The organism is Candidatus Amarolinea dominans (genome assembly GCA_016719785.1).
Classification (GTDB): Bacteria; Chloroflexota; Anaerolineae; order SSC4; family Amarolineaceae; genus Amarolinea; species Amarolinea dominans.
In genome coordinates, this window is record JADJYJ010000029.1 from 1 (window position 1) to 57,671 (window position 57,671).

At 60.3% G+C, this 57,671-nt stretch carries 46 protein-coding genes, 2 tRNA genes and 1 pseudogene (1 of these 49 running past the window's edge); 41 read left to right on the forward strand and 8 right to left on the reverse strand.

Features of this window, described 5'->3' with window-relative positions:
* From IPM84_21845 to IPM84_21880, 8 genes and pseudogenes are all read right to left on the reverse strand, one after another.
* On the reverse strand, window positions 1-317 hold a 317-nt coding region (locus IPM84_21845; GenBank protein ID MBK9095348.1), incomplete at its 3' end, for a hypothetical protein.
* Window positions 318-933: 616 nt separating this feature from the next.
* Complete coding sequence (locus tag IPM84_21850; GenBank protein MBK9095349.1) at window positions 934-1,287, reverse strand: hypothetical protein; 354 nt, start codon at window positions 1,285-1,287, stop codon at window positions 934-936.
* A 111-nt stretch (window positions 1,288-1,398) separates the two neighbouring features.
* Window positions 1,399-1,982, reverse strand: a pseudogene (gene pgmB / locus IPM84_21855) (beta-phosphoglucomutase).
* Between the two features lie 112 nt (window positions 1,983-2,094).
* Complete coding sequence (locus IPM84_21860) at window positions 2,095-2,403, reverse strand: hypothetical protein (protein MBK9095350.1); 309 nt, start codon at window positions 2,401-2,403, stop codon at window positions 2,095-2,097.
* A gap of 257 nt (window positions 2,404-2,660) precedes the next feature.
* Window positions 2,661-2,939, reverse strand: a complete 279-nt coding sequence (locus IPM84_21865; GenBank protein MBK9095351.1) for a hypothetical protein — start codon at window positions 2,937-2,939, stop codon at window positions 2,661-2,663.
* A 325-nt stretch (window positions 2,940-3,264) separates the two neighbouring features.
* Window positions 3,265-3,552: a hypothetical protein gene (locus tag IPM84_21870; protein ID MBK9095352.1), complete on the reverse strand. Its 288-nt coding sequence runs from the start codon at window positions 3,550-3,552 to the stop codon at window positions 3,265-3,267.
* A gap of 124 nt (window positions 3,553-3,676) precedes the next feature.
* A complete protein-coding gene (locus IPM84_21875; GenBank protein ID MBK9095353.1) occupies window positions 3,677-3,835 on the reverse strand; it encodes a DUF2344 domain-containing protein in 159 nt (52 codons plus the stop codon).
* 280 nt (window positions 3,836-4,115) lie between these two features.
* Window positions 4,116-4,186: transfer RNA gene (locus IPM84_21880), tRNA-Cys, on the reverse strand.
* Between the two features lie 76 nt (window positions 4,187-4,262).
* On the opposite strand from IPM84_21880, the gene IPM84_21885 reads away from it, so the two are divergent.
* From IPM84_21885 to IPM84_22085, 41 genes are all read left to right on the forward strand, one after another.
* Entirely contained in the window at window positions 4,263-4,616 is a 354-nt protein-coding gene (locus tag IPM84_21885) for a cold shock domain-containing protein (GenBank protein ID MBK9095354.1), read from the forward strand.
* A 179-nt stretch (window positions 4,617-4,795) separates the two neighbouring features.
* Window positions 4,796-4,880: transfer RNA gene (locus tag IPM84_21890), tRNA-Leu, on the forward strand.
* A 244-nt stretch (window positions 4,881-5,124) separates the two neighbouring features.
* Window positions 5,125-6,075: a hypothetical protein gene (locus IPM84_21895; GenBank protein MBK9095355.1), complete on the forward strand. Its 951-nt coding sequence runs from the start codon at window positions 5,125-5,127 to the stop codon at window positions 6,073-6,075.
* Window positions 6,076-6,088: 13 nt separating this feature from the next.
* The gene (locus IPM84_21900) at window positions 6,089-6,412 is read left to right on the forward strand and encodes a hypothetical protein (GenBank protein ID MBK9095356.1); all 324 of its coding nucleotides are present in this window, start codon (window positions 6,089-6,091) and stop codon (window positions 6,410-6,412) included.
* A gap of 93 nt (window positions 6,413-6,505) precedes the next feature.
* Complete coding sequence (locus IPM84_21905; protein MBK9095357.1) at window positions 6,506-6,979, forward strand: hypothetical protein; 474 nt, start codon at window positions 6,506-6,508, stop codon at window positions 6,977-6,979.
* Window positions 6,865-8,103, forward strand: a complete 1,239-nt coding sequence (locus IPM84_21910) for a GAF domain-containing protein (protein MBK9095358.1) — start codon at window positions 6,865-6,867, stop codon at window positions 8,101-8,103. The genes IPM84_21905 and IPM84_21910 overlap by 115 nt, the downstream gene beginning before the upstream one ends.
* On the forward strand, window positions 8,037-8,885 hold the full coding sequence (locus IPM84_21915) for a GAF domain-containing protein (protein MBK9095359.1): 849 nt from the start codon (window positions 8,037-8,039) through the stop codon (window positions 8,883-8,885). Before IPM84_21910 ends, IPM84_21915 begins: the two co-directional genes overlap by 67 nt.
* A 46-nt stretch (window positions 8,886-8,931) precedes the next feature.
* Window positions 8,932-9,609, forward strand: a complete 678-nt coding sequence (locus IPM84_21920; protein ID MBK9095360.1) for a GAF domain-containing protein — start codon at window positions 8,932-8,934, stop codon at window positions 9,607-9,609.
* Window positions 9,567-9,908 carry an ATP-binding protein gene (locus IPM84_21925; protein ID MBK9095361.1) on the forward strand — a complete coding sequence of 114 codons (342 nt, stop codon included), beginning with the start codon at window positions 9,567-9,569 and terminating at the stop codon, window positions 9,906-9,908. Before IPM84_21920 ends, IPM84_21925 begins: the two co-directional genes overlap by 43 nt.
* Window positions 9,909-10,161: 253 nt before the next feature.
* Window positions 10,162-10,938, forward strand: coding sequence for a response regulator transcription factor (locus IPM84_21930; GenBank protein MBK9095362.1), 777 nt, complete (start codon window positions 10,162-10,164; stop codon window positions 10,936-10,938).
* A gap of 493 nt (window positions 10,939-11,431) precedes the next feature.
* Complete coding sequence (locus tag IPM84_21935) at window positions 11,432-11,623, forward strand: hypothetical protein (protein MBK9095363.1); 192 nt, start codon at window positions 11,432-11,434, stop codon at window positions 11,621-11,623.
* Between the two features lie 222 nt (window positions 11,624-11,845).
* Window positions 11,846-12,055, forward strand: coding sequence for a type II toxin-antitoxin system Phd/YefM family antitoxin (locus tag IPM84_21940; protein MBK9095364.1), 210 nt, complete (start codon window positions 11,846-11,848; stop codon window positions 12,053-12,055).
* 304 nt (window positions 12,056-12,359) lie between these two features.
* Window positions 12,360-12,566, forward strand: a complete 207-nt coding sequence (locus tag IPM84_21945) for a hypothetical protein (GenBank protein ID MBK9095365.1) — start codon at window positions 12,360-12,362, stop codon at window positions 12,564-12,566.
* Window positions 12,567-13,032: 466 nt separating this feature from the next.
* Complete coding sequence (locus IPM84_21950; GenBank protein MBK9095366.1) at window positions 13,033-14,289, forward strand: VWA domain-containing protein; 1,257 nt, start codon at window positions 13,033-13,035, stop codon at window positions 14,287-14,289.
* A 104-nt stretch (window positions 14,290-14,393) separates the two neighbouring features.
* On the forward strand, window positions 14,394-14,762 hold the full coding sequence (locus IPM84_21955; GenBank protein ID MBK9095367.1) for a hypothetical protein: 369 nt from the start codon (window positions 14,394-14,396) through the stop codon (window positions 14,760-14,762).
* A gap of 31 nt (window positions 14,763-14,793) precedes the next feature.
* Entirely contained in the window at window positions 14,794-17,217 is a 2,424-nt protein-coding gene (locus tag IPM84_21960) for a VWA domain-containing protein (GenBank protein ID MBK9095368.1), read from the forward strand.
* A 58-nt stretch (window positions 17,218-17,275) separates the two neighbouring features.
* Window positions 17,276-20,737: a hypothetical protein gene (locus tag IPM84_21965; protein MBK9095369.1), complete on the forward strand. Its 3,462-nt coding sequence runs from the start codon at window positions 17,276-17,278 to the stop codon at window positions 20,735-20,737.
* Between the two features lie 15 nt (window positions 20,738-20,752).
* Window positions 20,753-21,739, forward strand: coding sequence for a PQQ-binding-like beta-propeller repeat protein (locus IPM84_21970; protein MBK9095370.1), 987 nt, complete (start codon window positions 20,753-20,755; stop codon window positions 21,737-21,739).
* Entirely contained in the window at window positions 21,739-25,950 is a 4,212-nt protein-coding gene (locus IPM84_21975) for a hypothetical protein (protein ID MBK9095371.1), read from the forward strand. The genes IPM84_21970 and IPM84_21975 overlap by 1 nt, the downstream gene beginning before the upstream one ends.
* Before the next feature lie 87 nt (window positions 25,951-26,037).
* Window positions 26,038-27,849 carry an IPT/TIG domain-containing protein gene (locus IPM84_21980; GenBank protein MBK9095372.1) on the forward strand — a complete coding sequence of 604 codons (1,812 nt, stop codon included), beginning with the start codon at window positions 26,038-26,040 and terminating at the stop codon, window positions 27,847-27,849.
* Window positions 27,850-28,209: 360 nt separating this feature from the next.
* Window positions 28,210-29,637 (forward strand): hypothetical protein, encoded by a 1,428-nt coding sequence (locus IPM84_21985; GenBank protein ID MBK9095373.1) that lies wholly within the window; start codon window positions 28,210-28,212, stop codon window positions 29,635-29,637.
* Complete coding sequence (locus tag IPM84_21990; GenBank protein MBK9095374.1) at window positions 29,582-29,893, forward strand: hypothetical protein; 312 nt, start codon at window positions 29,582-29,584, stop codon at window positions 29,891-29,893. The genes IPM84_21985 and IPM84_21990 overlap by 56 nt, the downstream gene beginning before the upstream one ends.
* Window positions 29,894-30,002: 109 nt before the next feature.
* Window positions 30,003-34,250, forward strand: a complete 4,248-nt coding sequence (locus IPM84_21995; GenBank protein MBK9095375.1) for a hypothetical protein — start codon at window positions 30,003-30,005, stop codon at window positions 34,248-34,250.
* Window positions 34,251-34,305: 55 nt separating this feature from the next.
* A complete protein-coding gene (locus IPM84_22000; protein MBK9095376.1) occupies window positions 34,306-36,123 on the forward strand; it encodes a hypothetical protein in 1,818 nt (605 codons plus the stop codon).
* A 100-nt stretch (window positions 36,124-36,223) separates the two neighbouring features.
* Window positions 36,224-37,942 (forward strand): hypothetical protein, encoded by a 1,719-nt coding sequence (locus tag IPM84_22005; protein ID MBK9095377.1) that lies wholly within the window; start codon window positions 36,224-36,226, stop codon window positions 37,940-37,942.
* Window positions 37,939-38,898, forward strand: a complete 960-nt coding sequence (locus tag IPM84_22010) for a hypothetical protein (GenBank protein MBK9095378.1) — start codon at window positions 37,939-37,941, stop codon at window positions 38,896-38,898. The genes IPM84_22005 and IPM84_22010 overlap by 4 nt, the downstream gene beginning before the upstream one ends.
* Window positions 38,899-38,932: 34 nt before the next feature.
* Window positions 38,933-39,952, forward strand: coding sequence for a metallophosphoesterase family protein (locus IPM84_22015; protein MBK9095379.1), 1,020 nt, complete (start codon window positions 38,933-38,935; stop codon window positions 39,950-39,952).
* A gap of 9 nt (window positions 39,953-39,961) precedes the next feature.
* Window positions 39,962-42,208 (forward strand): VWA domain-containing protein, encoded by a 2,247-nt coding sequence (locus tag IPM84_22020; protein ID MBK9095380.1) that lies wholly within the window; start codon window positions 39,962-39,964, stop codon window positions 42,206-42,208.
* The gene (locus IPM84_22025) at window positions 42,205-43,035 is read left to right on the forward strand and encodes a hypothetical protein (GenBank protein ID MBK9095381.1); all 831 of its coding nucleotides are present in this window, start codon (window positions 42,205-42,207) and stop codon (window positions 43,033-43,035) included. The genes IPM84_22020 and IPM84_22025 overlap by 4 nt, the downstream gene beginning before the upstream one ends.
* 241 nt (window positions 43,036-43,276) lie before the next feature.
* Window positions 43,277-44,617, forward strand: coding sequence for a hypothetical protein (locus tag IPM84_22030; protein ID MBK9095382.1), 1,341 nt, complete (start codon window positions 43,277-43,279; stop codon window positions 44,615-44,617).
* A gap of 41 nt (window positions 44,618-44,658) precedes the next feature.
* Window positions 44,659-45,249, forward strand: coding sequence for a hypothetical protein (locus tag IPM84_22035; GenBank protein MBK9095383.1), 591 nt, complete (start codon window positions 44,659-44,661; stop codon window positions 45,247-45,249).
* Between the two features lie 20 nt (window positions 45,250-45,269).
* Window positions 45,270-45,974, forward strand: coding sequence for a hypothetical protein (locus tag IPM84_22040; GenBank protein ID MBK9095384.1), 705 nt, complete (start codon window positions 45,270-45,272; stop codon window positions 45,972-45,974).
* A 44-nt stretch (window positions 45,975-46,018) separates the two neighbouring features.
* Complete coding sequence (locus IPM84_22045) at window positions 46,019-47,089, forward strand: hypothetical protein (protein MBK9095385.1); 1,071 nt, start codon at window positions 46,019-46,021, stop codon at window positions 47,087-47,089.
* Between the two features lie 63 nt (window positions 47,090-47,152).
* A complete protein-coding gene (locus IPM84_22050) occupies window positions 47,153-48,379 on the forward strand; it encodes a tetratricopeptide repeat protein (protein ID MBK9095386.1) in 1,227 nt (408 codons plus the stop codon).
* Entirely contained in the window at window positions 48,357-48,878 is a 522-nt protein-coding gene (locus IPM84_22055) for a hypothetical protein (protein MBK9095387.1), read from the forward strand. The genes IPM84_22050 and IPM84_22055 overlap by 23 nt, the downstream gene beginning before the upstream one ends.
* 31 nt (window positions 48,879-48,909) lie before the next feature.
* Complete coding sequence (locus IPM84_22060) at window positions 48,910-50,187, forward strand: VWA domain-containing protein (protein MBK9095388.1); 1,278 nt, start codon at window positions 48,910-48,912, stop codon at window positions 50,185-50,187.
* Window positions 50,171-50,878, forward strand: coding sequence for an NACHT domain-containing protein (locus IPM84_22065; GenBank protein MBK9095389.1), 708 nt, complete (start codon window positions 50,171-50,173; stop codon window positions 50,876-50,878). Before IPM84_22060 ends, IPM84_22065 begins: the two co-directional genes overlap by 17 nt.
* 32 nt (window positions 50,879-50,910) lie before the next feature.
* Window positions 50,911-52,458, forward strand: coding sequence for an SUMF1/EgtB/PvdO family nonheme iron enzyme (locus tag IPM84_22070; protein MBK9095390.1), 1,548 nt, complete (start codon window positions 50,911-50,913; stop codon window positions 52,456-52,458).
* Window positions 52,459-52,878: 420 nt separating this feature from the next.
* The gene (locus tag IPM84_22075; GenBank protein MBK9095391.1) at window positions 52,879-53,631 is read left to right on the forward strand and encodes a CAP domain-containing protein; all 753 of its coding nucleotides are present in this window, start codon (window positions 52,879-52,881) and stop codon (window positions 53,629-53,631) included.
* Between the two features lie 79 nt (window positions 53,632-53,710).
* Window positions 53,711-56,809 (forward strand): hypothetical protein, encoded by a 3,099-nt coding sequence (locus IPM84_22080; protein ID MBK9095392.1) that lies wholly within the window; start codon window positions 53,711-53,713, stop codon window positions 56,807-56,809.
* Window positions 56,810-56,922: 113 nt separating this feature from the next.
* Window positions 56,923-57,671, forward strand: partial view of a hypothetical protein gene (locus tag IPM84_22085; GenBank protein MBK9095393.1) — the 5' portion only. Its footprint extends 316 nt past the window's final position; the window shows 749 of its 1,065 coding nt (coding positions 1-749); the start codon lies at window positions 56,923-56,925; its stop codon lies off the right edge, out of view.

Consider the following 57,671-nt stretch of genomic DNA (forward strand, 5'->3'; position numbering starts at 1 on the left):
ATCCGCTTCGAGTTGCGCCGCGCTGGCCCAAGAACGTCGCCGCCGTCCAGCACCATCTCGGCGCCGTAATCACGCGAAGGCGTCGTCGCCGATCGCGCAGTATTGCGCGATTCGCGGGCACTGTCGGCCGTGATGTGAATCTCGATGTCGCCCGTCCAGATGCGGATGAAGCCGCGATCGGCGGCGTGGGGCACCAGGTGGGAGTCGCCGCGGCCGTCGTCAGCGCTTTCCCAGAAACTGCGCGCCCGCAAAACCGTTCGCCGTCGCTCCCAGCGTGCGGGCAGCGTTGGCTGCCAGCGGTACATCAGCACGTGCAACGCCAGGGCCGGCTGCGTGAAGGTGAAGAGGGCAGCATGAAAATTTCGGTGTCCCAGAAGAGTGGTGCCGGTAGCCGAAACCGCTCAGCGTCTTGGCGCCGATACTGGCGCAGTCGGTGTGCTGCGGCGCTGCGATGAGCAACTGGAACAGGTTGAAGCGCAGCGCGATCCGGCCTCGTTGTCCCCTTCGATCTGCATCCGGGGCCGCCCAAATTTCGGCCCAGGCTGCATCATTAGCCGCCCGCCAGGCACGATACCCGGCAACCTGGCCGGCCTACGCTGTCGCCTGGGCGATCGCCAGCGGGTCGGGGGCATCGTGACTGCTGACCACCGCCACGAACGTGCAGCGTTGCGCTTGCGCCCGCGGTCAGAGTCATGTGATACTCGGTCGCGGGCCGACCCTCGCGTCGCAGCGGCTGGACTGCCACGGCCTGGCGCTTGACAGCTTGACCGCCACGGCGACCGCCAGATCGGTTTGGTGGCGGGTGCGCACCTGCACGGCTGCCGTGTCCGGGCCCGCGACCTGATCTACCAGATTCCAATGCAGCAGCCCGGTGTTCTCCGTAACGTTCACCCCGGTGCGCGCAGCACCGTTTATCCTCGGCCAGCGTGATCGTCACCTGCAGCGCCCGCCGTGGGGATCAGCCAGGTTGATGAAGCGTTCGAAGTCAGTTCCAGCACTGGCCCCCCCTCCCGCGGCTGCCAGCGCACCTGCCGTGAGAGGCGCCGGTGCGCAGGTCGAGCTGGCGATGATAACCCAGAACCTGGCCGCGATCAGGCCGGAAACGCTCGCCATCGGCCCAGATGTCCACGCCCCCCATGCAGGATGTTCGCCAATTCGGTGTAGTTGACGGGCATGTCGTCCCACCGCGGTAGACGCAAAACAGGCCGGCATAGCGCCCGGATACCCCTCTTCGAAGACCCCGCGGCTGCACATGGCGCCATTGCCGATGGTGAACACGGTTTCCATGTGGCTCTGCGAGTCCGGTACGAAGATCGGCTCCGCAATCGTCCACGCGGCGTCCTGCAGGGCCGTGCGAATGGCGGCGAGCGTCACCCCCGCCAGGCTCTCGAAGCGAGCGTGCGCAGGACCTGACCCGCGACGCCGGCCCCAGGCCGATCGCCCACATGCCCGTGGCCAGCGCCGCATCAATCCCCACTCCGGCATCTTCCCACCGCGCAGAAGGCTGGACGCACGCCCAGCATCTCGGCGGCCTTCAAGAAGAGGTCAGGCGCAGGCTTGCTGCGTTCGGCGCTGGAAGCCGTCGGCGATGGCGTCCACCAGATCGCAGATGCCGAGGCGATCCAGGACGGTGTAGCGTTCTTGCTGACGGAACCGATGCCCACCTTGACGCCGGCCGCGCGTAACTCCGCAGCGGATCCACCGCGCCAGGCAGCAGGTCGGCCGGCGTGACCCCGGCAAGCATGGCGACATAATAGCGGTTCTTGCGCTCGGTCGTTCGGCGATCTCGGCCTCAGTCGCCGGCCGGCCCGCCAGGATGATCTCCAGCCAGACGCGGCGCGAGACCCGCAGATGAGTTCGTTGATCCGCCGATTGAAGGGCAATCCCTCTTCATCGGCTAGTCGCTGCCACGCCCGGTAGTGGTATTCGGCGGTGTCGGTTATCACGCCGTCGAGATCAAAGATGATCGCTTCAAGTTTCACAGTTGCTTAGCTCTCCCACATAGCGTCGCTCGATGCCCGCACAATGAGTTCCGGCTGCAAGAGTACCTCGTGTTCCGTGCTGCGCTAAGCGCGCACAGGTCAACCAGCATGCCTACCAGGCGCTCCCCACCTCGGCGATTGGCTGGCGCAGGCTGGTCAGCGACGGCCGCAGGAAGCGCCAACGGGCGCATCGTCGAACCCGATGACCGCCAGCCACGCCCCGGCTCAGCGCCGGCATCCCAGGCGCGTTGATGACACCGATCGCCATCAGGTCAGACATCGTCACAATGGCCGTTGGGCGACGATCTGGCGGGCGCCAGCAGACGTCGGTGCTGGCGTAAGCGTCCGCGTACGTGTTTTCGCGCTCGATCCAGGCCGGATCTGTGCCAGCCCCGCCTTTTGCATGGCGGCGAGAAACCATTCAGCCGATGTTGGCCCGCTAACGAAGGCGCCGGCCAGACAGGCAACTGATACGCCGGTGCCCTGTGCAAGCAGGTGTTCGACAGCCATGCGCACGCCGGGCCGTGCCATCTACGTCCACCCAGGAAAAAATCCCAACCCGGGTTCGAGCGGCCAAAGGCCACGAATGGAAAGCCTGCATCCAACAGGCAGCGCACCCGCTCATCCTCCAGATGCGTGTTGGACAGGACGAAGCCGTCCACACCTGGCCTTCCAAGATCAACGCCTGATAGGTGGCCAGTTCATCGGCGATAGTCGCCGTGGGAAAAACCAGGAAGCGATAGCCGCGGCGGGCGGCGGCACGACTGCGGCCTGCAGAAAGCTGTCGAGGATAGGATTGAACTGGTCGGGCGGGCTGGGTTGCCAGGTATAGCAAAGAGGCGGGTCTCGTTGGCCTGCAGATTGCGAGCGGTGATGTTGGCGCGGTAGCCCAGTCGGGTCACGGCGCCGAGCACGCTGGCGCGTCTCTTCGGTGACGCGCCGGGAGTCGTTCAGCACATAAGAAACCGTGGCGATGGAACGCCTCAGGCCTCATCGCGAATAGTCGTCGTGCCCGCCATGTTAAACGTTTAACCTCTTGTAAAAAATAGTGCCGCAATCCATTCGGCGGCACACGGTCATTTAAGCGTTTAACTGATCGGAGTATAGCACACGGTCAGCGACTTGTCAATACCCAATTTGCGGTTTTTGACAATTTCTATTAGTCGAAGCCGCCCCAGCCTGTGCGGGTCGGACGCGGCAGGACTTTGGCGACGGGTTCCCGCTCGCTGTCCGCGCCGAAGGCCAGGCGGCGTCTGCGTCACGCGGTTCGCCGGCGGATTTGTCAGGTTCCGCGGCCAGGGATGAGCTGCGTACGCTCGATGCGGCGGGCGCAATCGGTCAGTCCAGGACCCTCCAGCAGTTCATCGGGCATGGTGGCGCCTGGTCGGCTGCTGACGCGCAGCGCCAGGTGGACCCAGCCCTCGTCATCCGTACCCTCCCGCGCAGGTCTTCGATCAGCGGCCGCAAGTCGGTCTTGCCGTCGCGGGCGTTGTTTGAGTACCTGCGCTGCGGCTGTGAAGCTAATCGCCTGCGCCACATCCACTGCGCCTTCGGGCAAAATCTGAACCACATAATTGCGGCCACATCAACGCCTGTAACGTGGCGTGCAGATCAACTTCGCGGATATCGCGAATCTCGATGCCCGGCGGCAGCTCGGGCTGTAACTTCGCCGCAACTGGGCCGGCGCTATCGGCTCATTCAGCCACAAATCGGCCAGCTGCGCGACCACGGCAGCCCACCGGCAGCGCCGAGGCAAACTGAATGCGCAGTTGCGGATTGAAGCCCTTCGTGTACGCCACCGGCACGCGGCGTCGCAGCACCCGCTCCCACACGCGCCAGGTCGAGGTGCCCAATCCACTTCAGCGGCTCACCCTGCTAGTGTAGGTAAACCGCATGCGTTGCATCTGCCATCCTTGATCTTCCTTCTACCCCAAAGAATTCGGGGGCGACCGATTTTACCATACCACCGAAATGGACTAAAATACCCCTGAGGACCCAGCTCAACCAGAAAAACTTGGGGCGGTCGAAACCCATGCCGCCCACGCAGGCGGCGAAAGGCATGCCCCCCCTTCGCTTGATTCATCGTTGCGAAAAAGAAACTTCCGGGACTGAGAATCCCGGAAGCCGGTTGAGAGGCGACGGCCGGATTTGAACCGGCGATCGGGGTTTTGCAGACCCCTGCCTTGCCACTTGGCTACGTCGCCAACCACGCGTCAATTTTAGCCCAGAACCTGGTATCTGTCAAACGGAGTTTGGCGGTTCAACCCCCAGGAGACCTTCATGCACGAATACCGAGATCGCACCAGCGAATGTCAACGCTGCGGCATCCCCTTCATTTGGACGGCCGGCGAGCTGCCGCGGGCGGCATCGAACCGACGCGACGGCTGTGCCCGGCCTGCGCGCAACTGCTGCCCGCGGTCAGGCCGCGAGCGCGGCCTGGTCAAATGGTACAACTTGCGCCGCGGCTATGGCTTCATCAGCCGCTCCACGGGCGAGGACCTCTTCTTTCATCGCGACGCCCTGCCCGCGGACGCCGGCGCGATCGAACCGAACTTACTGCTCGAATACGGCATCGAGCACACGCCAGGGACCGCAGGCGAACCAGATCAGGGTGTTGACGTGAAGGTGTCTTAACGCCAGACGCAGAAGCCTTCCGTTAGCCGTGGCGTCTCCGGCGTGACGATGCCCTCCGCCACAGAGTTCGCTTCTCCGTCCAACGTCGTCCGACCAAAGACCGTTCTTGTGAGTCGCCATTTTACATTTTTTGTCAGTGCGTGTAGAATAAACCTGACAACAGATCAGCGCCAGTTCTTGGGGTGATGGCGGAACAGGCAGACGCATCGGTCTTAAAAACCGAAGGACTAACCGTCCGTGTGGGTTCGAGTCCCACTCGCCCCATTCATGCCCGCCAAGCTGCGGTCGGCGCAGGCCGACCTGGCGGCGGAACGCCCTTTCGCCCCGAATTCATTCGGCGGCCTCGTTCCCCGGCGTGCTTGTCCACAACAAACTCACTTCCCCCGCACAACCGCAAGCCGGCGCAGCTCGGGCGCCAACATACCTGACCAGGAGAATTGACTATGGTGTCAAAGCGATTCGGATGGATTGTCTCTGTTGCTCGTCACAGTGCTTGTGCTCACGGCCTGTGGCACGCGCCCGTTCCTTCAACCTCGCAAGGCGAAAAGACCAGCCCCCAGGAGTTCCTCATCGAACTGCCCGCATCACCGTCAACATTGATGAACAGGGCACGCCCACCGTCATGGGCATGTCGCTCGCCGACCTTGCCAAGCTAACCGGCAGTCCCATGGCGCCGCTGCAGCTCACCCCAGAGCAGGTCACCCAGTTCCAGGCCAACAACATCCAGCACATCGAGCTGCTGCACCGCGGTGATGGCCTCTATCTCTTCGTCAACGGGAAGGCATTGCCTTACATTAAATGGGACCAGAACACACTGCAAAATGCGGCCAAGATGCTGCAGACGTTCGATCCGCAGGTCAACGGTATGCACCTGGCTGAGTGGATCCCTTCCCTTCTGCCCATGGTGCGCAGCGTCGGGCTTGACCTGGTCTTCATGATTCCCGTCAAGGCCGGCGCCACCAAGATCGAAGTGCGCCCCGAAGACCAGGAACCACCCGCGCCCGCGGCCGACGGCGCGCAGCTCCCGGCCGCGGCCGTCGTACAGTTGCCCATCGTCTACGATGCCGCCGGCGCGCCGCAGGTCATTGGCCGCGGCGGCCAGATGTTCCGCCCGGATGCCGCTGCCCTGGCGCAGATGGGGCTGACCAACCTGCCCATCTACCTGACGCCGGACACCATCCAGTCCCTGATGCGCTCCAACGTTCAATTCATCACGATTCAGTCCAGCAGCGCCGGTCTGCAGGTCTCGGTCAACAACGACCCCCCTGCCGCTGATTGGCTGGGGCGAGGCCGAGTTCAACGCGCTGGAACTGGCCAAAGGCACAGGCAGCGTAGACCCGGCCGCGCTCGACCTGGTGGCGAAGTTGCCCCGTTCATCGCCAACCTTGACCTGACCATCTACATGGAGTTCCCGCTGGCGAGAGGGCGCCGAAAAGATCAGCCCGTAACGAGCAAGTAACAGGAGGCTCGTCATGCAAAAGCGTTTCGGGTTCTTGCGCTTCACCAGCTTCATGCTGCGCCTGTTTGCCGCCATCTGCCTGCTCCTGGGCTTGGCCGCCGGCCTGGCGCTCATTCTCGGCGGCAACTATCAGAATGTGCTCGGCTTCAAGCTGACCATTCCGACCGCTGCCCTGTGGATTGCTGCATTGCTGCCCGTCGTCTGCGGCCTGTTTTACTTCGTCATCCTCTGCGGCTGGCGGCTTGCTGACGTTGCTCATCGCCACGGAAGAAAACACCCGCGCCACCGCCCTGGGCCTGGCCAACCTACGCGCCCCGGCGCCGGCGTCAACGCCTGAAGTTCGTAATCCACCCCCGGTCAGCTGATCGCCCGTTGTTGCAAGACCCCTGCGCGCCAGCTTGGCGCGCAGGGGTTGTCATCGAGGCACACCATGACACCCCTGCCGCCGACTCAATCTGACGATCTCGCTGCGGAGCCGCCCGATCCGCAGGCCCATTCCACGCGTGACGCCCATCAGCTCCTGCTCGAACTGGGCGAGCTGTGGGCCGCGCCCGACAATGCGCACAAGGCCCGCCTGGCTGGCCTGCGCCGCGTGCAAACCTTCTTTGGCGCCGAGGCTATCTGCCTGGCGCTGGCCGACCCTTTCAGCAACCGTTTCGATTTGACCTACCGACTGGGCCGTTGCGTGGCCGGCCGGAGCAGGCTGCGGGTCATGACCGGTGGTACACCCAACTGCCCGGCGGGGTCCTGGGCCTGCCGGCGGCCGTTAGCGGCCAGGCGCCCAACGGCGTGCTGGCGCTGCTGCGGCCTGGCGTCATGTTCTCCGGCCGCGAACAGCGCTGGCTGCGGCGGGTTGGCGTTCTGCTGGCGCATGAACAGAATGCGCACCGCCTGCGTTTGCTGATGCGCATCATGGAACAGGCCAACCGCAAAGAGAACCCGATTGACCTCTATAGCTTCTTGCTGGATGAACTGCAGCGCTTCATTAAATACGATCACAGCGCCGCCGTGATCGTCCTCGACCGTGAGAATAACCGCCTGATCGTGCGCCGGGAATTGGTGCAGCCCGCGGTGGAAGCGTGGCGCCTGCCCTCTCCCGCGTGCCATCAACCTGGAACCGGGCCTCGCACAACGCCTGGCCGGGATACACAGCGCGCCGGTCAGACCCATCGAATATCAGCGCGCCAGCGCCGGCGATCCCTGGCAGGGCGAAACGGCATCCTGGCTGGCGCAGGCCCTGGCCTACGGAGAACTGCCCTGGCGGCCGGAAGGCAAGGATCATCCGGCGGAGGCGCAAACCCCGGTGGCGCCGGTTGCACCCTGCTCGCCGGAGGGTGGCATCCTCGCCGTGCCCCTGGTCCACAACGACACGGTGTGGGGTTGCTCAAGCTGTCAACGCTGCGCTGCGGACCGCTGCGTCTGCCCACAGCCGACGCGCAGGTCGTGCAGCAGTTCGCCGATCGCCTGGCCCTGACGCTCTATCAGTCCGATCTCTACTACCGCCGCCAGCTTGAGATGGATGCGGTGCGTGAGATCGGCCAGACCACCACCCACCCGGTTTCGCTGGAAACCGTCTGCCAGACCACGCTTGAGGCCGCGCTGAAAACCTTGCATCTGACTGTGGGTCAGGTGCAGACGCGCCTGCGCCTGGTGCATGAGCAGCCGGTGCAGGCGGGCAGTACCCATGCGCGGGAGACCGTCACCCAGGCGCTGGCAGACCTGGAACGCGGCGTGTGGAGCAGCGGGGTCGCCGGCCTGCATAACAACCTGCCGCCGCCGGCCGCTGCGCCCGCGGGCAGCCGCGTCATGCGCGCCGCGCTGATCGTGCCCATCCAGTATGAGCACGCCGTCATCGGCCTGATCAGCGTGCAGTCGTCGCTGGCCGAGCGCTTTCGTCCGACCGACCAGACCTTTTTGCAGACCGTCGCGCACGAGGCCGCGCTGGCGCGAAGACCGCTGAGTTGTACGAACAGGTGCGGCAGCAGGCGGAAGAGCGCAAGGAGCGCCTGGCCCTCTTGCACGAGCTGAGCCGGTCGCTCAATCGCGAGCTTGACCTGCAGACCGTCCTGCACCACGCCGTGGTCACCTCACGGGCGCGGTTGCGGGCTGAAACAGCTTCGATCTTCCTGCTCAAGGACGGCGTCCTGCGCCGCCAGGACAGCGATGGCCAGGATGACGGCCTGTTTCCAGACGAAATCTACCGCGTGGGTGAAGGGCTGACCGGCCTGGCGAGCTGCGCCCAGCCGCCTGTGCATCCGGACAATTGCCCTTGCCATGCCCAGGGCGGTCAGCCGCCGGCGGCCAGCCGCGATCCACATGACCTGACTGCCGAGGCCAACCAGGAGCGTGGGACACGTTTTGGCCAGGCCGTGGCCTGCAATCAGGTGAACGACTGCCCGCTGGTGATCGAGGCGCATCGCCGGCGCTATCGCGACATCTTGCGCAGCGGCCAGGCGCAGCACTTGATCGCTGTGCCGCTGGATGACGCCTACCACACCTTTGGCGTGCTGCGTGTGCTCAACAAACTGACGCCAGAGGGCGCGCTGGACCAGGCCGGCTTCAGCGATGATGATCGCGACCTGCTCTCCACCATTGCCAGCCAGGTGGCGACCGCCATTTCCAACCTGCGCCAGACCCAGCGCCTGACTAGCATCTTCGAGGTCAACGAACTGCTCAGCCGCACCCCGGACCGCCAGCAGATTGGCGACCGCATCGCGCAGATCATGACCGGCCCGGCATTGAGCTACAGCGATTGCACCCTGCACCTGTTGGAGGGCGACCGCCTCATCCTGATCCCGGCGCACGGGTGAGCCGGCCAGCGGCGCGGCGTTGGAGATCGGTCTGCACGAGGGCGTGATGGGCTGGGTTGCGCGCGAGAAGCGTCATCGCTATGTGCTGGACATCGCCCAGGACCCGGATTTCAAGCACAAGGACTGGGCCAGCCAGCAGGGATTGGTCTCCATGCTCTGCGTGCCGCTGCTGACCGGCGACCGGGTCTTTGGCACGTTGGCGGTCTACACCACCTACGAACATGAGTTCAACGGCGATGAGGTGCGCGGTCTGCACACCTTTGCCACGCAGGCTGCGATTGCCTTTGCCAGCGCGCAGCGCCAACAGCAGTTGCTGCGTGCGAATGAAGTGCGCACCGCGGAGCTGCACAAGGCAACGCATGGCTTGCGTTCGCCGCTCGCCCAGGCCAAGAACATTACCGGCAACCTGCTGGCGGGCAAGCTGGGCGCTCTGACCAAAAAGCAGCATGATCGCCTGGAAAAACTGACGGGTTACCTCGAGCGCCAACAGCGTCAGATTGACAAACTTCTGCTCCTCAGCCGGCTGGAGGCGGGCGGCGACCATCCGGGCATCTCGTTCGATCCGAAACAGCTCAACGTGAGAACTCTCTTGCGCCAGGCGCAGCGGCGGGCCGCAGACCCCGCCCAGCGCAAGAAGCTGCATCTCGGCATCAAGCGTTTTGCCCATGCCAGCCTGGCCGTGTGGGGGATCAGTACACCCTGGAGCAGGTGCTGGACAACCTGATCGAGAACGCCATCAAATTCACCCCGGCGGGCGGCGCCATCACCCTGGGCTGTGACACCTGGAAGGACCGCATACGTATCACGATCAGCGACAGCGGCATCGGCATCCCAGAGGAGATGCGCACGCGCGTGTTCGAGAAGTATTTTCAGATCACGAACACGAGCCAGGATCAAACCACAGGGCTTGGCTTGGGGCTGGCCATTTGCCAGGAGATTGTGCAGCGGCATGGCGGCGAGATCGAAATACACGACACGCCGGGGGGTGGCGCGACGTTTATGGTTTTCTTGCCGGGAAACTGAGGAGGAAGGCAGAGAGCGCAGAGCGGAAAGTGCAAAGTGCAAAGTGCAAAGTGCAAAGTGCAAAGTGCAGAGTGCAGAGCGGAAAGTGCAAAGGGCAGAGTAGGGGCAGAGCGGAAAGTGCAAAGTGCAAAGTGCAGAGTGCAAAAGGTAGGGGCAGAGTAGGGGCTGAATGCTCGGAGCTGAATGTGTGAGGCGGGTTGGGCTTTCTGGTTTGAGTTCTGGGGTTTTGACTTTGGGATATGCGGAGGATGGTATGCAGGGTGCAAAGCTATTGGTGATTGATGACGAGCCGGGGTTTGGCGAGAGCCTGGCCGATTGGTTCACGCCGTTGGGGTACCAGGTCAGCGAGGCGGCCAGCGGCGCGGAGGGAGTCGAACTAGCGCTGGCGCAGCGGCCCGACGCGATCATCCTGGACATCCTGATGCCAGGGATGGACGGCTTTGCGGTGATTCGCGCGCTGCGTGAAAACGACCTGACGCGTGACATCCCGATCGTGGTGTGGTCGGTGACCAGCGAGGATTTGAGCAGCCGGCTGCGTGGGCTGCGTTTTGGCGCCGACTACATTTTATTGAAGAGCAAAGAGCTGCACGAGCTTGAAGAGGTGCTGCGGCGCACGTTGGGGCGGCGCAAGCCAGCGTCCGCTTCATCGCCTGCCACATTGTCCGCTTCATTGTCCGCTTCATTGCCCGCGGTATCTGCCAGCGGCCTGATCTACGACCCGGACGAAGTGCTGGTTTACCGCGACGGCGTGCGTCTCAACGTCGAGTTGACGCCCAACGAGGCGAGCCTCATGCACTGTTTGTGGGAGAACCGCAATCACCTGACCACGCGTGACGACATTGCCGCCAGCGTCTACAGCGATGTGCAGAATCGGGAAGGCGTCAGCAATGAAGCCATGGATCGCCTGGTGGGGCGGCTCAGGCAAAAGATCGAGCCGGACCTCAAGGCCCCGCGTTACGTCCAGACCGTGCGTGGCTTCGGTTACCGCCTGGCGCCGAGCGGCCAGCCGTTCAATCATGAGGGTGGGTAGGGAGAGCCGTGGCAGGCGCGGTTGCCATAAAGGACAACTGATGCTATGATGGCCGCCTTCAAGAACATCCTCAGCCCATTGGAACGCTGCCTGTCATGCACCTGTAGGATTGATGACAGGTTTGGCGGGAGCCAAATCTCTACAATCTCCACGTACGACCACGTAGATTCCCCGCAGCATCGCACAGCGCAGGTTCTTGTTCTGATTGACAGAAGGAGGCGTAACGATGGCTGTTGTTATTGCACTGGCACTGTTGGTTGTTGTGGTGATCTTTGTCCTGGCCCCTCCGCCGCCAGACTCGCCCCCAGTCGTTTTCATTTCGCCGCTTGTGGCGCTCCCTGACCCAACGCGATCCAGGGGGCAACCCTGGCCGCCCTGATCTTGCTGGTCATCCTGTTACTCACGCTGTTTGGCCTGATCCGGCCGTTCCTGAGCTGATTGTCGAAGATGGGCATGAAATCGTAACGGGAGGCGTATGAACGGGAGGCGCACGATGGAAACCTTTTTGATATTCGCAGCCGTGTTAGGATTCGTGGTCCTGGTGAATTCGGCCGTAGGCGCTGGTCGCAACCGCACAACCGCCGACGCCCCCGAGACGTCCCGGAACTACGACATCACGACCCTGATCTTGATCCTCATCCTGGGTGGGGTGCTCTACTACCTCAGCCAGCAGACGCCGTTGTAGTGTTCCGATCGGGCCGGCCAGGTGTTCACCACCTGGCCGGCTGTTTTTTTGCCTGGCGCGCGTGTTTGCACGAATCATAAGAGTTGTACAAATCGCACGAGTTGTAAAAGTTGACAGACTTTGACAGAAAGATGGAAGACCACTGAAAGAGTCTTTATGCTATAGTAAGTGCAACAACCGGCCGCGTGCATGATCGCAGTGCCTGCATGAGGAGGATCATCAATGGACATACGGCGCCTGAGCGTCAGTGAGTTGCGACTCAACACCAGGGACATCCTCGAGGGGGTGAAATTTCTCCACCGGCGCTTTGTCATCGCCACCCACGGCCGCCCCATGGCCGTGGTGGTCAACATCGAGGACTGGGAGCGCCTGAGCGGAGAGACGCTGGTGGACAGGGCGGAGGAGGGGGAGGAGCCTGCAGAGGAAGCCTGATGGCTGATGGGATCAGCCTTGGGATCAAAATTGGGGTAACAAACCCGTCAACGACGGGGGGAAGGCCACTGAGGTTCGCAAGAGAACAAAGACGGTGTTGTGAATTTGCATTAGTCTGTAATTGCTATTATCATTGTGGTAAGACATTGACACATCGTTCGTGGTGAATGTCCAGCCAGCAAATTTCACCAGCGCGCACAGACGCGCAGCTGCACCGCAACCGGTTCCTGAGCATCTCGTCGGCATATCATCGCCGCGCTTGTCCTCGTCGAATGGCGACCCAAGCGTAACAGGAAAGAGCAGCATGAACTCGGAAGCATCAACTAGCAAATCGAATAATCAGCACCAGATCACCCTGGAGCGTCCTTTGCGTACTCTGACCCCGAGCCAGATCACGATGGTTGATCTTGCCCTGGCCGAAGTCGGCGAATACGGCGAAGTCAGGATCATCCTGCAGAAGAACCGTGTGCGCTACATCGAGAAACTGCAGAGCATGGACGTGCAGGGCTGACGGACACCTGAGCCTGGCCCATCCCCCCCGCCAAGCTACCCAACCGAATAGAGACTTCTCGTGGCCTTGTCAGAGGTGAAAGATACCCGAAGGCCGTTACGTTTGCCTGGAAGTAGGCGCGCGTGGCGGTCTTTTTTGTTGGAGATTGGGTGGGTGCTCAATGCATGATTGCCTTCACAGGGTTGAGACAATGATGAAATCTTCGCGTTGCATCGAAACTACGTTCGTGATCTTAGGACTGTTGGCGCTATCACTGCTTCTGCCACATTCGGTAGGCGCGCAAACGCCTGTGCCGCCGTCTCTTGGCCCCGTAGCAGCGGCAGCGCCACAGTCTGTCAATGTGGTCAAGCAGATGACGCCGAGTGGCGCCTTGCAGGCGGGTCAAGAGGTTCAAGTACTCATTCGATTATCTGGTGATAGTCTTCCCCAGTGTTATGGCGCACCGCGTCAGCCGATTGATGCGGTTGTGTTACTTGACACCTCACCCAGCGCCGGGAAACCGATCGCGGGGTCGAATCTGTTCCGGGCCAAGCAGATCTTGCGCTCGCTGTGGGCGCAGATGGACCAACCGGTGTATACCCAGTTCGATGACAGAGCGCCGCAGCGCTCCCGTCTGGCGATTGTCACCGTTGACACCGGCGTGACGGCGCCTGAGATCAACGTGCGGCTGCCGTTGACCGATACCACTGAGGTTGTCAGCAACACGATTGTGGCGATTGACAATGGCGCTGACAGCGAGTTTGCCACTGGAATCAATCGCTCCCTCGAATTGCTGCGCGATACGGCCCGGCCGGCAGCACAAAAGGTGCTGATCCTGCTGTTTCACGACAACTTCTTCGCCCTGCAGCCAGGCGTGCAGGATGCGATTCGTCAGGCTCCTGCTGACACAATGGTCTTTATCCTCATCAACTGGCTCAACGTACCGAGCGCGCCGAATGACGAACGCCTTCAGGAGGCGGATGCGGCAAAGCTCACGGCCGCTGAGCGGGTGGTGCGAGATCCGTCAGCCGAGGACTTGCGTCGCTTGTTCGTGCGGGCAGCCGGCAGCAGCACCGACGTGCTGGCGCGCGGTTTCCGCGTTTACGACGAAATCTCGCCCGCCGGCCTGGTAGACATCATTGGCATCGAAAACGGAGGTCGCCTGGATAGCGGCCGCGTGGTATGGGACGTCAGTGAAGTGAGCAGCAGCCAACCGGTTGAGCTGAGCTATCGTTTTCGGGTGCGCACAGGCGTCTCATCACCCCTCCAGGCGCGGACAGGCGCCGCGTGCCTGGACTGCAATGGGTTCTTGCACACCTATCTCGACCAGAACGGTCAGCCTGTCACGACGCCTGTAGTGGATGAGGTGGTCGTGGTTGGAGACGCGCCGGCGGCGACACTTACGCCGACATCCACGTCAACACCGGTCGCCGGTGGCGCCACGACGATCATACTTACGCCTGGCCCTGGCGCGCCGATCGTAACGCCATCCGTTCGCTTCGATTGGCGTTGGCTGCTGTTATTACTCATCCCGCTGATTGGCTTCCTGTTGTGGCGGCTTTTGGAGCGAAGGCCGCCGCCACCCCCGCCGCCGCCACCCCCGCCGCCGCCACCCCCCCCGCCGCCGCCACCCCACCTCTGCCACCACCCCCACCTCTGCCACCAAATGGCAAGAAGATTGAGGAAGGCCCTGCGGTGGAGGAGAGTGCGCTCTTGGCTAGATTGCGTGCTGCATCAGTCATAGCCGGACGCGTCCCAACAGGTCAGCGTGGATTTACTCGTTCGTCGGTGCGTGTGCGAGTGTTCAATTCGGCCAGAGAGATACGCGATGATAAGGGAGGCTTGAACTTGAGCGCTCTGGGAACTCCGGGAAGCCAATTTCTTTGGAACGAACCAGGCGCACAGCCGCCAAAGCCCGCGGTGGCCGTAGATAAGCTGCAGGAAATTATCGAGCAACGGGTCACCCCTAAAACTCCGCTGTTGGCCGTGTGGACAGCCGAGGCATCCGATAACACAACCTTCGAGGTCGAACTTCATCCCAATCCCGCCATGGGGCGGGTGGAAGCACGGGTGCGCAGCGTCTATCGTTCCCCGGTCGCCGGTCAAGCGGCGCCTGAAAAATCATACTGGATCGAACTACGATTCCTGAACAACCCCACCGGCAATCAAATCGTGGCTATGCCGGCGGTTGAAGTTGAAGCCGGAACAAACAAATGAGCCGGGGACGGAAACAAGGTAGAGGACTCTCATGAACGTCAATACAAAAGCCGTGCGTTTGATCGTCATTCTCCTGATCATCTTCAACGGTGTTCTGACGCCGCCATTCGCGCTGTCCGCGCGGGCGCAATCGGCGAGCGAGCGTCAGCCGACCGACATGATGGTGGTGATTGACAACTCATGCAGTATGTTCCCGCGTGAAAGAATTATCCCCGGTTGCGAGGTGTGGGGCAACGACCCGGAGTTCTTGCGCATCAAAGGCGCCGATCTGTTCATCGCACGCCTGGGATTTGCCGAGCCTAATGCGGCAGATTACCAGATGGGGATCATCAGCATGGGTGAAGCTCCACCAACGCTGGTCAGCCCCCTGCGTCCCCTGCCCGATGTGCGCGATTTGCTGGCCCGTGCGATCAACTCACCGGCGCCCCAACTGGCGACACAACTCGTTCCTGCCCTACGGATGGCTTATCGTGAGCTGCTCGAATCTCCTGCTCGCCGCCCTGCCAATCAACCGGCGGTTGTGCTGCTCACCGACGGACGTCCGTATCCTGAAGCCGGACAAAGCAGCGCCGTGATCGAAAGCCTGGTGGCCGAACACCCTGATATTCCATTGTTCGTGATTCTTCTGCAAAATCCTGCCAGAACAGAGGAGGGATTCGAGCGCTACATCAAACTGTGGGAGGGGTTTCAGCGCACGTACAGCCATGTACGCACCTACCGCGTCAACAACGCTCGCGACATCGAGAAAACCTACAACGAGATCGTGGCGCAGTTGCAAAACACCATTCCAACGTCGGGATTTCCCCTGGCGCCTGGCGAGACACTGCGGGTCTACGTCAGCCGCTATGTGCAGCGTCTGATCGTGACGATCAGTCATGAATCTGACAGTCCTAAGGGAAGCGTCGAAATCAAAGACCCTGGTGATACGATTGTTCAGGACAGCGACCCCGATGTCGAATGGTTTCGCGGCACTGACAATCCTTTCGAAGTGATCTCGATTGGTACGAAGCGATTGGACAAGGCGCCGCGCGACGACATCTGGACCGTGACATCCAGTTCGCCAGTCACGGTCTTCCTGGATCGAGCAGGCGCATATGACTTCAAGTTCCTCGCGCCGGAGCTTATTCATACTACCGTCACTAATCAGTACGCGGTTTCTGGTCGCCAATCGCCGTCGCTGCCATTTGTGGTGCGTTTTCAGTTGGTGGACAAGGCAGAGAATGCGATTCGAGAACCACAACCGATCAGCGGCCGTATCGTTCACCCCGATGGCAGCATTGCCGAGCTGCGTATCCCGGTTACGTTGGCGCCCAACGCCGATGGCGTCTACGAGATCATTCATGATTTTGCCACCACCTACCCGGCGGCGTTGACCACCTCGGGGCGCTTCATGCTGATGTTCGAGGCTGGTTCAGCCGACGACCGCGAAGGCCGACGCATTCCGATCGCACGCGCCGACCTGTTGGTAGACGTAGGTCGCGGAGCTTATATCAAGGAGGTGTCTCCAGAGCCTTTCGTCTGCGCAGGAGGACAGCCAACCATTCTAACGGTAACGGCGGGTGATCTCGATGCTGCGCGTGTCGAGAGCGTCGTAGTGCGCGCCGCGCGAGTCTCCGAACCGGGCAGCGAAGTGATGTTTGCACCTGGGGGAGGCGATACGTATGTGGGCGATCTGAACGATCTGTGTCAGCGTATGTTGACCGACCTGACGTGCGACGCCAGCGTGGACGACACGCTGCGCGTTTGGCTCGTTTCGGAGAGCCAGGATGGGACTGTGCCGCCGCGCAGCGACCACACGGTGGCTGTGAAAGCCCAGGGGCCAGTCTGTACGCCGACGCCGACGCCGACGCCCATTCCCCCAACGCCGACGCCCACGCCGCTGCCGCCTGACACCGATAGCGACACCATTCGAGACCCGAGCGACAGCTGCCCAACGCAGGCGCAGTGGTCGGTGTTGCCGCGCTTCGATGGATGCCCCCCGCCTATCTGGCTCATCATCCTGCTCGGGTTGTTGGCCCTGGGCATGCTGGCGTTCTTGGTTTTGTATCTGATTCCCTTACTCCTGGTAACGACCATCTCACCGCCTCCGGATGGGTATGTATTGATTTGTGAAGGCCCGAAAGCGCTGGGCGCGGTCAAGCCTCTTCGCAGCATCGGATTGAGCGCGCGCAGTTCGAAGATCACGATTGGCCCCAAAGGTCATATCAAGGTGGGAAGCGTCAAGCCAACGCGTGGCACCAAACCAGCACCTGGCGTCAAGCCAACGCCTGGAGCAAAACCGGCATCCGACATCAAGCCGGTGCTGTTCCGTGTGGAGCGTCGGGGCAAAGAATCGGTTGTCGTAGATGCCGCCACAGGCGCTCTGCGATTCGTCATCCGTGAGATTCCGAACTCGCTCACGTATGGTGACGTGACGCTCAAGTTCTCAACTGATCAGAAGCAGTTGCATTGTTAATCAATTTCATCGTTGCGCAAGCAACCAGTCAAGCACGTGATAGGGAGGAATACGAGACATGGCCAAGCGAGTCTTAGCGATCGGGGTTGGCGGTTCAGGCAAGGCATCCCTGATAATCTTGAAGGAACGCCTGGAGGAAGCTTACGGCGAGGTGCCGGACAACGTGGTGTTGTTGGCGTTGGACACCGACAGCCTGCGCGACATTGATCGTTTCGCCGGCACACGATTGAACCCCGCTTTTGATCAGCGCAATCGGCTGCCGGAGTTTCAGCACGTCGTCAGTCCAGGCGGCATGACGATGGACACGATTTTTGCCGACATCCGCTCGGGCAAAACGGCGCCCTTCATGCACTGGCTCGAACATGAAAAACTGGCTCGCATGCTCAGCCCGGCCGAGCGCGACATCCGCGGCGGCGCGCAGCAGCGCCGCCCCATTGGTCGTACGGCGTTGGTCTTGCGTTATGCCAACCCGGTCTATCAGTCCATTGTCGAGGCCATTGGACGGATGTATGGAAAGGCGGACGAGGATCAGCCCCTTACCCTGCGCGCCGAAGACATCGAGAAGGGCAAACGCCTGGTCTTCATCCTCGGATCTGTCGCAGGCGGGACCGGCTCGGGAATGCTGATTGACGTCGCAAACCTCGTCCGGCAGGCGATCAGCAGCAACCAGAACTGGCAGTCGGTGTCGGTTTCGGCCGTGATCGTGCTGCCCGACGCCTTCGCCAGTTACACCAGCTTCATGAACGATCCGACGAACCTGAAACCGAATTCGTTCGCGGCGCTGCGTGAACTCGACCGTTTTACGCGGGTGCATTCGGACAACATGCCTTACATGATCCGCTACGCGGAGGGCGAGCAGTCCATCACCTGGAGCACCAACCAACCGTTGGATCATGTCTATCTGGTGGACACAGCCAGTCGCAGCGCCAGCCAGGATTTCGACCTCAGCGGCGACCCGATGAAGGGCGTCTTCCCCGTGATCTCCGACTTTGTCCTGTCGCACATTGATGGCAGCCTGGGTGATGCGCTGGCGACGCTGCGTTCCAACGCTGGTTTGCACTACGATAAGGATACGGGTCGGATGTACAGCAGTTTCAATGTCATGAGCTACATCTTCCCGGTGGATGATGTGATCGAGAGCTTCGCCTATCGTTTCGTGCGTGAACTGGTGGCGCGCGAATTTCTCCCAATCCCTGATCCAAAATTGGAGGGAACTTCGAAGCAGGAGGCCCTGGGCGAGGTCGAGCGCAATTTTGCGACCAGCGCGGTGGCCGGAAAGGCCAACCCCAATATCATTCAGAAGGCGATCGTAGCCACACGCCGCGTCAACCCGGAAAGACCGGACATGAGCTGGCCGGGTCTGTTTGGGTTGATCAGTCTGTCGGACAGCGGTTTCGCCGAAGACTACCAGATGCTTCAGCAATCGCTCGAGTATCTGCGCGGCAACCTCGTGTTGACACGGGATGGCGACTACCGCCGCGAGGACTTCGCCGACGGGGCTACGCGTCTGTTGAACTTCACCGAGCAGTTTCTGGATGACTACCTCGGCCCGCAGCTCGACCCGGGTGACCCGGATTCGCGCTCCGGCGGCGACTGGGACAAGATCCTGGGCAAATACCGCGATGCCCTGCGCATCAGACTGGCCGAAGTGCTGGATGCTGCCCTCCTGGACGCGCTGAACCGGCGTAACGACCAACGCATGCTGCTGCCTAACCGCCTGCCTTACGCCCGCGCGATAGTGGCCCATTTGAATGGGTACCTGACCCGCTTTCGCTCTCTCCTGGAGGGTCTGTGGCAGGAGCAGCAGGTCGAGACGCGAGTGCGCCAGGTAGGCGAGAGTGTGCGCACGGCCGTCACAACCATGAACGATACGCGCTTCGACCGTTATCTGCCGCCATTCAAGGCCAAACCACGCCAGGCGCAGGAGTCTTTCAAGAGTCAATTCGTGGAGCGCATCGAATTGGTGCTGCACCAGCGTCTCTATCGGACTGTACTCGACGTGCTCGATTCCCTGGGCGCCGCCGAAAAGGACAGCTCGGGCCAGAACAGCGTGCTCGACCTCGTGGGTGTGGAATTGGAGAACTGGGAACGAACGTTGAAGGATGTGGACCGCATCCTGATCGAGCGTACGCGCCAGCATGAGGCCAATCGCAACGAAAAGCGTACGGTGAAGGTGCGTCGCTATCTGACCAATCCCCAGTTCGAGGATGAGCTGTACCGGCGGCCTGAACACGTCGGCGCCGCGGTGGCGCGCATCATGGGGCAGGTGGGCGACCAGAAGGGTTTGCGTTGGGAGCGCCTCGATGAGCAGGTTCCCCTGGACTACCGGCTGGTGACGACGTGGGGAGAGCGAGCCAGGGGCGCCGAGGAAATTGCCGACACCTGGTTTGCCGGCGCCAAGGGCATTTTCCAGGTGGTGCGTACGAACACGACGGTCGCCGAACGGTTGGCGACTGAGTTTCGTGGACATTCCGAGTTCAGTAACCGCTGCCTGCTCGTGGAGGAACCCTTCCTCCGCTACAACCCAGCCAAAAATGATGCGCCGATGTTCCGGGAGCGCTATGTCTCCTTCAATCTGGAGAAAGCCCGCGACGATGATGCGCGCCAGTTCCTGGAGAATTCACGCGCCACCCTGCGCGACCAGGGTTTCAACGTAGACGTGACCGCTGAGAATGTGATGGCCTGCACGGTGGTGGAGGTCTCGCGCGGCGCGTCTCTGCACGCCGTCGAGTTGTACACCCAATGTGAGCCGGAGTATCGGGAGAAGCTCAACCGCGGGCGCGAGAGCATTCATCTCTTCCCCGAGGAACAGAACGCCACTGATTTCGAGCAGTCCATTCCCACGCTCAATGAGACCAACAACCCGATGCGCGCCCTGGCGCCTGAACTGGTCATCGCCATGGGTAACCGTGACAAGCTGCGTACGTTTACCCTGGCTTGCGCCTACGGACTGATTTACGAAGACGCCTTTGTGGACGAGAAGAACAATGAGAGCACTGAACTTTTCTTGCGTCTGAGCGACGGTCGCAAGCTCACCCTCAGCCAGAGCAGCGTGGTACGCGATCTGGACAAGGCGGGCTTCGCCAATCTCCCGACGAGCGAACAGGAGTCGCGCTTATACCTCAATGCCCTGCAGAATTTCATGCTCAAGTTCACTGAACTACCCGGCTTCCATCTCGGCTTGATCGAACGCGTCAAGGCTGATCTCATCAAGCGCGGCGTCTCTCTGGCCGGCATCGAGAACCCCTTCACGCTCAAGCTGGCAGACGTGGGTAAGGCGATCCTGGATACGACAACCGCACTGGGACCATCCGAGAGCGAGGAACCAGCGGATGCGCGTCGTCCGGCGCGCAACGCGCTGAAGCGCCTGGAACGCCTGGAGCCGTTCGTCAAAGAACGGATCTACACGTTCAAGCGCAGCACCAACAACGCGGCGCGCGACATGGGTACGGTCATGCAGTTGATTCTGCGCGATGAAATACAACGTTTGAAGGCGCAGGCCAGCAAACAAGGGCTGTAAGCGAGGAGACGACCGATGAGCGAGGCATCCCTGACCATTGTGCGCTGGCTCTTCGTTGGCGCACCGGGCAATTCGCTGGCGCTGAGCGAGGACGGCCACTATCTGTTGGTAGGCAGCGAACACGATCTGCGCATTCTCGACCGCTGGGGCAACAATCCCTTCCGTTATTACGCGCCCCCCGCGCCGGGGCGCAAGACCGAAGAGGATCTGCCCTTCTGTGCAGCGGCCGTGACGCCCGACATGCGCCGCGCCCTGGCCGGCCTTCGCTCGGGTGAGGTCTTTCGACTCGAGCTGATGTGGGATGGGGATGCCGTCAGCGGCTGGCCGGAGCAAATCCGCGCCGAGACGAACGATATCTACTCCATGAGCCTGGCGCCCGACGCCAGTCTCATGGCTATCGGCCATCTTGGCCCGGCCCTGACGGTGTTGGATTGGGACGGACAGACGGTTTGGCGCCGGCATCCGGCCGACCATACGCCGACAGACGGCAAGACTTGGGCAGTTGCCTTGAGCAGCGACGCCGCCACCCTCTACGTCGGTTCGTCGGGCACCGAACGCTGTCTGCTGGCGGCCCTGGACGCCAGCAGCGGTAAACCGCGGGCTGGCAAGCGCTTGTGGCAGCGTGTAACACAACTGGCCGCTCTGCCGGCGCCGCTCGCCGTTGTGGCTGTCCTCGGCAGCAACGGCGAGAGTCAGGTGGCCGCTTTTGCGCCAGATTTGACTGAGCCAGCGTGGACCTACAGCCTCGACCTGGGCGAGCAGGTCACGGCTTTGACCACCGATCAGGCCGCCAACCTGGTGGTGTGCGGCACGAACAGCGGCGCGGTCATGGTGCTGGATGGGCGCCATGGCGAACTGTTGGCGCGTACGGATGCACTTCGTTCGACCGTGCTCTCGTTGGCAATGACAGCCGGCCGCTACCTGGTGGCCGGCATTCATGAAAATCGTGTGGCTTACCTGGAATACATCCCTCCCACGAGCGATGAGGAGCTGGCACTGTAATGGCAACGTCAGGTGAAGAGATCATCCTGGGTGGAAAAGTCTATCGTGATGTGAGATCCATCGGTTCCGGCGCCATGGCGCGCGCCTACGCGGCGACGCTCGACGTGTATCCGGTGGTTATCAAGCGCCTGAGCGACCGTTGGCAGACCGACAGCCCGGATGCTGAAGGTTTTCGCAAGGAATCCACCGTTCTACGCACGCTCAACGCAGCGGAAGATGAGGAATGGCCCCTCTTGCGCAGCGCAGAGGAGCGCGTTCGACGCGCGGCAAGCACCGGCATGCGTCGTGTGATCGTTGCGCTGCTGGATGACGGCGTTGATGAGAACGGCCGACCTTTCCAGGTGCAGGAGATGGCGCCACCTGCCGTAGAAGTCATTCCGGTGATTGACCTGCAAAGCGAAAGCCGGGTGTTGGCCGTGCTTCAGCGGGTGGCGCAAGGGATGGCCCTGGCGCACCAACATGGCTTTGCCCTCAGTGATTTCGAGCCCCGCACCAAACTGGATCGTGTCCGCGTGCGCTGGCCGGCAGGCGGGGCCGAACCAGAGGTACGGCTGATTGACTGGAACATCACAGGAGGCTCTGATAAGTTCGCAAATGACCTGTTTTACTTCGGTCAACATGCGTACCACCTGTTGGCTGGACAACTCCTCGAATTGGAGAACGACGGCAAACCACCCCACACCCTTGGGATGGGAGCGCCCACCTGGAACCTCTTGAGCGAAGCCAGCCACCTGTTGCTTAGTCGTCTCTTGCAGCGCGATGAGGCGCGGCGGTATCGCAGCGCGGCCGACCTGGCCGCGGATCTGGCCTGGTTGATGGAGACCTTCGAACTTGCGCGCGCCTCCAGCCTGCTCGACCGCCTGCGTTTTCGTATCCTGGAAGCGCGTGGACAAGACCGCTACGACCGCATGTTGGCCGCGGCAGACCTGGCTCTGCGCTATGATCTGTCTCCTGGCCTGCGTCAGAATTTCAAACAATGGCGTGACCAGGCGCGTGAAGAACTGGACAAAGAGCTGTGGCAGCCGATTGCCATGGCCCGCATCAGCCTGCTGGCGAAACAGTTCAGTCAGGCCGACATCAATTTCAGCCGCGTACTGAGCAACCTTGACCCGCGCAGCGAGCCGGCGCGGCTGGCGCGTTACCTGCGCTTGCAGGCGCGTGTGGGGCAATTCTTGCGCGACCGGACGGGTGCCGATCCGACGCTGCTGAACGAATGGGCGCTGCTGAACCAGGGAGTTCAATACCTGATTGATCGCGCCTGGGATGACGCAGCCCAGATGCTGCAGCGCGTTGGCGAGTACCGGCCGGATCTGCTGAATGAAGCCGCCTTTCGTGATCTGCGCGCCCTGGCGACGGGTGGACAGGCTCTCAATCACGCCAATGACGTCCAGGTGCGGGCGCAGCCGCTAGAAGCTGATGCTCAGCGGGCAGACTGGACGGCGATTGAAGAAAAAAAGCTGGCGGCTCTGCATGAAGCCAGTGATGTGCTAGACACGGCCATCAAGGGCGCGCCAGCCGAGTTGGTGCTCGACGACCGTCGTCAACAGATCGAGCGTGAGTTGAAGAATCGCCAACGTTGGCTGCGCGTCGTCAATGAAGCCGACGCCGCACTGCGTGATCAGCAGTACACCAACGCCGAAGACCGGCTGAACCAGGTTCTGCACGAGAATCCGCAGCATTTCCGGGCGCTGTTTCTGCTGCCGAAGGCTCAGAGCCTGACCCGTTCCCAGCAGCTCAAGGCCGACTGCCGAAAACAGCTCGCCCTGGGCAACTACGCTGAAGCTTTGAATCTGGGGCGTGACGCGCTGCAGCTCTTTCCTGCGGACACGGAGGCGCGCGGCCTGGTCAGTTGGGCGGAGGCCGGCCAACTCGTGCAACAGCGCTTCCTGACCGATCTGCGCAGCGCCGGTGACCTCATCGTGCCTGACCTCGACGCCGCCAGCGCGGTCGTGCAGCGCCTGCGTGACTGGCCACGGTCCCCTCTGCAGACCCTGTTGCGGCAAATAGATGCAGCCGCGTCGCCTGCGTCATTGCCGGCAGAGGCAACCCTGGTTCTCTCCCCGTCGCAGCAGGCGACATGGGAGGAAGTCGAGAAGGCCGTCGCCGCTGAGCGTTACCAACGAGTTAACATGCCTTTGACCGGAACTCTGCAAAAGAACTGGGATGCCAGCTATTCAGATACAGCCAATATCACCGAAGCTAGGATGGAAATCGAGCGGGTGCGCCGTTGGGCGAACGATGCACAGCGCCAGGCTCTGGACGGTTGGCAGGCGAGATTTGACGCCTATCAAAACCAGCTGCGTCGGGTGCAACAAGAGGTCGTCCAGATCGGGAATTCGCCCGATGGGTCGGCTACTGCGAGACTCGCGGTCTGTTTGAATCTACTGGAGAGCCTGCCAGGCGACTTACCGAGGAGAATGACGGAGGACGTGACACGGCTGCGCGACCTGGGAGAAACGTGTCGCGATCAGCCTGACCAGGTGCGGGGCGCCAACGTGGTGGACAAGCCACCTCTGCTGGATCTGCAGAATCTCTTCAAGAGCGCCTGGCTGAATGGCCGCGTGGCGGAGGCAGAGAAGGCTTACCGGGCCAGCGACTTCGAACGTGTTCTGGAAATCGCGGCGCACGTTGAACGCGTGCTGTCCCAATTGCCCCTGGCGTTGATCACGCTGCGTGACCGTGCCAACGACGCACTGCAGAAACGCAAGGCTGCCGGTATGGAACGGAGCCGACAGGCTGGGGCCGCAGGGGCAGATCCAGGGCAATTGATCGCTCTCTACCGAATGCCCCACGAAGACGATCGCGGCGCTGAAGTGCAGGAAATTCGCACCTGGGTGATCGGGCAATGGCGCAAGCTGTTGCGAGCGCAGACTGAGATTGACCAGGCTCTCGATCTGGCGCGCCAGGCTCATATGGCCTTCCGCGCCGGCGCCTTGTCGAACCATGCGACTGCGGCGGACGTTGATTTTGCAGCCGACGAACGCCATCTGGAAATGCTGCAAGCGACCGCAGGCCAGGTAGACGCCGTTGCCATAGTGTCAGCCTCTGACCTGGATAACCTGGCCATCCGCCTCTCTACCCTGCATGGCTACTTCGAAGGGTGGGGCGTGCAGCCGCAAATCAAGCGCTGGCAGGTACGCATCGTCAATTTCCTGCGCCAGCGTCTGACTGATGCTGCCCAGGAGGCAGAGCAAGCGCTTCGCTTCAAGTCGTTTGAGTCGGGTTTGCAGTCCATTACTTCTGCCAGGTCCCTGGCGCGCCATGAGCATTGGCAAGCCGAGCTGAATCTCGATCTACAGAGGCTGCAAGAGATTGAAAACCAAATTCGAGCAGGTATCGAGAAGAATCAGAGAATTCAAGAGCAACAACGAGAAAAAGAGCAGGCGCTTCGGAGTGTCCAACAACAGACGACCGATCTCATGGGCGCGTTGGAGCGGGGGAATCCGGCCTGGGGAACCGCCGCGGCTCGGGAAAGCATCGAGCAACTGCAGCGCAGCCCACTGATCGAGGAGGCGGGCTTGACCGGCGTCCTACAGGACTGCCAGACGATTCAGTCGCGCGCCGCCGCCCTGCTTCAGCAGCCGCAAGCCGCGCGCGGGTTCGCCCAGACGCTGCAGGCTCGTTTGATCGTGCGCGATCGCCGCTTATCTCCCAATCCTAACTCTCGTGTGCTCATGCGTTGGAACACACAACAGGAAAGCCTGCAGAACGAAATGCTTGACCTGGGTCAAAGACTGGCTGCTACGCTGCAGAGTGAAGTTGATCGGGTCGTCACACAGAGTGAATTCGATGCGACCGACCTGGTGCAGCTTTACTGGGAGGCGCGCTGGTGCCGGGAGGCGCTGGAAGACGCGGAACAACTGGATGGGAAGGATGCAACCATCAAGCGCTTGACCGGCGCTCTGCGCGACGCGGATAGACTGCCCGCCAGCGTACTGACGAGTGAAGCCTTCAGGAACCTGGCAAGGGAGGGCATCGATGGCGATGAGCCGCAGCGTGCAGCGACCGGGACTATTTTGGACCGTATGCAGACATGGCTTACGCAATCGCAGGAACGCCCGGCCGGAGTGGACCTGCCGGATGAACGCGGCGTGCGCTACCAGCCGCAGTGGGAGATCGGATCAGATGCAATCTCGGAGGGTCAACGGATATGGCAAAAACGGCAATCCTGGGCCAAGAAACGGAAAATGAGCAGTATTATCCAACCTTGATCGCTTGCAGTGCCTGGATCATCTCATTGAACACGCCGCAGCAGAACACTCCGAGCGAGGAGACCTTAGAGCAGGAGGCTTTTCCAAATGCCTGACGCCATCCAACGTTTGCATGAGCAGCGTAAGGTGCTGGAAACCCTTCAGGAGCTGTCGGGAAAGCTACGGGAGGCCGAGGCGGCGTTGAGCGGCAAGGCGGCCGCAGCCCTGGCGCAGAGCCTGGCCGTCCGCCAGCAGCTAGATAGTCTCCCGCCTGAGTTCCTGCCGCGTGAGCGACAGGCGCTGCTGGCGCGCGTGCAGACGCTGGACGGCCGCATAGATGAGGCCCTGCGCCAGCAGGTGCGCGGCATCTTTGCGAAGCAGCGCACGCATACCGCTGACGCTCTGCGCAAAGACTACCTGGAAGTGGGGCTGAAGAACCCGGGTCTGCTGAAGCGGCTGACCGATGCCCTGGTGACTGCGACCGAGGCGCTGAACCAGGAGGAAACCGGCGCGGCGAACAGCAAGGTGCAGGCGCAGCAGCGCTGGCAGGCGGTGCATGACGCTTGCGACGGGAAGCAGCCCGAATTGGCGGCGGCGCGCAAGAAGGCCAAGGGCTACCTGCCGCCGTGGTGGCAGAAGCACTGGCCCTTGTTGGCAGGCAGCGCGACCCTGGTCATGCTCCTGGCGCTCGTCATTATCTATGTGGCGCCGCCTCGAGAAGGACCTGTCATTGCCGGACTCGAACCATCCTCCGTAGACGCCGCAAGCGGCCCGAGGACGCTGATCGTGAGCGGCAGCAATTTTGCTGACGATGCGGTAGTGGAATGGGTGGGTAAGAACAACGAGACCGTGGTCCTGACCCCAACCCTGCGCTCCACCGACCGGGTGACGGTGACCGTTGGCGCGGACTTGCTGCAACAGGCCGGGACTGTGTATATCAGCGTGCGCAATGGCGCCACAAATCTGGTTTCCAGCGGGAGGTCATTGACGATCCAGGCGCTCACAGCGACGCCGACCTACACCCCTGTGACGCTAACCGACACCCCCGTGCCACCAACCAACACTCCTGTGCCACCGACGCCCACGCCGTCCCCGATCGTTGGAGACCTGCCGTGCGTGTTGAAGCTGACGGTGAGCGATAGCGGCGAGGCCAAGCTACCGATTGACGTGGTTACCGTTGGCGAGTCGAAGAGTGGACCTGTTGCATGGTCGTTCAGTGTGCTTCCCGTTGTCGAGAAGGATTGTGGCCAAAACGGTCAAAGCGATGTGGAAGAAATCATCAAACGGGGCTACCGATTCACGCCGGCTGATGAAGAGAGCTGGATTCTCGAGCGCACATCGCCCACGCTCCGGCTCAAGAAAGTTGGTCCCCTGAAGGTCGAACTTGCCCAGGAATGGCGTGTCAAGGCCCTGTCGGAAAACCAGGATGTGGGCAGTCTCACCTTTGGCTTGGAATATCAGATAAGCGCTGAGGAATGGAAAACGGTCCAGGGAAGCGACGGCCAGCCTTTGCGGATCACCTTGACATGGGGTCCGGTTACCGTGGCAACGGCGACGCCGACCGCAACGCCGAAGCCGACACGGACCCCCACACCAACGCCGAGCTGGCTCGACGGGACGATCACACTCATCGAGCCTACATCGGATGCCACCCTGAATGGAGCTGTAAACCGGATATTCAAATGGAGCTGGGACGGGCAATCTCTACAAAGCCCTCAAGTGTATGTAGTGGAGTACACCCAGCACGCCTGGAACGGTCCCAAGAAGTATACATGCAAATCGGAGAAGGAGTCATGTGAGGTGTACTTACCATCGTATGAATACACATGGAAAGTATGGATCGAGGATGGGAACGGCAATATAATCAGTAATGCGTCTCCTGAATGGAAGTTCGTGGTTAGTGAACTGAAGCCGAAATAGGACAGCGAGGCATTTACTATGAATCACATACACGAAGATGCCACCCCAAGTGCTCCACACCGCAGACCGGTCTTACTCTTGTGGTTCGCATGCGGCTTGGGGGTCATACTCCTGATCACGTGGGTGTTGCTGACCAGCTTCATTCCATGGGGGGCCGATGTTCCAATCGTGCGATTGGCCGGCTCCGCAGACGACCGCGCGAGTTTAGCGCAAGATCAGATTCCCGTGACGTCCATTTCGAGTCGCCAACCATTGACTGTTGTTGCCGAGTTCAGCGGTCACGTGTACAGAGGGAATCCGGGATCAATTATCGGTCCTCTCGAGGGCGTCACGTTGATTCTTAGCAACAACGATGTCGAGTTGGCTCGAGACTCTAGCGACGCGTATGGTTATTGGCGTCTGACCACGACCAAGGACTATGCCACTTATCGTGTGGTTGCCAATAATCCGTTGGGCTTTGTGGCAACGGGGGCCGAGGTGATTAGCGGTAACGGTCAAGCCTTCGACAACCAAACGATTGACTGGACAGGTTATTCTGGTGAGGGTAATTTCTATAAAGACACGCCAACGCCGACGCCGACGCCCACCGTGCCGACGCCAACGCCGACGCCGACACCCACCGTGCCGACGGCTACGCCGACGCCGACGCCCACTGTGCCGACGGCTACGCCGACGCCGACGCCCACCGTGCCGACGGCTACGCCGACGCCGACGCCCACTGTGCCGACGGCTACGCCGACGCCGACGCCCACCGTGCCGACGGCTACGCCGACGCCGACGCCCACTGTGCCGACGGCTACGCCGACGCCGACGCCCACCGTACCGACGGCTACGCCGACGCCGACGCCCACCGTGCCGACGGCTACGCCGACGCCGACGCCCACCGTGCCGACGGCTACGCCGACGCCGACGTCCACCTTTACGCCGACGTGGACACCAACGCCTACGCCCCACAGAGCCTGGCTCGTATACGTAATGAAGCAACCATCACCAACGCCAACACCTACACCCACGAAGACGCCGACGCCGACATACACCCCAACAGCGACGCGCACCCCGACACCCACGCGTACGCCAACGGCGACGCCTACCCCGACACCCACGCGTACGCCAACGGCGACGCCTACCCCGACACCCACGCATACGCTAACGCCGACGAGCACGCCAGCGTGGACCCGGGTGGGTCTGGACAATGTCGATGTGCAGAGTCTCTCGGTCTGTGGGTCAGTCAAACTGGCCGGCGCCGCCAGCGGCATCTACAAACAGAATGCTGCCGGAGGCTGGCCCCCTGTGCTGCCGGCGAACAACACCTTCATTGTCGTTGAAGCGCAAGAGCCCCTCTGCAACCAGGCTGTCGCCGGTATCTGGGGAGATTATGTGTACGAAACGACCGATAGCGGCGCAACATGGACGCAGAAGCGCAGCGGTTTGCCGGACGACGCCCGTTACACCTACGGCGTCACCTTCTCGAACGATGGAGCGCGTGTTTTCCTGGCCACCGATCTCCTGGGAATCTATGACATTGGCATTGCCAATGGGACCTTACAGGGCGCCTGGCAGCGGCGTCTGAGTCTCGATGCGAGTGTCCTGCGCATTGCGGCCAACCAGGGCGGGATCGCCGCTTTCGTGTGGGAAGATGGACTGTACCTGCGTAACCCGGGTAACGGCGCCTGGAGCCGCTGGAGCCGGGTCGCAACCGGCCGCGGGCAAGACTCGCGGCCGCGCCCTCCTGTTGGACAACAGCGGCGCGCCCTGGATCATCGGCGGCAGCGATTTTCTGCTGCGTAGGACGGGAAACACCTGGGCTGCGCCGACCGGCGCCCCACAGGCGCGCACCAACGATGTAATCCAGTCTGGCGACCGTTTGTACGCGGGGCAGATGAACGGGGTGTGGCGCAGCACGGACCAGGGGGCAACCTGGCAGGCGATCAACCTGGGCTTCGGCAGTTCACCGCCCATGGTGCGCGACCTGGATGTGGACGGCCAGGCCTGGCTCTACGCGGCCACCACGCGGGGCGTGTGGCGCTATCGCCTGGATCCCTGAGGCAAGTCTGTAAAGAAACAGAGTGAAAACACCATCCTTGAAGACGGTGGATCATTGTTGGCTGAATCGAGCGACTCATGGCTGAGATGAGAAGAAAAGCGAGGAAACGATGCCCGAAAAGATGATGAGCGATCAAGAAATGCGCACCACGATGGCGGAGGCCGAGGCCCATTTCACCCGTTACGCCTGGGACGAGGCCCTGGCCTGCTTCGACCGGGTGCTGGCTGCGATCCCCAAGCACGGCGGCGCCGCGGAAGGCAAAGACCGCGTCGAGAAACAGAAACGATGGGATGGCGGGATTCAACAGGCGATCGCTGACGCGCGTGAGGCCTGCCAGGCCCAGCGTCATGCAGACGCCGCCGGCCTGCTCGATCAGGCGCAGGGCCTGGGCGCGGATCATCACATCCTCAAATACCACGCGGATATCGAGGCGCTGCGCAACGAGGTGCGTGAGCGTCAGCGTTGGGAACGCCGCGTACGCGAGGACATAGAGACCGCAGCCCGTCAGGAGCGTCAAAACGACGTGGACGGCGCACTCGTCACCCTGGACACGCTGCTGCGTGACCTGGCGGCCGCGGGCCTTACCGACCTGGGTGGGGAAGCCCGTCGCATGGCCGATGACCTGACCGCGCGCACGCTCTTCGAGGTTCAACTCAAACGCGCGCAAACCGCCTTCGAGAATGAAGACTACGAATTGGCGGTTTCGCTTGCTGAAACCCTGAATGAGCAGGCCCGCGGCAACCGAGAAGTGGCCGTAGTGCTCAGTGGGGCCACCAACTATTGGCGCCGCATTTCGCAGCAGTTGCGCACGGTCGAGGAGTATCTGAAGAACGATAACCTGCCAGACGCGGTGGCCGTTCTACAAAACCTGCGCCGTGACTTCCCCATGAATCCCAACTGGCAGGCGCTGTGGCTGCAAGGACATCGCAAACATGCGCTGACCTCTGTCGAACGTGGACGCCTGGCGCTGTCGGATCGTCAATTCGATGCGGCCCGCCAGGCCTTCGACGACGCCCGCGCGACCTTTCAGGCCATACTCGAGGTTTTTCCGGGCCATCCCCTGGCCGACAAGGACCGCCGCGAGGCCGCTGCCTTGTGCGACGTGGCTGCCTCGTGTGTGCAGGCGCAGCGCGACTTCGACAGCCGCCGCTGGGACAGCGCACGCGAAACGCTGCTGATCGCGCAAGAGAAACTGAGCATCGCGACCCAGGTTCGCAGCACCGATTTCGGGGAGACTCGCGTCACCCTGGAGGCGTTCCTGAAAGAGGTGCAGACGACGATTGACGGCCTGGCGCGGGCGCGGGTCATGTTGGCGCAGGGCGAACAGCGGCTCAAGGACCGTGAGCCGGATCAGGCCGAAAAGTCTTTTCGCGACGGGCTGGAAGCGGAGCGTGAGCGGGACGCGGACCTACACCAGCGTCTGCTAGCAGGGCTGCGTCAAGCCGATCGCTTGCAGCAGGATGTGCGTCGTTTGCACGAGCGCGCGCTGAACAACGCCGATGAAAACGAGCGTCTGCGTTTGTTCAAGGAAGCTCACGACGCCTGGCCCACTGCGCCGGGCTTGCTCGACGCGTACGTGGACGCGCTGCTGGCGGCCGGCCAGGCCGCAGCGCAGCGCGGCGACCTCAAACAGGCCGCCGCATGGAACACCCAGGTGCTGACGCTGCCCAATGTCACCGCGGATAAGGCGAGTACGGCGCAGAAACGCCTGGGCGACATCGGCGCGGACCAGGCCGTGCAGGCTGCACTGCAGCAGGCGCGCATGCTGCAAGGATCGCTCGCGGCGGCGCCCGCGCCGCGCAGCGCCGACTGGCAACCCCTGGTGGATCTGTTGGAGAGGGCGCGTGCGCAGGCTGGCCCCCGCGTGGAGCTGAGCGCCCTGGTGGAGCAATCTCTGCAGCCGGCCGCGGCGCGACTGAACGCCATCCAACGCGCCGAACCACTGCTGCAGCAGGCTGAGTTGAAGGCAAAGGAAGGAGAGTGGCTGGAGGCTGCACGGTTGGCGCAGGCCGCGCTGGACGCGGTGGGCGACTTGCCCGCGGCCGAGTGGCGAGAGCGAGCGCAGGCTTTGTCGGCGACGGCTCAACAGATCTCGGATACTCTCGACCAGGCGACCGCCAGTTTCGCGCGCGCGCAGCAGCTTTATCAGGCGGGCCGCGGCGGGGACGCATCCGCCATCGAGTGGAAGGCGCTGAACGACACCCTGGAAGATGCCGGCCAGCGCCTGGCTGCCAGGCCTGCCGACGTTACCAGTCTGCCGGCGAGTTGGCGGACTCTGGCCCAGCAGGTAGAGAGTTTGCAGGCCGCCAGCAAGCTGATTCAGAATGCCCTGGAACGCCTGGTCGGCGACAACATGCTTGATGGCCTTGCCACACTGAACCAGGCGGTGGTGAACCGACCCCATGACCTGGTCTTGAAACAGATTGCCGAGCGCGTGCGTCGCGAGTCCAACGCGGCGCTGCAGCAGCAGGCTGAAGCCCTGGTGACCGAGGCGTCCTCAATGATCGAGCGCGGCGACGCCGGGAGCGCGCTGGAAAGATTGCGCCAGGCGCGGGGCGCGGCCAGCCTGCCGGCCATCGAAGCGCAACTGCACCGCATGCAGACCCAGGCCGAGCTGTGGCAGAAGATTCAGGAGCAGCTCGAGGTGGGCTACAATCGAATCAACAGCAGCGTCAGCGGCGCGGTCGAGGCGTTTGGTCAGGCGCTGCGCCAGGCCGCCCACCTGGACAGCGGCCTGACGCCAGCGATACGCACGGCGGTGGCTGAACTCTTGGCGCTCGAAGGCCAACTGCACCTGGAGGAAGCGCTGCGTCGCAGCGATGCTTTTCTGAACCTCCTGGAGAAGGAGGGGGCGCAGCATCGCCTATTTATGCTGTACCAGTTGGGGCCGGCTCTGAGAAAATGGCGCGAGCTGACTCGCCAAAAGGATGCTGAGGGCCTGGTTGCGTCACTCATTGAGTTGGGCAGATTGGAGGAGGCCTACGCAAAGGCATCGGACCAGGCGAAGGCAGCGCCAACTAACAAAGCATTCCAGGTTCAGGCGGCCCAGGCGCGCACTCAGATCCGCGCGCGCCTGCTCGCTTCGATTGGTGAGCGCTATAGCCGCGCGGAAGAGCTGGTGACGCAAGGCGCCTTTGCCGAGGCGCTGCAGGCGCTAGCCGAAGTGGAGAACCGCTGGATCGCGCCGATGCAGCAGAAATTCCCTGAAATCATCGAGGCTGATGCGGAGATTGCCCAGGCACAGAAGAAGGCGCAAGATCTGATCATCAAGATCAAGCCGCTGCACGAAAAGGCCCAGGGACTGACCCTGGCCATCAGCCAGATTCAGAGCGTCTATGCGGCAGGCAACCTGGACAAGGCCGAAGAGTTGCTGCACCAGGCCGAGGTGATAGACCCGAATCATGACGCCAAAATCCACTGGCAGCAGTTGCAAGAATTACGCCAGCAGACCCAGCGCGGCCGTCAGGCGATCCTGCGCCACGATTTGGAATTGGCGCTGGGCAAGGCAGCCGCGGTTACGACCGCGCAGAAGGCTGCTGACGTGCGCCCCATCTTGATCGAACTGCACGCCCTGGCGGCTTCTGTCAGCGAGAACCTGGCTGGCAGCGATGATGCAAAATTGCGCGAACGCTATGACCAGGCGGTCGTGCAGGCGCAGAAGCGACTCGACCAGTTGGAGGGCGCTGAGAAAGCGCAAGAGGTGGCGGCCGAGGCAGAAGCCAGCAACACCATCGAAGCGATGCAGGTGGCGCTCAAATCGCTGCAACGGGCCCTGGAGAAGGCGCGCGGGGGCGCATACGAGACTCTGCAGACCAGGTATGATGCCCTGGAGGAGCGCCTGCGGCAAAAGAAGGCAGAGGTGGATGCCGAGGAGGCCCTGCGTACGTTGTGGGATGAAGCAGTGGCCGATTTGGAGACGGGTGAATACCAAAAGACGCGCCAGGAGCTGCGTGAATTCTCTGTCCAGGCGCGCCGCCTGGGCCGGTCAGCCGCCGATGCGGAGCCCTATCGCCGCGCAACCGAAGCCGGCCTCAGCTTGCAGCGCGCACGGGAACTGAAGATGACCTATCCCGAGGAAGCGCAGCGCGTGCTGACATCCGATGTGCTGGAGGCAACGGTGAATTGTGCCCCGGCCGCGGCCATTCGCCAGGATGCCCAGCGTCTGCTGGCCGAATTGACAGGAATCCTGACCGCGCGCCAGGAGGAGGAAAGGCGCCTGGCAGGACAACGCGTGGTGCGGGAAAAGGAAAGCGCAGAGCAAGCCCGGAAGATTGACCGGCTGCTGCGCAGCGCCCGCACGAATTTTCGTCAGGGACAGTTCGAGACCGCGCAGAGCGTCCTGGACGAGCTCGTTTAGTCTGCAGCCGGAGCACGCGGAGGCGCTAACTCTGCAGGAGCAGGTTGACCAGGCATTGGCTGCGCAGGCCCCGCTGCGTCAGGCGAATGCGCAGCGCACGGCCGGCGCCTACAGGGCCGCCCTGGGTCTGGTGAAGCAGGCGCTTGAAAAGTCCAAGGGATTTGCCGAGGCTGCGCGCTTGCTGCCCATCGTCGAGGCCGAGGCAGAGGCTGGCGAGCACCTGGCTCGGGCGCGCAGCCTGGTGCGCGAAGATCAATTCGCCCAGGCGCGCGCAGAGCTCCAGAGCGCGCGGCAAAAATACGCCGGCCATCCGCAGCTCGACGACGTGCAGGCTCTGATCGCCAGTCATGAAGACAATTTCCGCCGGCGCATGTTGAACCCGGTCGAGGAGGCCCGACACCAGAAAGAATTCCGCAGTGCGCTCAAACACCTGGGCCAACTCACGCGCCAGGTTGCGCCCGGCGACCTCATGACCACGATCAGTCAGTTGCAGCAAACGGTGGTAAATGAGTGGGCCGAGTATCAGACGGCCCAGATGCAGCGCACCATGCAGAGTTTGCGGTCTGACGACGACCCGGCGCGGCTGACAGAACTGCGCCAGGAGTTGGAGGAGATCCTGACCCAGACGCCCCCGCCGGAGGCGCGTTGGGCGCAGCCTCTGCGCAATCTGATGGACCAGATGGATCGTCAGCGTCTGCAGCGGAGTTTGACCCAGGCTGTCCAAGCGCGTGAGCGCGGCGACCTGGAGAATGCAGAGACCCTGGCCGCGGAGGTCGTCGCCGAAGCGGAGGCGCTCAACCAAACGGCGCTAGGCAAAGAGGCCATCAAGTTACGTATGGAGATTGGACGCCTTTTGACGCAGCGGCAGAGAGAGCGCGAGGAGGAGCAGCGGCGTCGGGCCAAAGAGCGCCACGACCAGGCGCTGGCTGCCGCGCGCGAGCGTCTGGACGGTGCAACCAGCCTGACGGATTTGGTCGAAGCAGGGCGCCTGGCGCGTGAGGCAGGCGCGGTCGAGGGGTATGCAGACGATGTCGAAGCCAGGACGTTCTTGAGTGCTATCGAGACAGAGATCAAACGCTACCAGGAAACCAGCAAGTCGTTGGAAGAGGCGCGCAGCTTCCTGCGCCGGGCAACGTACCGCCGCGCCCTGGACCAACTGCAACAAGTGGATTCACCCTCGCGGCTGCTGCAGTCCGAGGTGTCGAGATTGATCGCCCTGGCGCGCGGCCTCGACGCGGCCTCCAACCAGGAGGTTCGCGACCCAGGAACCGCCTTGACCGCGTACAGGCAAGCGGTGCAGGATGAACCATCGCTGCTCATCAGTCTGCAGGCCGCCATTGATCGCTGCCGCACGACGCTCTACACGCGCGCAATGGACGAAATTCGCAACGCGCTTGACGCGGCCGTGCCCAATCACGAAGTTGCTGCGCGCCGCCTGCAGGGTGTGCGCGCCGCCGATTGGATTGCTACCCCCGAACAGCAGCGCCAGGTGGATGAGCTGCAGCAGCGCATTGACTCCCTGGGACTGACCGCGGCGGCCGCCCAGGCTCTCAATGACCGCCAGGACTGGAGCGAGGCGATGGGCCTGCTCGAACAGGCGCGCAGTCGCACGACGGATGGCCGCCTGGATGCCTTGAGCGACGCCTGGCTGCGCGTGGCCCAGGCCGCCCAGGCCCTGACGCAGGCCCAGAGTGAGCTGGCTCAGAGCGATATCGAATCGGCGCGGCGGCAGATCGCCCAGGTTCCCGCTGTCTTGTACGATCAGGCGGCCGCGCTCAAGCTGCGAGCCGATCTGGAGGACAGCAGCCAGTTGGCCAGCAGTCTGCAACAGATCGAAAACGCTGCGCGCCGCGCTGGACCGGCGGCCGCCTGATTTTGCCGCCGCAGTCGACGCGGCCCGTCAGGCGCCCCATGCGCGTGGCGAGCGCTTGCGCCAGCAAGTACAAAGTGAGATTGAACGTGCGGCGCGCGACTTGCGTACACAGGAACGCTATGCCGAGCTGCCAACAATCATCGAGCATTGGCGGAATTTGACGCCGGGCGCTGAACAGCCGCAGCAATGGCTGGAAAGCGCCGAGGCGGAGCGTAGAGACCGTCTGGAAGCTGCGATCGCCCAGGCCGGTCAGGCGTTGGAAGCTGATGCGTTGGATAAAGCGCGCATACAGATCGAACGGGCCAGGAAGTTGATGATACCGGGGGAAGCCACGCGTGTCAATGAGGCGGCGGGGCGGGTGGATCGACGCGGCCGTGATTTGGAACAGGTCGCCAACCTTGTTGATAAGGCCCGACAAGCCCTGGCCCAGGGCAATGCGGCTGCCACTATTGATCATGTCCTGCAGGCGCGCGCCCTGGCCCCACGTTATGATCGTGTCCTCCAGATTGTCAATCAATTGCGCGCATCCCTGGAGGAGCAGATTCGTGGTTTGGACGCGGCCGGCAGCTTCGACGAAGGGTTGAACCTGTGCGACCAGGCGCTGCGGTTGGGCGCGGACACGCCATTCCCGGCGCTGCGTGCCAACCTGCAGCAGAGCCAGCAGAAGAAACTGGCTGACCAGAAGGCGCAAGCTAACGCGGCGTATGAACGGGCGCATGCCGCGTTTCTCATCTTCGACCTGGTCAAGGTTAGCCAGGCCATCGCAGACGGCAAACAAGCGCAGCCAGGGGATGCACGATTCATCGAACTGGAGAACCGCTTGAGGACCGCCCAGGCCCAGGCCGATGAGCTGCGACGCCTGATGACGGAGTCCTGGAAAGCCATGCAGGCGCGCAACTTCGAAGAGGCGCAGTCGAGCCTGGGCGCCATGGTTGCACAGGCGCCCGACTTCGAGGAGCCGCGGCTCTGGCATCGCTACACCGGCAACGTCGTGGATGGCATCAAGTTCGTCAATCGCCTGGAACATGCCGCGGGCGCCGCCTGCTTTGCCGAAGCGGAGAAGGCGCTGCGCCTGGTTGTGGGTTCTCCTCTATCGCCCTTGTGGCCGTCCCTTCCCAACGAACGCCGGCGTGCGGTCTATTACGCGGCGCGTTTGCGTGAAGAAGCGACCGGCATCGCCCACGACCGGCAGCGCGCCAGCGATTTTCAACGCCAGAACGAAGTCCGGCGTGCGCTCGATACGCTGCGCGCTGCCCAAAACCGTCACAATCAGTTTGGCAACCTGGTGAGCACGGTCGTTGAGCCGCCGACTGATTTCAACGCGACGACCGGCCAGGTCAGCGGCGGACAGGTTCAAGCGCAGCCCCCATCTGTGCATACGGCGGCGAACAACGCTCCCCCGGACCTGCCTCGTGCGCCGGCGAAACCGGATTTGACAACGGCGCCAGAGACGGCTACAGCTTCGGCGGGGCGCCCTGGTACGGCGCCCGCGACCGCACCGGCGGCGCCCACAGCCGCCCCGCCAACAACGCAGGATCAAATACCCTCTCCCATCCCGGCGCCGTCAATGGCAGGGCAAGAGCGTACGCCGGCGCCTGTAGACACGCCGACCCTGGTTTCACCTGTTCGGCCTCGCGCGGCGTCAGAACCGGCCGACCCCGCTGCAGCCCCGGCGAACCCTGTACCGGCGCCCCCGACTTCCCCGCCCCCATCTCCGCCTCCACCTGTGGAGGAGCCGGTGGCGCCCAGTTATGATGATTGGTTCAGCGGCCAAACGCTTGTAATCCCGAAGGATCCCAACCAGGAGAAGAAGCCATGAGCGATGAACAACGGATGTCCTTCGACGAACAGATCAAGGCATTGGAAGAAGAGGCGCGGCGGCAGGAAGCAGCCGAACAGCGACAAAAGGAAATCGGCGAGATCCTGGCGCAGGGCGCCCAGGCGCTCGAGCGCGGCGACCTGGGCGCGGCCGAGATTCAGTACCGCCGCGTGCTCGACAAGTATGACGAGAATCATCCAGATGCGCGCGGCGGATTGGCTGAAGCCTGCCGCCGCGGCGCCGAACAAGCCCTCAAGGACAACAATCTTCTCCTGGCGCAGGAGTATTACCTGCGCTGGAGCGAGCTGGACAGCCGCAACAATGAGCCAAGAGTGCGGTTGAGCGAGGTCGAGCGGCGCCTCGCGCAGACTGCTCGCCAGCGGCGGATCCGTGGGATTGTGATTGCTGCGGCAGCTTTGATCCTGGCTGCTTTTATCTGCAGTTGGGTCAACGGCTTCATTGCCTGGCCGCAGGCCGTTTGCGGCAGCGTTTCGTTTGCTTGTACGCCCACGATGACACCCACATGGACCCACACACCTACATTGACGCCGACGCCGACCAGCACCGACACGACCACGCCGACCGCGACGCCGACGGCTACGCATACGCATACGCCGACGCTGACGCCGACACCAACGCCAACGGCCACGCCGCAGCAGTACCAGAGCGAGGTGCTCTACACCACGTTGGTGGCGGTATTCAAAGAACCGACGGGGACGGAGCGCGCCACGATCAGCACGATCCAGTCCAAGACCCAGGTCTTTGTCTGCGCCCGCGCTGGCGACCGGTTTCTCATCGCCCTGGGCCCCTGCCACAGCACCACACTGCTTGGTTGGATGGCGGTTTCGTCGCTCAGCCCGCCGTTTCCGCGCTTTCCTGACAGCCTGGTGACGCCGCTGCCCCCGACGGCTACCCCGTTGCCGACGCCCAAGCCAACCGCGACCAAACCCGCGTAGGCATTCGAGTTGATAGAAGTAAGGAGGAAATACGTTGACCGGTCATTTGTATGCCATTCTTTCAGACATCCATGCCAATTACCAGGCGCTGCTGGCCGTTGCCGACGACGCACGACAGCAGGCGCATGCAGAGGGTTTACCAGAACCGCGCTTTGCCTGCCTGGGGGATATCGTTGATTATGGCCCGCAGCCCAACGAGTGCATGAGCTGGGTCGTAGAGAATGTCGAGATGGCGTTTCTGCTGCGGGGCAACCACGATGACGATGTCTCCAAACCGGGGTGGACACCGCCAAGCCGCCTGGGCGAGGATTTCTGGCCGCTCACTTTGTGGACGCGCCAGGTTCTGCTGCTGCCGCATCATGAAATGTTACGCCGATTGCCAGAAGAGCGCAAGGGTCGAAACAGCCTCGGCCAGTTTCACCTGTACCATACCTGGCCGGTCGGCAGCGAGATCTATGTCAAAGAGGAAGGGGCGGCTGAGCCGGCCCTCGCCGCACTTTCTCAGGGTCGCTATGGTCTCTTTGGGCACACCCATCAGCAGGTCCTGTTTACCGTAGAGCCTAGTCATCGGCCCTGGCATGGAGATGGGTGGCGTGTGGTCATGATCAAGGCGCAACGTGAATCTGCACACGCAACGTCTTTCAGACGCCAACGCGCCTTTCCGATGAACGATTGGCGTCCCATCTCCCCGCCCCAGGCCCTGATCAATCCGGGCAGCGTAGGGCAACCCCGACAGCCCAACGGCGAAGCCGCCGACTACCGCGCGCAGTATCTTCTGCTGGACACGACGACAGATCGTATTCGCTTTCAGTGGCGACGGGTGCATTACGATGTCGAAGCCACCGTCAAACAGTATGACCATGTCCAGTGGCCTTCTGAATCCCAGGCGCCTTCTGACGAGCAAGGGCATCCGATCGTTTGGGGAGATCATCCGTTGCGCCCGCTCGTGACCTCGGACCATGTGCAGTTGACGACCGAGAAGCGAGCCGAAATTCGGGCCAGGCTCCCCCAGGTGATAGGCACATTGAGGACCCAGCTATTGGCTGGACGATAGGAGTCTCCCATGCCCGATGCTGATCGCCGTCACATCCTGAATGGCTTTTGGGCGCTGGTTGTCTTCTGTGGGTTGACCGCTCTACTCCTGCATGCTGTCAACGTCGAGGCGCAGGGCCCGGTGCAGCACGACATCATCCTGCTGCTGGACAACAGCGGCAGCATGGTGCGTCCTTACCGGATTACCGCCGCGGGGACGCAGACCGTGATCCCCTACGATGCCGATCAGCGACGCATTCGCTTCAGCCGTTTTCTCATCCGTCTGCTGCAGAACAGTCCAGCAGACGGTACCGCGGTGGGTGCTGCGATCTTCGCGGCTGAGGTGAAGGGGGCGCGGCCGATGTCAAGTACCGTGGTTCTGGCGCCGCTGACCGATTTGTCGGCATGGACAGCCGCGGATGTGACGGCCATTCAGCAGCAGCCGTGCCCGCCGGCCGACGCCAAAGGCAGCGACGGCAAACCGGTTGCGCAGCAAGCGGGGCGCGATTTCTGCTACGGCACTCGCTATGCTGCCGTCTTCGAGTGGGCCGCGCAACAACTGCAGCGCCCAGTGGCCTGTGGCAGCCCGACGCGGCGCTGCGACATCCTGATCTTCACGGATGGCGCCTTGCAGGAACCAAATTCTGATACGGCGGCCGTCGTGGTCCAGTCCTTACGCAGGCTTGCCAGCCAGGGGATCAAGGTTTCTGTGATTCTGTTCAGCTCGCCCAAGACGGATCCGGCAAATGTCAAGGAGTGGCGGGAGTGGCAGGCAAGCGGCATTCTTGAGAAGGTCACGACGTATGCCAGGGACCTGCCGATCCGCCAACTATATGAGCAGGGACTGGACTCGTTGGGCCTGACGGCGCTGCTGAATGGCTATACGCCGGTTGAACTGCCCCAGGAGACCATCGTGCTGGCCGATCAACTGCCCTTGAACACAACCAATCTGCGGCTCAATTTGATTACCGATTCGCCCATCACCGACACGTACAGCGTACCACCAAATCTTGTCGCCGGTCAGGTGCGCTGGTGGTCCGCGCCGTCATTTGTCACACTCACCGGCGCGCTGGAGGGGAGCGGCCTGCTTTACTACCGCGCTGTCAGCGAAACGACTCCTGTGGTAGCCAGTGTGACGCTCCTGCCGGAGATACAGCAGGTGAGCAAGACGGTGGGTATCCAGGTGTTCGTTGGCGTCGGATTTCGGAGCCTGGACGATTCGTATGTCCATGTGACAGGTCTGGTCCAGCCGGTTGGCATCACCGCGCCTTTGCATTATGGCGGGGCTGCCTGGCGTGGGGAACTGCCCTCTCTGAGAAGCGGGCAATACACCGTCACAGCGCTGATCGAGCCATCGAACCGGGTGATCGTCGGTGAGCTTGAGATCCGAGCACAGGCTCTGCAAATCATCCCGCGTCCGCGACCCACAGCAAGGCTGCGGGTCATCCCTGCGGCGGTGTTTGCCGGCAGGCCATTCGAGATTGACGCCTCTCTCTTGCTGGAAGATATGTCAACTGATCTCATGCCTGGCTCACCGGTGACCGTCACGATCAGCCCGGGATCTCGCGTCGTCACGTTGATGCCGGCAGGAGAAGGAACCTGGCATGGAAGCGCCGCGATCGAGCAGCCGGGTGAATACCAGGTTACAGGTCAAATTCAGGAGGTTGGTGTGGTGGCCGCTGCACGGTCGGTGAGCCTGACCGTACTGGCCTACCCCCAGATTCAGATCACGGCGCCGGTGACAGAAGCGGTCGCGGGTCAGAAAATCACCGTGACGGTTGCCATCTCGCCGGCTGCGTACGCTTTGACGCCTACGGTCTGGGTTCAGCGCAACCTGGGCAGGCGCACTCCGCTGGAAATCCAGAAAATCGTCGCCGGCCTGTTCCAGGTTGAAACCACTATGGATTCTGGTCGCGATCTGCGCATCGATGCGGAGGTGTCGGCTGGCGTGATCCAGGGCGCGCGGTTCGAGACGATCCGAGGGGAAATGGTAATGGTAAGACAGAGCAGAGAAGAAGAATCAATGGGTCTCTTAAGCCTAGCCAACTTGGCCCGTACCCTCATGGTACTACTTCTCTTCGCAATGGTACTACTTCTCTTCGCAATGGTTATTTTCTATGTTTGGCGGTGGCTACAGCGACCAGAACGTGTGTTCTTGCCAGGTTTATTGAAAGACGATGCTGAAAAATGGCAGCAACTCGACCATTTTGCTGTTAAGAAAAACTGGCGGGAGATTGAGGCACTAGGCAAATATGTAAGCGGGATAATCGAGTTATGAACACCAATAATAATCAGGTCGTTGTTTTTCGTTCTGAGTTTCAGAAGCGTTTGCGCCTCGGCAATGAGGCGGCTATTGCTTCACTTATATACGCGTTGGTATATGTTCACCAGGACGCGACACGCTATGCTTCCGATTCCAACGCGATCCCGCCCCCCGGCGACAAGAGCAAATATGTTGACCAGGACGCGACACTTCCCCCACCTCCCTTCTTATTGGAACTCATTTACCATCCTATTTGGGGTGAATACGTCTATGCGAACCCGATCTTGTTGCAGTCTGTAGTAACACGAGTTAAGAGGGGCAGGCTGGTCAATCCTGATGCTTTGGTAATTTGGGAAAAAGCAGCGACCCTGCGTCAAACAATGCGTGACGGAGTAGAAGTGAGTGACCTCAAAAAAGCTCTCTGTGAATACACTGAGGCCCTCAAGAAGGGAAAGATACCCCAGAATGGCGCTCAACAGAAGATAATTGATGCAGTGGTGGATTTTCATATGCTGTTGGGCGAATTGCTCAAGAAAGATGACCTCGTTGATGTTCCCAACCAAGGGGAAAAACAGTCATACGTGCTTGCAGCTTCTGGCCTACCCGGGTTCGCGGTTGCACTCACTTGGGCTGCCGATGCGTTGGGCAGGAAGATGGAAGATGCTATTGATATTTTAAAGCAGCGTTTGAGCCAATCGGACAACGACCAAACCGACCCCAATGACGGGCCGACGAGTGGCCATACAGGCGGGAAGAGCAAACCGTGTATGCTCGAACGAACACTACTGGAAACATGCGTTCTCCATAAGTGGGCACAGGAACCTGAAAGGAATATTGTGTGAACACACATCCCGTTGTTTATGTTGATGGCGTCAGAATAGCGCTTGCAGAGAATGCTACTGAGGTATATTGGCGTCAGCATTTGCATGTGAAAGTAACGTTGCCGGATTCTCTTTCGGACCCGTCTTGCATACTGCCGAGTTGTCAAGGAAACCTGGGCTTTCGTAAACCGACTCCTAAGGTCCAAAACAATACCTTAGAATTTTCCTGAAGCCGATTCAACCTGGACGTGCTAGTCTACGCTTGATGATCATTCGAGAACCCGATGCCCATAATGAGATATTTGACTATGATTTTCAACTCATTCAGCCATTTGCTCTGCCTGATCAGGAATCCGTGGGTGTGTCCTTTGCACAGGTGCATCGAGAGGAACTGAGGAATGCAATACTCAAGAGCATTTCGCAACCTAGAGTGTTGTCGCCACATTCTTCATCGCTGAGAGCATATTGTGGAGGAATATGGGTCAGCGGCCCGCTGTGTTCCGGCAAAACAACGCTCGTAAGTAGAATTTGCGAATATCTGAATGAATTTCCATTTCTTGTTATGCGAAACACAAAACTGTACGAGAAGGAGGAGGAAGTTGATTCCAGTATTATTGGCGAAGCTTCGCAAGGTGAGTTTCTTGCCGCCAGCAGCTCACACCCGAGCGGCTCATCTTTCGCACCTGTCAGAATCATTGACAAAGAAGGGTGGGTGCTGGAACGAGACATAGTCAAAGTACGAGCAGTGAAACTAAACTTGCATTCATTGCTAAATAATCGAGACTATCAGCCCCTGTCTCCACATATCAGAGTCTATTCAGAGATAATGAAATTACTGGATGTCAGGCAGGCTCCAATTGTGGATAACGGATACAATCAAATACTGACTGAGCTTGTGCGGTTGAACCAGCATGTACTGATCGTGCTAGATGAGTTCGATCGGATGCAGCTTGTGAACTTTGCGATTGCGAGCAAAGTTCTGGGGTATCTCAAAGAGCTTGTTGATGTAGTAGCAGAAAGATCTGGTAAATTCGGTCTGACTTTGGTCGTTATTGACCATAAGCCGCCAAAGGAACGAGGTATTTTGCTGCCTGGAGAAAATTTTTGGCAAGAATATAAAGTTGAATTTTTCTCGCCAGACGAGCTTTCGAGGATGATGGAGGAGATTTTTGAAAACCCAGATGACATTCTTCCTCCAAAAGTCCTACATAGATACACAAAAGGGCACCCATTGTTTGTCAATCTATTTCTATATTTGTGCCTACAACACTTGCGTGATTTGCAGAAGCCCATTCAATTTGAGAATTTGAAGTCCCTTGTTCTTCACGATGAGTCTATTACTAGAGGTGTGATATCCTGGTGGGTATCTGAGGCTAAGATCGAGATAGGCGGCGGACGGAATCAAGCCAATAGGCGCTTAACGCCTCGAGAGAAAACGGTACTGCGGAACCTAGTCAGGAGGATTCCACTAGGTCGTGGCTTTGGAACAGAAATTACGAGTCTTAAAAGCAAGGGATTCATACATCCTGATAGAGATGATTTTCGTTTCCCGCTTCTCAAAGATATGCTTACCAAGTGGGAGTCCTTTCTCAGTGACTCATGATCGGCTGCCATGATTGATAGTTTGTTTGGAGTGGACACATCATGCCATCATTACAACAAAAATTGTGTGTTTCTATTGCTGGGTGGACAGAACCAGCTTCTGCTGATAGCGATTTGAAATTGGATTGTACTCAAGGAGACGAAGGGCCGACCATACTCCTGGCTGAGTTAGGCCAAGATAGGCAAGGTTGGGTCGGCCTGAAGAAGTGGTTGAGTCTCCCAGAAAAAGACCGATCGCAGTCATACATGATTTCGCTGGTGGGGATTGGCAGTATTTTGCGTGCCAAGAATGATCAAATCATTCAGCTAGTTAGCAAGTGTATTGAGGCTACAAGTCAGAATAACAACGCTTTCCGTACATCCAAGGACTCATGGATTATTTCGATGTCGCTTAAAGACTATCTTTCTCTCAAGCGGTGTTTATCTTATCCCGAATATAAGACACAGAGTGAGTGGTTTCAAAAGTGGGAGCCACTGAATGCGCCATCACTTCTTCCTGATTCGAGTTCAAAAATGAGTCCGCAACCAGATGGCAATTACAATGGGCCGGTTTTCATCCCGATGCCCTGGATTTTGTGTGCAAGAATCAGCGAGTCCTGCCAGACGAAGTGCCATCAGATTATCGCCAGTTGAAACCGGGAATAATCCGTCGATTGACAAATCGTGAGTCGCCGACAATCTTCGACAGAATTTGGGACGATTTGGATGATATCTCTCAGCACGCAATAATCAAAGTGATCCGAGATCGATTAAAGCAAGCACCGCCTGAACTTACCCTTCTCAAGGAATTTGGTTTCTACGAGACGGATAAGGAGGGCAATTTGATTAGATGGTTTTCTCCATTATTTGAAGCCTATGTTTACCATTACAAAACATACAGCGGTATCTTCCGTCGTATGGCGCGCATCAGGGAATTCGCAGACGGCATAGCCGATTTGCTTGAGAAAACGCGCAAGTGGAAGCCTGACATTTTTGTATTGCGATTATTAGTAGCACTCACGGTGATTGTCCTTGTTATGTTGATTTCTCGAAGCATCTCAAGTTTCTGGGGATTGGCATTCATTTCCACATTGGGGCTTCTGTTTACAATGGCAACGCTGTGGCCTCATTTCCTACAACTGCGTCAGTCTCTTAATCGCTCGCGGTGGTTGCTGGCTTATCTTGGCTTTTTAGTCGTCGTAATCGTCTTTCTCCAACGTGAGGGTCGCGAACTTGCACTAAGATCTTCGACTGTGGATCAAGATCAGATTGGATTGGTGCTCGGCATCATTCAGGTTATGCCCATGTTGTTCCTACTGCCGAAGATTCTTGCAAAGGCAAGCGACCTCATCGAGAAGATCCTGCCGCCTGGTAAGTGATAATGATGATAATCATGGTGTATCTACCGCGAAGCTCTTGGATTTTGTCGCTACTATGTGCCATTGTCGCGGCGCTGCGACTGGGGTATCTCGACGCAGCTAACAATCAGGCCAGTGCCTTTGCCCGCGGCGACGTCTTCGCCGCCGTCGGCAACGGGCAAGTCAAGCGCTTCACGCCGGACGGCGCCCTGCTGCAGACCCTGGAGAGCGGGGCGGGTGGGCAGAATGCGGGGATGACCTTCGACAAACAAGGCAACCTGTACCTGGCGCACTTCGAGGCTGACCAGGTCTATCGCTTTGGTCCGGATGGCGCGTTGCTCGGAACGTTCGGTCGTGGGTTCAATGCGCACCCAGAATCGTTGGTGTTCGATGCCGCGCAAAACCTCTACGTGGGTCAGGCCGACGGCTCACGCCAGGTGCTCGAATTCGACTCACAGGGCAACCTGGTTGCGACCATTTCACTGCCCACTGAGGGCCGTGGCAGCGACTGGATTGACCTGGCGGCCGATCAGAAGACGTTGTTCTACACCTCGGAAGGCGCTGCAGTGAAACGGTATGATCTCGAAAACCAGCGCAGCCTGGCCGACTTCAACCAGGCGCCGCTTCCTGGCTCCGTGGCCTACGCCCTGCGCGTCTTGCCTGACGGCGGCGTGCTGGTGGCCGACACGGAACTGCTGGTGCGCCTGGATCGCAATGGTAAGCAGGTGCAGATCTACGACGCGGATGGTGAGGATAACTGGTTTGCGGTCAATCTCGACCCCGACGGCAAGACCTTCTGGAGCGGCAACCTCGGAACCGGCCGCGTCTATCGTTTCGAGATGAGCAGCGGCCGCCAGGTCTCTAGCTGGGATGCCGGTGCGGTTGGGGCACTGGGCGGGCTGGCAGTGTATGGAGAGATCACCGCGGCCTTGACGCTCCCGGCCATACCAGGTTGGCTGCCGTATTTGCTCGGGCTTATCCCGCTGGGCGCTGGCTTGGCCTGGTTGCTGCGCCGCCGTCCACGACCCGTACGGACCTCTGCGCCGCCCCGCGTGGGCGGGGCGCCACCTGTGCATCGCCCAGAGCCGCCGCCCAGACCGCGTCCACCAAGGGGAAAGACGATCACGCCAGACTAATGACACCTACCTGGTGATCGAACCAACGCCGGCCGTGGCCGGCAAGAGGGGGTTGGAACGTATATGCCAGAAAATTCGTTCGGGCAAGACTTCTATCCATTGCTTGAGCTTCTACTCAGCGAGGCTCAGGAGAAAGAGCAAAACGGGGACGCCGATGGCGCCCGATCTTCCTATCAAGAGATCATTGATAGTGCGCAGACCCAAGCAGAGGTCGCGCCGAATTTGGATTGGGAGACACTGATTGACAAGGCCAAAGACGGGCTGAGCCGGCTGGCTGGGCGAGATTACCAACGCATTGAGTCGCTGCTCGGAAACGCTGAGGACCAGGAACAAGCCCGAAATATCCAGGCTGCCCGCTCGCTCTACCAACGGGTCGCTGCCTCCACCCAAGAGGAGATGCAAACCGCGTCAGGGTGGGACTGGGATGCGCTGCTTGACAAGGCCAATGCCGGCTTGAATCGCTTAGACGCGCGCAGCTATACCCTCCAGGGCCATGAATCGCTCAAGCACGAGAATTATCAGGAGGCAATCGGCCTGTTTCGTAGAGCGCATACCCTTGATCCCAACGATTTGGAAGCGAAAGAAGGATTGGCCGAGGCGCTCTATCAATCGGGCTGTCAGAGGGAGAAGGATGGCCGAAAATTGGCCGCACGCCAGGATTACGAAGAGGCGCTTACCTATCAACCCAATCACCCTGGCGCCCAGCAGGCTCGTCTGAATCTCGCTAACGAGCCTGTCGCACGCCGACGCTCCCTGATGATGGTTGTTGGTTTGCTGCTCCTTGCGGGTCTCGCGGGAACGATCTTGGCGCTTGCGCGTCTGCCGCATGAACCTCCCAAGACACCGCCGACGCAATCCCGAGAGCCGGATCACCCCCAGCCGACACTGCTGACGGCGTTGCCCTCGATGACATCGTCGCCGACTGTGATCACGACAGCACCCGTCGTCACGCAGACCGCGTCCCCTTCGCCGCTGCCGGAGACATCGCCGGTCGTCAGCGTGACCGCGCCAGCTACTGCGACTGTCGTGTCACCCTTGTCTATCACATTCAGCGGCAGGGTGCTGTCGCAAGATGGCCGCCCGCCTCGCCCGCTTGCGCTACATACAATTATATGGATCGGAAACGGGAGATTTTGGCACGCGTTTGCTGTCCACGGCAATTACCGCCGACGATGGCGAATTCAGTCTGACGACCGCCGAGGATTTTCCGTATTACATCCTGTGGTTGGAACCGGCGCCGCTCCCGCCACAGATGGCGTACGTTTCCGTGAGCGCCGGACGTGGAGGTGAAGCGACTGGAGCACGCGCCATTCGTTATCGCAACCCTGGTTCCGGCGTCTACGACGATAATCTGTTCTATGTGGCGTTCAATACACCCACGCCGACCGACACGCCAAAACCAACAGCGACACGGACCAAAACACCCTCACCCACACCCTTCCCTGCGCCTGTGCTGCTCAGCCCAGAAGAGGGGGCGACAGCATCCGATCAGGTCACGTTCGCATGGGACTGGGGCGGAAGTCCATTGCCGCCGAACTATGGGTTCGAGGTGCGCCTGTGGAAGAATGACCAACCTGATCACTATGGCGCAGCCGAGGCTACCCCAGGCACTCGGCTGCTGATAAACCTCGAAGGCGCCCATGGCGTCAGACAGGGTGGAGCCGGTCGTTACTATTGGACGGTGGCCGTTGTCAAGCTGCAGCCTTACGAACGTATCGGGCTTGAGGCGACCGCCCGTGTGATTGACATCGGCGGTGGAGAGCCGCCGCCCCCACCACCGTCGCGCTAACACAGGTTTTGTGGGTCAACATGGAGTTCCTATGCACGGTCGCTCTTTTCTGATAGCACTCTTATTGCTGGCAATCATGGTTCCGGCTGTGCTTGCCGAAGATGTCATTACCCCCGATCATATCACGGGAACGCTTGCCGTGGGCGAATGCCTCAGCGAGACGGTCTCGTTGAAGCGCGGCCCAGGTCCCGTTCCGCAGTTGGACGTCGTGTTCGTTTTCGACGTAACCGGCAGCATGAGCGATGAAATTGACCAAATGAAGGCGCGTGCGACCGAGATCGTGCAGCGCGTGCAGGCCATCGTGCCCGATACCGTTTTTGCCGTGGCCACCCTGTCTGATTATCCCAGGGTCACGGGGGGCGAGAGTCTGTTCGATGTCCTTGGCAACCTCATCAGCTTTGGCAGCGGCGACGACTATCCCTGGCGCATGGATCTCGATTTTACCCCTCAAGCGACCCGCGTGCAGGCCGCTATCAACAACATTCAGTTGATGGATGGCGGCGACGGCCCTGAATCGTATTTGCGCGCGCTCCAAGAGGTGCAAAACTTGTCGTGGAGGCCTCGAACTCGCCGCATCGTTGTCCTCTTTGGCGATTCATACGCTCATGATCCTGATCCAGGTCCGGATGCACAAACGGGCACCTCGGACGACATATCTTTGGGCAGCGTCCTGTCAGGGCTTCGAGAGGCGGGTATTAGCGTTCTGGCCATCCATTCGGGTGGGCCTGCTGCCGTGTTTTTCGAACAGGTCGCACGAGAAACAGAGGGTCAGGCGTTTGGACTACCGACTGCAGCGGCCGCACCCGAAGCCGTGGTGGACATGGTAAGACGCGATGTCAGTATTCTGCGCCAGGTCACTCTTCAACCCGATGCCCCGTACAAGGCCTGGGTTACCTGGCAGCCGTCTGTGTATCCTGTGGTCGAAGAGGGAAAGACCGTCACCTGGCAAACCAAGATCTGTCGCCCAGCGGACCAACCAGGGGGTACACACCGCTTCGATCTGGGTATTGCGGCCTCTGGTTCGCGCATCTACGCGATTCCAGTGGTTATCGCGGCTCCTCCCACCCCGACACCAACCCCGACGCCCACGCCAACGCCCACACCATCGCCAACGCCGACGCCTACACCGGTGCCATTTCTTCTCAGGCATGTGGACAGCACGCCTGTTCCCTGGTGGATCTTCTTGCTTGCGTTGGCTGGCCTGCTTGGCGGTGGATTTGCTTGGCTGCTTTTGCGTAAGCCAAAACGCCAATCTATCATAGGCAAACCCGTGGTGACGGGAGGCAAGAGCGGTGGCGGAGGCAGCTGATGCGGCTTTTGTGTTGGTGAATCTGCTGGACGCGCGCGGCGGAGATATGACGCTGCGTGAGGTTCTTGGTCATCAGCGCTGCGTGGTTTTGCAGGGACCGCCTGGCGCTGGCAAGTCCACGCTGGTGCATTATATCACGCGCGTCATGGCCTCTGCCCTGCTGCCTGGAAACGACCCATCCCTGGCGGAGCGACGGCTGGCGCTGTTGCCTCACTTTCCGATTCGTATCCCCCTCAAGTCTTACGATCAGTCCAAGAAGCTGATCGCCCTGGCGCTCGATGAACTTGAGAACCCACTCGCCATCGAGCAACTCGATATCCTCACTAAGAAGGGCGCGATGTTATTGTTGGATGGGCTGGATGAAGTTGCCCCTCAACACTTTCGCCCATTGATTTCCGAGATTGACCTGTTGGTTAAGAACCATCCTGAGTACCGTTTTGTTGTTACGACGCGCATCACGACCTATCGCGTCAAAGATCTGGCGCCCAGTGGTTTTGTGACCTATACGGTTCAGTCCTTGAACCAACACCAACAAGATCAATTGCTCTATCGTTATTTTCGTTATTGGTCGCAGACGCAAAGCTCGGTTCATCAGGAAACCGTACCCGTGGAGCAGCGGGTGCAGGAATTTCGGAGCCGCATGGAACAAAATCCGGCGTTGGCCCGCCTGGTTGCGATTCCCTTTGGCTGACGCTCACAGCTTCTCTCTTCTATACGAATGATTTGCGGCCATTCGTAAGCAAACCGGAGATCTATCGCCTGTGCATTGTGAATCTTCTCCACCGTCGGAGGAAAATCACCAATCAAACCAATCAAACCAATCAAACCAATCAAACCGATCAAGCCGATCAAACCGATCAACACCTCCTGCTCCTTGCCGAAATTGCCTGGGAAATTCACAATTCGCCCAATACGACGCTGTCGCGCAAGCAAGTGGAGGCGATTGTTCAAAGAGTAACAAATCGCGAACCAGGCGGCCAGTTCCCAACGCGTCCCACAGTTGATCAACTTGAGAGTGACTGGGGTATTCTCATCCAGCGCAGCCAATCGCGCCAGTATGGTGATGTCTACGGCTTTGCACAGCAGGGCTTTCAAGATTACCTGGTAGCTCTTGCAGCTAGAGAATCACCGAAGGATCATTGGCCAGTCATGAAAGCACATCTGATGGAGAATCGTTGGCGGGAGGTCGCCCTTCTGTACACGGCCATGGCAACGAATTCTGAAGGCAACGAGCCCTGGAAACAGGTGTTGGATGCGCTAATGCCGGACAATCGCGATGCAGAGCCTGGTGGACGGACTGCTTTGATCGGATTATGCCTCGCGAACGCCCCCGCCGGCAAGATGGGTGATTACGAGCGAGTCCTTAATCAACTTAAATATGTCATCGAAAGTTCCAAAGATGAGCAGGTTGTGTCCCAATCGTTGGAGGCGTTGGTGCTGATTGTACCAGCCGGACGCGATCGCGCGCTAGAGTGGATGAAGCGAAAGGTCATTGATACCGGATTCGACCTTCTGCCAAAATCGGTGTTGACCCTGGGAGCTGAAGCAAAACAAGTTCTGCGGACGCGCCTGATCGAACAGATCGGAGCGTCCGAGAAGATACAGGATCGCATTCTTGCTGCCCGTTTGCTGGCCCAAATTGGCGATACTCGCATTGGCAACACGGCGCCGATGTCGAATCCAGCCATGACTGCCGACCATGGTAGAATCATGCAGCGTGCTGCGATCTATCCGGTCACCAATGCCGAGTACGCTCTTTTTGTTCAGGCTTCTCACCGCACTCCTCCACGACAATGGCCGGAAGGTCGTTTCCGGCCTCCCGAAGCAAACTACCCGGTGACGAATGTCTCTTTCGATGATGCACAAGCCTACTGCGACTGGCTATCGGAGAATTCCGATCATCGCGTTTTCTTGCCCACAGACGAGCAATGGACGGCTCTCGCAGGTGATGTTCACGGGAGGTATCCATGGGGCGATGATTTGTTTGCTGATTATGCCAATTTTCGCAATAACTGCGCCTGCGCCACGCCCGTCGGCATTTTTTGTGAGGCCAAAAGCGACCTGGGAGTCATGGATCTCATTGGCAATGTGTGGGAATGGACGAGAACGATTCAGGACGATCGTCTCGTATTGCGTGGCGGCGCTTACGATACCATGTCGCTGGATCAGGGCCTTGCTATCAGAGAATTGGTCGATCCTCAAAAGCGTGGACTGAACATTGGTTTTCGCGTTCTTCACGAAATACGGGAAAGTGACCTCGGTTATGCCTGATGGTGGGGCTGGGGTCGGATCCATGCCTGCTTCGCGAAAGTTCCTGCGTTGAATCGAAGAAAGGACATTATGCGTTCAACTAAACCGCCGGTTCGCCGTCCTTCCCCGGTGCGTGCTCGCCCATCGGTCTATCGCCGGCCGGGTCGTTCGTCGTCTTCAGTCAATTGGCTGTGGGTTGGTGGAGCAGTGCTCGGCCTCTTTCTCATCGGTCTCTTGGGCTGGATGGGACTACGCGCCCTGCGTTCGCGCCAGTCACCGCCAATACCAACTGTGATTGCTGATACCATGACGCCAACGGCAACTCCTTTGCCGACTATCCCTGGCTCTGCTGCATCTGCCACACATACGCCCACATCACCGACGCCTCTCAGCACCAATGTTTCGTTGCCATTGCCCGATGTGCCCTCATTGCAGAGGCTTATGCTGGAGTTAATCAACGCTGATCGCCGCACCGAAGGTCTGAACCCGGTCATCTGGGACACCCAGGCCGCTCAGATAGGCGCTGCTCATGCCCTGGAAATGGCGTCGTCCGGTTATTTGAGCCATTGGAATTTACAGGGCTACGGCCCCGACGTACGGTACAGCCTGTCTGGTGGAACTGATGCCGTGATGGAGAATGTGTACCTGTATGAGTATCGCTATGACGACGGCCGACCGGCGCCCATTACTGATTGGCCGCTAGTGATCCGGGCTGCTCATACCGCCTTGATGGAAAGTCCGGGTCATCGTGCTAACACTCTCGACCCATCCCATACGCATGTAGGAATCGGTATCGCCTATTATGCAACAACCGGAAATGTGCGTATCGCCCAGGAATTCGTCAACCGCTATGTCAAACTCGACTCGATGCCGAGAACGGCCCGGCTTGGCGACAGCGTAGATGTGAAGGGTACCCTGTTGGCGGGCGCCAGTAAACCAGTGATCAACCTGGCTTATGAGACATTCCCGCAGACGCGGACCGTGGATGCTCTGCGCAATGCCACAGATTTGACATACCAATCACCGGCTGAAGTAGTTGATATCACCAACCCAACCATCACTGGGGGGCAGTTCGCGGCGCGTGTCAAGCTGGCAAGTGAACGCGGCGCCGGGTTGTATCACATAAGGTTATGGATTACCACAAGTCGTGATGCAAACGCGCTTGCCGCCGATGTCATCATCAGGGTACAGTAAGAATGTTCGGCGAGGGACGCATACCGGTGCGTTTGGCCCCGGTCAGCCAGTTACTTGTCGCAGATAAAGGAGCGCGTGCGTGAACCAAATGTTCAAAGTCAACGATATCTATCGTTACCTACGCATCGGGCTGGCTGCGTCTATTCTTGCGGCCGTATTCGCTGTTTCATCCATCGGCTTGGCGCAACCACAACCTACAGACGGTATTGTAGGCTGGAGCGAAGTGCTGCAATTGCCCGAGACCCTTGATAGCAGCGCTGCGGTAACGTCTGCTGGCTGGATATATGTATTGGGGGGGCGCAACGCCCAGGAACAACCGGTTGCCACGGTACGCCGCGCCCAGACAAACCCTGACGGTTCAATAAGCACATGGCTGACGTCTGGTTCTTTGCCGCAGGCAGTGTTTGGTCATACGGCCGCTTTGTTCAATGGCCGTATCTATGTTGTTGGCGGCTATAGTCAAAGCGGCTATCGCGCTGATGTCTTTGTGACCACGATCCATAGCGACGGCTCACTGGGCGCCTGGTCAGCGGCCACGTCACTGCCATCCGGTCAGGAGCGGGCAACACATACGACGGTTGCAGCCAATGGTTTCTTGTATGTTATCGGAGGTTATCGTAACACTGCAATCCTGGGAAACGTTTGGCGAGCGCCGATTCGGCCGGATGGATCGCTGGGGACATGGATTGCCGATTCACTGCTGCCAGCGCCTCTCTATCGCGCCAGCGCCGTAATACGTAACAGCGTTTTGTATGTGATCGGAGGACGCCCTTCTACAACAACCGCATCACGTCGGATTTTTCGAGCGCCTGTGCTTGCCAACGGTTCACTGGGGGACTGGGGCGATCTCGGCGATATACTGCCCGAGGGTCGCGCCGATCATGTCAGCCTGATAGATGGCAACGTCTTGTTCGTCATTGGCGGCACCGATGGCGCGGTCATGCGACAGACCGTGTTCACATTTCGCATAGAGACGAACCTGACGCCGATGCCACCTGGTGTACCATTACCGGCGCCGCGGGTGCGCGCTGCCGGTATTCTGAATGACCGGCACGATGTGTATATTATCGGCGGTTTAGGCAATGGCGGACAGACAGGCGCCGTGTTCAAGGCGCATGTCTTTTTGCCCACACCAACACCTACACCTACCCGGACACCTACACTTTCCCCTACACCTTCACCTACGCCTACACCGCCTGATGTTTATCTTCCCGGCGTAGGGCGCATCATGACATGGACGCCAACGCCTACTAAGACGCCGACGCGGACCAGAACGCCGACGCCTACCAAGACGCCCACGCCGACCAATACGCCAACAGCTACCGACACATCAACGCCGACCTGGACGCCCACACCACCATCAACGCTTGAATTGATAGGACAGATCGGGGGTTCTGCCTATGCGGTTAAACCCGTGGGGCACTATGCGTATGTGGGACTTGGCCCGCGATTGGTGATTCTGGACATGACTGAGCCTGCGACTCCCCGCTTTGTTGGCCAGAGCCAGGTGCTTCCTCGGGTCGTTCGTGACCTGGAGATCGTTGGCAATCTGGCCTATGTGGCGGATGATGTTGCTGGTTTGCAGATCATAGATGTTAGCGATCGCGCGCGGCCCGTGCTACGTGGACGTTATGACACACCAGGTTCAGCTCGCAGCGTCGAAGTAGTCGGTAATCTGGCGTTTGTGGCGGACAAAGAAATGGGTTTGCGCATTCTCGATGTCACCAACCCAGATTTGCCGTCGTTGAGGGGCGTCTTCAATACGGACGGCGAGGCACGTGGCGTAGATGTAGCCGGGAATCTGGCTTTCGTAGCCTATGGCGGAACGGGACTCTATGTGTTGGACATCAGTAATTCTGCAACGCCTCGGTTGCTTGGCCAATACGATACGCCTGGATTTGCCCTGGATGTGGTTGTGTCCAATCAAAAGGCATTCGTGGCCGACGGCGCCGCTGGGTTACAGATTGTGGACGTAAGCGACCCAGCTAACCCAGCGCTGCAGGGTTCTCTCGACACGCCCGGTTACAGCTATCGCATCACAACAGATGGATTAGTGGCCTATGTGGCTGATGACGATCAGGGCCTGCAAGTCATTGATGTGAGCGAGCCTGCTAACCCCACACCCATCGGCAGGTACAATACACCGGGATACGCCTCTGATGTGTCAACCAGAAATGGTCTGGCTTTCGTTGCCGATGACGACGGTGTGCAAGTGATCAATGTCAGCAACCCAGCCACGCCGTTTCTCGTGAGTATGTATCGCACAACCTCGAACGCACGCGGCGTTCAGGTATCCGATGCCACCGCCTACATAGCGAGTTTACGTGGCCTTGAAATTATTCAAGTAGCCAACTCTGGTGAGTCACAATTCGTCGGGGAGTATCGAATCGCTAACGGCGCCTGGGGCTTGCAGGTTGTGGGCAGCCTCGCCTACGTAACAACAGGCAGCGCTGGACTCTTGATCATTGATGTGGCCAATCCTGCTGCGCCCTACCTGCGTGGAACGTTAGATACACCGGATTTTGCCTATGGAGTGGACATAGCTGCGAACTTTGCTTACGTGGCTGATAGATCAGCCGGTTTGCAGATTGTTGATATCAGCAATCCCGCGGCGCCCGTGCTGCGAGGCTTTTATGATACACCGGGTTTGGCCCTCAGAGCGCGCGTGATCGGCAGTCTGGCCTATATCGCTGACTTTGATTTTGGACTGCAGATCATCAATATCGCTAACCCGGCCGCACCGGGTTTCGTCGGAACCTATGACACTCCCGGCAGCGCCTACAGCCTCGACGTGGTAGACAACACGGTTTACGTAGCCGATGGGTCCGATGGAGGGTTGATCGTGTTGGACATCTCCAATCGAGCCAATCCGATCTTGCGCGGTATGTACGACACGGACGACTCCGCACGCGGCGTTGGCTTGCGCGGCAGCCTCGCGTATGTCGCAGATGCAGACGGGGGCCTGGTCGTAGTTGATGTCAGCAACCCCAATTTGCCGGTGTGGCGAGCATCGCATGCCAGCATCGGTTTTGCTGCGGATGTAGTGACATCGCCATTGTCATACCAGCACCCGCTGCGCGACTATCGGGTATTCCTGGCTGATCGCGATGGCGGACTCCTGATATTTGGCAGTAATTTGACGTTGACCGAGCGCAGATTGACAGAGGCAAGCTGGTGAGATCAATGACTCTACGTCATGGTGCGTTGCTGAGGCGGTGTGGTTGGTGCTCGCTGGCCGGATTGTTCTGGCTAATCGGTTGCACACAACCTTCATTGGCGCCCCCACCGCAGATGCTTGCGACGCAGGTCATACCTGGGTCGTCGGTGTATGCCTCATCATTGGTTCTATCGTCCGACGGTACACCGTTGGTGGCCTTCGTTGGCGAACAGCCCGCATATATGGTCTATTTTTGGCAGAACGGCGCGCCGGTCGAACCTGTGGGCCAGGCCGGCAATGAGCGGCATACGGAAATAGACCTCAGCCTGGCGCTGGCGCCCAACGGCGAACCGGGGATTGCCTATGTGGACGATCGTGTCGGCGACCTGATCTACGCCGAACGTGACCACGGACGTTGGATCACTGTCACTGTGGATGCTGCCGGGCAGGTGGGGCACTTTTCATCGTTGGCTTACGACCGCATGGGCAATCCCCACATCTCCTATTTCGACAATACCCACAACGATATCAAGTACGCTGTGCGCCTGGATGCAGGGTGGCGTGTGGAGACGATTGATGCCAGCGGCCAACCGGGGTTTCACATTCCGGCCGGCTTCACCAGTTTGGCCATAGGATCTGATCCCGACGATTCTGCATCCGGCGCAGACACGCCCCAAGTGGCCTATTTGGCCTATCGCTACAAGCCATACGATGGCGCTCTGCGTTACGCTGTACGCCATTCCGATGGCTGGCGGATCGAGACGGTTGATGCCAGCCGCAGTGCCGGAGGGTTCCCCTCGCTGGCGCTCGATGCTGAGGGCCGGCCCTGGATTAGCTACTACCGCGCCGGCACCTGGGACTATCAGGTGGGCGAGTTACGAGT

Excerpts from the sequence above, each read along its gene's own strand:
- IPM84_21850 (MBK9095349.1), bottom strand. The coding sequence starts at position 1,287 with ATGGAAACCGTGTTCACCATCGGCAATGGCGCCATGTGCAGCCGCGGG.
- IPM84_21860 (MBK9095350.1), bottom strand. The coding sequence starts at position 2,403 with ATGGTTTCTCGCCGCCATGCAAAAGGCGGGGCTGGCACAGATCCGGCC.
- IPM84_21885 (MBK9095354.1), top strand. The coding sequence starts at position 4,263 with ATGCACGAATACCGAGATCGCACCAGCGAATGTCAACGCTGCGGCATC.
- IPM84_21900 (MBK9095356.1), top strand. The coding sequence starts at position 6,089 with ATGCAAAAGCGTTTCGGGTTCTTGCGCTTCACCAGCTTCATGCTGCGC.
- IPM84_21905 (MBK9095357.1), top strand. The coding sequence starts at position 6,506 with ATGACACCCCTGCCGCCGACTCAATCTGACGATCTCGCTGCGGAGCCG.
- IPM84_21920 (MBK9095360.1), top strand. The coding sequence starts at position 8,932 with ATGGGCTGGGTTGCGCGCGAGAAGCGTCATCGCTATGTGCTGGACATC.
- IPM84_21930 (MBK9095362.1), top strand. The coding sequence starts at position 10,162 with ATGCAGGGTGCAAAGCTATTGGTGATTGATGACGAGCCGGGGTTTGGC.
- IPM84_21935 (MBK9095363.1), top strand. The coding sequence starts at position 11,432 with ATGGAAACCTTTTTGATATTCGCAGCCGTGTTAGGATTCGTGGTCCTG.
- IPM84_21940 (MBK9095364.1), top strand. The coding sequence starts at position 11,846 with ATGGACATACGGCGCCTGAGCGTCAGTGAGTTGCGACTCAACACCAGG.
- IPM84_21945 (MBK9095365.1), top strand. The coding sequence starts at position 12,360 with ATGAACTCGGAAGCATCAACTAGCAAATCGAATAATCAGCACCAGATC.
- IPM84_21960 (MBK9095368.1), top strand. The coding sequence starts at position 14,794 with ATGAACGTCAATACAAAAGCCGTGCGTTTGATCGTCATTCTCCTGATC.
- IPM84_21965 (MBK9095369.1), top strand. The coding sequence starts at position 17,276 with ATGGCCAAGCGAGTCTTAGCGATCGGGGTTGGCGGTTCAGGCAAGGCA.
- IPM84_21970 (MBK9095370.1), top strand. The coding sequence starts at position 20,753 with ATGAGCGAGGCATCCCTGACCATTGTGCGCTGGCTCTTCGTTGGCGCA.
- IPM84_21975 (MBK9095371.1), top strand. The coding sequence starts at position 21,739 with ATGGCAACGTCAGGTGAAGAGATCATCCTGGGTGGAAAAGTCTATCGT.
- IPM84_21980 (MBK9095372.1), top strand. The coding sequence starts at position 26,038 with ATGCCTGACGCCATCCAACGTTTGCATGAGCAGCGTAAGGTGCTGGAA.
- IPM84_21995 (MBK9095375.1), top strand. The coding sequence starts at position 30,003 with ATGCCCGAAAAGATGATGAGCGATCAAGAAATGCGCACCACGATGGCG.
- IPM84_22010 (MBK9095378.1), top strand. The coding sequence starts at position 37,939 with ATGAGCGATGAACAACGGATGTCCTTCGACGAACAGATCAAGGCATTG.
- IPM84_22020 (MBK9095380.1), top strand. The coding sequence starts at position 39,962 with ATGCCCGATGCTGATCGCCGTCACATCCTGAATGGCTTTTGGGCGCTG.
- IPM84_22025 (MBK9095381.1), top strand. The coding sequence starts at position 42,205 with ATGAACACCAATAATAATCAGGTCGTTGTTTTTCGTTCTGAGTTTCAG.
- IPM84_22035 (MBK9095383.1), top strand. The coding sequence starts at position 44,659 with ATGCCATCATTACAACAAAAATTGTGTGTTTCTATTGCTGGGTGGACA.
- IPM84_22050 (MBK9095386.1), top strand. The coding sequence starts at position 47,153 with ATGCCAGAAAATTCGTTCGGGCAAGACTTCTATCCATTGCTTGAGCTT.
- IPM84_22060 (MBK9095388.1), top strand. The coding sequence starts at position 48,910 with ATGCACGGTCGCTCTTTTCTGATAGCACTCTTATTGCTGGCAATCATG.
- IPM84_22075 (MBK9095391.1), top strand. The coding sequence starts at position 52,879 with ATGCTGGAGTTAATCAACGCTGATCGCCGCACCGAAGGTCTGAACCCG.